Genomic DNA, 57,671 nt, shown 5'->3' on the forward strand with positions numbered 1-57,671 from the left:
CCGAGACCCATGTGGTCACCGCCTACCCGCTGCCGACCGACCCCGCCGACTGCCCGCTGCCGGTACCCATCGGCCGTCCGATCGCCAACTGCCAGGTGTACGTGCTGGATTCGGCCCTGCGGCCGGTCGCTCCGGCAGTGACGGGCGAGCTGTACCTGGCCGGGACGGCGCTGGCCCGCGGCTACCTGAACCGACCCGGGCTCACAGCTGCTCGGTTCGTGGCAAACCCGTACGGCCCGGCGGGCTCCCGGATGTACCGCACGGGTGACCTGGTCCGCTGGCGCGCCGACGGCGAGCTGGAGTTCGCCGGCCGGGTGGACCACCAGGTAAAGGTCCGCGGCTTCCGGATCGAGCCGGGCGAGATCGAGGCGGAGCTGACCGCTCATCCCGGCGTGACCCAGGTCGCCGTCCTCGCCCGCGAGGACCAGCCAGGAAACTGCCGCATCGTCGCGTACGTGGTGCCGTCGGCCGAGCGCGGCGCCACCACAGCAGCACTGGCGGCATACCTGCACGAGCGCCTGCCCGACTACCTGGTGCCATCCGCGTTCGTACTGCTGGACGCGCTGCCACTGACCCCGAACGGGAAACTGGACCGCGCGGCACTACCCGCACCCGAGCCGGGCACCGCTGGGAGCAGCCGCGCGCCACGCACCCCACAGGAGCAGATCCTGTGCGAGCTGTTCGCCGAAGTGCTCGGCCAACCACAGATCGGCGTCAACGACGACTTCTTCAACCTGGGCGGACACTCCCTACTCGCCACCCGACTGCTCTCGCGGGTCCGGGCAACCCTCGGCGTCGAACTGGAACTGCGCAGCCTGTTCCGCACACCCACCCCCGCCGCGCTCGCAGCCGGACTGCACGACGCCAGCACCGCACGACAGGCCCTGCTGCCCCAACCCCGCCGCGAGCCCATGCCGCTGTCGTTCGCACAACGCCGCCTATGGTTCCTCCAGCAACTCGGGACACCCAGCGCCACCTACCACATGCCGCTCGCCCTGCGGCTGTCCGGCAACCTCCACCAGGGCGCGCTGAGCGCCGCCCTCGCCGACGTGGTCGCCCGCCACGAGACCCTGCGCACAGTCTTCCCACACACCGCCGGCGTTCCGCACCAGCGGGTGCTGGACACCGCCGAGGCCGCCATCGAGCTGACCGTCCGCCACGCCGGCGAGGCGGAGCTCCCGGCACTGCTGCGCGAGGCGACGGCGCGCGGATTCGACCTGGAGACCCAAGTACCCCTCAGGGCCGAGCTGTTCACGCTCGCCCCGGACGAGCACGTACTGCTGGTCGTCATGCACCACATCGCCGGCGACGGCTGGTCCATGGGCCCGCTGGCCCGCGACCTCGCCACCGCCTACGCCACCCGGCAGCGCGGTGAGGCGCCCGACTGGACGCCGCTACCAGTGAACTACGGCGACTACACGCTGTGGCAGCACGAGATCCTCGGCGACGAGCACGACGCCAACAGCACGTTCGCCCGCCAGGTCGCCTACTGGACCGAGACGCTGGCCGGACTGCCCGACCAGCTCCAGCTCCCGGCCGACCGGCCCCGTCCAGCCGCCATGTCCTACCGCGGCGACCTACTGGACATCCGAATGGACGCCGAACTACACACGGCGCTGGTCAAGTTGGCACGGCGTTCCGGCACCAGTCTGTTCATGGTGCTACAGGCCGGCCTGGCGGCGTTGTACACGCGGTTGGGTGCGGGGACGGACATCGCGATCGGTAGTCCGATCGCGGGCCGGACCGACGAGGCACTGGACGATCTGGTCGGCTTCTTCGTCAACACGCTGGTGCTGCGGACGGATACGAGCGGTGATCCGAGTTTCGCTGAGTTGCTGGACCGGGTGCGGGAGACGGCGCTGTCCGCCTTCGCGCACCAGGACGTGCCGTTCGAGCACCTGGTGGAGGTGCTGAACCCCTCCCGGTCGCTGTCGTACCACCCGCTCTTCCAGACCATGCTGGCCCTGCAGAACGCGCCGACCGGAGACTTCGAGCTGCCCGGCCTCACGGTCGCCGGAATGGCCGTGCCCACCGGGACTTCTCGGCTCGACCTCACCTTCAGTTTGGCGGAGAACCGCGGGCCCGACGGTACGCCGGCCGGCCTGAGCGGTGTGATCGAGTACAGCACCGACCTGTTCGACCGCAGGACCGTCGAGAGCCTTCTCAGCCGGTGGATCCGGCTGCTGGCCGCGGTCGCGGTCGCTCCCGAACGGCCGATCGGCCTGGTCGACGTGCTGGCGGAGGAGGAGCGCCGCGACCTGGTGGACGGGTTCAACGACACCTCGGTGGCGGTGGGCGAATACCACCTCCCCGCCATGTTCGCCGCCCGGGTGGCGGCGACTCCGGATGCTGTTGCCCTGGTCGGTGCTGGTAAGGAGTTGACGTATCGTCAGTTGAATGCCCGGGCGAATCGGTTCGCGCATGCGCTGATCGCGCGGGGTGCGGGTCCTGAGCAGGTCGTGGCGGTGGCGTTGCCGCGGTCGGTGGAGTCGGTGGTGGCTGTCCTGGGTGTGTTGAAGGCCGGGGCCGCGTACCTTCCGGTGGATCCGGCGTACCCGGAGTCGCGGATCTCGTACATGCTTCAGGACGCTCGTCCTGCGGTGGTGGTCGATGATCCGGCCATGGTTTCCGATGTGGCGGAGTGTCCGGAGACGGATCCGGGGGTGGCGCTGGATGCCCGGCATCCGGCGTACGTGATCTACACCTCGGGTTCGACCGGGCGGCCCAAGGGCGTGGTGGTCAGCCACGCGGGCGTGCCGAGTCTGGTGGCGGCACAGGTCGAGCGGCTCGGCATCGAGGCCGGCAGTCGAGTGCTCCAGTTCGCCTCGCCCAGTTTCGACGCGTCCTTCTGGGACCTGTGCAGTGCCCTGCTGACCGGCGCCACCCTCGTCCTGGCTCCGTCCGAGGCCCCGCTGGAAGCCCTGACGGACCGCCGGCTCGACGCCACCCATGTGACGCTGCCGCCCTCGGCCCTGGCCGCGCTGGACGGTGCCGAACTCACGGCCGCCACGCTGGTGGTGGCGGGTGAGGCGTGTTCGCCGGAGCTGGTGGCGCGGTGGGCGCCGGGGCGGCGGATGATCAATGCGTACGGTCCGACGGAGACGACGGTGTGCGCGACGATGAGCGACCCGCTGTCGCCGGGCTCGGGTGTGCCGCCGATCGGCCGACCGATCGCCAACGCGCGGGTGTACGTCCTGGACGAGCGGTTGTGTCCGGTGCCGCCAGGTGTGGCGGGGGAGTTGTACGTCGCCGGTGCTGGGTTGGCCCGTGGGTATCTGAACCGGCCGGGGCTGAGCGCGCAGCGGTTCGTGGCGTGCCCGTTCGGCCCGGCGGGCCAGCGTATGTACCGCACGGGTGACCTGGTCCGGATGCGGGCCGACGGCGGGTTGGAGTTCGCCGGTCGGGCCGACGACCAGGTGAAGGTGCGCGGCTTCCGGGTCGAGCCCGGTGAGGTCGAGACCGCCCTCGTCGCGCACCCGGCCGTCGCCCAGGCCGCCGTCCTCGCCCAGGACGACCGACTCATCGGCTATGTGATGCCGCACCCCGGTGCCTCGGTCAGGCCGGCGGAGCTGCGCGCACACCTGCTCGGCCGCCTGCCGGACTACCTCGTCCCGGCCACCTTCGTGGTGCTGGACGCGCTGCCGCTGACGCCGAACGGGAAGCTGGACCGGGCGGCGCTGCCCGTGCCCGAGCCTGCCACCAAGGGGAGCGGCCGTGCGCCGCGCACGCCGCAGGAGCAGATCCTGTGCGAGCTGTTCGCCGAGGTGCTCGGCCGGTCGCAGGTCGGTGTCGACGACGGCTTCTTCGACCTGGGCGGGCACTCCCTGCTCGCCACCCGCCTGGTCGCACGGGTGCGTTCGGCACTCGGTGTCGAGGTCGGGCTGCGCACGCTCTTCGAGGCACCAACGGTGGCCGGGCTGGCGGCGAAGCTCGCCGAGGCCGGCCGGGTCCGGCCCGCGCTGGTCGCCTGCGAGCGGCCGGAGGTGGTACCGCTGTCGTTCGCTCAGCGGCGGCTGTGGTTCCTGCACCGGATGGATGAGGCTGCCGCGACGTACCACATCCCGCTGGCACTCCAGTTGACCGGAGCGCTGGACGAGAAGGCGCTGACCGAGGCGCTGGCCGATGTGGTGGTCCGGCACGAGAGCTTGCGGACGGTGTTTCCGGAGGTCGAAGGCGTGCCGTGCCAGCGGCTCCTCGACCCGGAGGCGGCGCGTCCGCAGGTGAGGGTGACCGAGGTTGCCGAGGCTGAGCTGCCACAGCGGCTCGCCGAAGCGGCACGGCAGCCCTTCGACCTGGCGGCGGAAGTGCCGCTGCGGGCAGAGCTGTTCGCGCTCGCGCCGGACGAGCACGTGCTGCTGCTGGTCATGCACCACATCGCGGGCGACGGCTGGTCCACGGGCCCGCTGGCCCGCGACCTGGCCGAGGCGTACGCCGCCCGGTGCGAGGGTCGCGCGCCGAGCTGGCCGGTACTGCCGGTGCAGTACGCCGACTACACCCTGTGGCAACGCGACCTGCTCGGCGACGCGGCCGATGAGGACAGCCGGTTTGCCGAGCAACTCGGCTACTGGGCTCGGCAGTTGGCCGGTCTTCCGGAGCGGCTGCAGCTGCCCGCGGACCGGCCTCGCCCGGCCGTCGCAAGCTACCGGGGGGATCACCTCGGCCTTGAGCTGCCCCCCGAACTGCACACGGGGCTGGCCGAGTTGGCACGGCGTTCCGGTGCCAGCCTGTTCATGGTGCTGCAGGCCGGCCTGGCGGCGCTGTACACGCGGTTGGGTGCGGGGACGGACATCCCGATCGGTAGTCCGATCGCGGGCCGTACCGACGAGGCGTTGGACGATCTGGTCGGGTTCTTCGTCAACACGCTGGTGCTGCGTACCGACACCGGTGGTGATCCGGGTTTCACCGAGTTGCTGGGCCGGGTGCGGGAGACGGCGCTGTCCGCGTTCGCGCACCAGGATGTGCCGTTCGAGCACCTGGTGGAGGTGCTGAATCCGTCCCGGTCGCTGTCCCACCACCCGCTGTTCCAGACCGTCCTGGCCCTGCAGAACGCGCCTATGGGCGAGTTCGGGCTGCCCGGGCTCCGGGCCTCCTTCTCCGCCGTGCCGACCGGGACCGCCAAGTTCGACCTGGGCTTCAACCTGATCGAGCGGCACGGCCCGGACGGCAGCCCGGCCGGAATCGTCGGTGCGGTCGACTACGCCACCGACCTGTTCGACCGTTCGACGGTCGCATCCCTTGCCCGGCGCTGGACGCTCCTGCTGGAGGCTGTCGTCGCCGACCCGGACCAGCCGATCGGCCGGATCGACATCCTCGGCGCCGACGAGCGCCGCTGGCTGCTGGAGGAGAACAACGCCACCGCCCTGCCCGTTGGCGCCGGCACCCTGCCGGAAGCCTTCGCGGCCCAGGTGCGGGCGACTCCGGATGCTGTTGCGTTGGTCGGCGTTGGTGAGAAGTTGACGTACCGTCAGCTAAATGCTCGGGCGAATCGGTTCGCGCATGCGCTGGTCGCTCGAGGTGTGGCTCCTGAGCAGGTCGTGGCGGTGGCGTTGCCGCGGTCGGTGGAGTCGGTGGTGGCTGTCCTGGGTGTGTTGAAGGCCGGGGCCGCGTACCTTCCGGTGGATCCGGCGTACCCGGAGTCGCGGATCTCGTACATGCTTCAGGACGCTCGTCCTGCGGTGGTGGTCGATGATCCGGCCATGGTTTCCGATGTGGCGGAGTGGCCGGAGACGGATCCGGAGATCGCGCTGGATGTCCGGCATCCGGCGTACATCATCTACACCTCGGGTTCGACCGGGCGGCCCAAGGGTGTGGTGGTCGGCCATGGCGGCGTGGCGAGTCTGGTCGCCGCCCAGATCGAGCGGTTCGCGATCGAGACCGGCAGCCGGGTGCTCCAGTTCGCCTCGCCGAGCTTCGACGCCTCGGTGTCGGAGATCTTCACCGCCCTGCTGTGCGGCGCGACGTTGGTGCTGCCGCCGGCGGCGGAGCCGGTGGCAGCATTGACGGACCCGAGTCTTGCGGTCACCCATGTGACGGTGCCGCCGTCGGTGCTGGCGGCACTGCCGCAGGACGCGGTGAGCGTGTCGACGCTGGTGGTGGCGGGTGAGGCGTGTTCGCCGGAGCTGGTGGCGCGGTGGGCGCCGGGGCGGCGGATGATCAATGCGTACGGTCCGACGGAGACGACGGTGTGCGCGACGATGAGTGAGTCGCTGTCGCCGGGCTCGGGTGTGCCGCCGATCGGTCGTCCGATCGCCAACGCGCGGGTGTACGTGCTGGACGAGCGGTTGTGTCCGGTGCCGCCGGGGGTGGCGGGGGAGTTGTACGTCGCCGGTGCGGGGCTGGCCCGCGGGTACCTGAACCGGCCGGGGCTGACGGCAGGACGGTTCGTGGCGTGCCCGTTCGACCAGGCGGGCGCGCGGATGTACCGCACCGGTGACCTGGTGCGCTGGCGCGCCGATGGCGAGCTGGAGTACGTCGGCCGCGCCGACGACCAGGTGAAGGTGCGCGGCTTCCGGATCGAACTCGGCGAGGTCGAGGCGGCGCTGGCCGAGCACCCCGCCGTCGCCCAGGCCGCCGCCCTCGCCGAGGACGACCGGCTCATCGGCTACGTCGTCCCGCGCCAGGACACCGCTCGGGACAACGGCCTCGAAGCGGACCACGTGGGTGAGTGGCAGGACATCTACGACGCCCTGCCCATCACCCCCGCAGAAGCCGCCTTCGGCCAGAACTTCGTCGGCTGGAACAGCAGTTACGACACCCACCCGATCCCCATCGAGCAGATGCGCGAGTGGCGCGACACCACCGTGGCGCGCATCCTCGCCCTGCGGCCCCGCCGGGTGCTGGAGGTCGGCGTCGGCACCGGTCTGCTGCTCTCGCACATCGCGCCACACTGCGAGAGCTACTGGGCGACCGACTTCTCCGCCACCGCGATCGACGCGCTGGCCGCCCAGATCGCTCAGCAGGACGGCCTGGCCGAGCGCGTGGTGCTCCACACCCGCCCGGCACACGACACCGACAAGCTACCCACCGGGCAGTTCGACACCATCGTGATCAACTCGGTGGTCCAGTACTTCCCCTCCGCCGACTACCTGGCGGAGGTGGTCGACCAACTGATGACCCTGCTCACCCCCGGCGGCGCGCTCTTCATCGGCGACGTACGCAACCTGCGGCTGCTGCGCCCGCTGACGACCGCCGTCCAACTGCACCGGGCCACCGACGGCACCGACCTGCCGGCGGTGCGCCGCGCGGTGGAGCAGGCCCTCCTGGTGGAGAAGGAACTCCTGGTCGACCCGGACTTCTTCACCGTCCTGCGCGAGCGCGGCACCGACATCGGCGCGGTGGCCGTGGAGGTCAAGCGCGGCCGGCACCACAACGAGCTGACCCGCTACCGCTACGACGTCACCCTGCACAAGCAGCCGACCGTGCCGACGGCACCGACCACGCAGCAGGAACTGACGTGGGGCCGAGAGGTCGCCGACCTCGCGGAACTGCGCGAGCTGCTCGCCCGGCGCGGCGCGGATTCGGTGCGCATCACCGAGCTGCCAAACCGGCGCGTCGCCCGCGAGGCCGCGCTGGCCCGGGCGGTGCAGACCGGGGACGGCACGCTCGCCGAACTGCTGGACCGGCTGCACGGCCCGGACAACGACGGCCTGCCCGACCCGGAGGACCTCCGCGCGCTCGGCGACGAACTCGGACGCCGGGTGTACGTCACCTGGTCGCCCACCGCGTCCGACGCCCTCGACGTGCTCTTCACCAGAGCGCCGGCACCGCAGGACGTCGGCGTCGAGGCCTACCGGCCGCTGCGGCCGTCCGGCACCGCGCTGTCCGAGCTCACCAACCGCCCGACCGGGAACCGGGGTACCACTGCCCTCATCGGCGAACTCCGCGACCGGCTGCGCGACCGCCTGCCCGAGTACCTCGTGCCGTCGGCCTTCGTGGTCCTGGACGCGTTGCCGCTGACCGCCAGCGGCAAGCTCGACCGCCGCGCCCTGCCCACCCCCGACCTGGGGATGGCCGCGGCCGGGCGCGCGCCGCGCACCCCGCAGGAACAGCTGCTCGCCGACCTCTACGCCGACGTGCTCGGGCTGGCCCAGGTCGGCGTCGAGGACAGCTTCTTCGACCTGGGCGGGCACTCGTTGCTGGCGACCAGGCTGGCCTCCCGGGTCAGGGCGGTCTTCGGTGCCGAGCTGGAGGTCCGGACGCTGTTCGAGTACCCGACCGTGGCCGCACTGGCGGCTCGCCTCGACGGCTCGGCAGCGGCGCGGCCCGCGCTGACCGCCCGCCCGCGCCCCGAGAGGATCCCGCTGTCCTTCGCCCAGCGCCGCCTTTGGTTCCTGCACCGCATGGACGGGCCGAGCGCCACCTACAACATGCCGCTCGCGCTGCGCCTGGACGGCCGGCTGGACCAGCCGGCGCTGCGGGCCGCGTTCGCGGACGTGGTCGCCCGGCACGAGAGCCTGCGGACGGTTCTCCGCGAGGCGGACGGCGTGCCGTACCAGGTCGTGCTGAGCGCGGACGAGGCCCCGTCCCCGGCGCTGAAGGTGATCGGGCTCGACGAGGGCCGGCTGGCCGAGCGGCTGGCGGAGGCGGCCCGGCGCGGGTTCGACTTGGCCGCCGAGCCGCCGATCCGGGCGGAGCTCTTCGCGCTCGCGCCGGACCGGCACGTGCTGCTGGTCGTGGTGCACCACATCGCCGGTGACGGCTGGTCGATGGGCCCGCTCTCCCGCGACCTCGCGGCGGCCTATGCGGCCCGCTGCCGGGGCGAGGAACCGCAGTGGTCCCCGCTGCCGGTTCAGTACGCCGACTACACCCTGTGGCAACGCGATCTGCTTGGCGACACCGCCGACCAGAACAGCCTGTTCTACCGGCAACTCAGCTACTGGGAAATGGAGTTGGCGGGACTTCCGGAGCTGGTCCAGGTGCCAGCCGACCGCCCCCGACCGGCCGAGGCCTCCCAGCGGGGCGGCCGGCTCGAGGTCCACATGGACGCCGAACTGCACCAGGCGCTGCGGGACCTGGCCGCCGCGCACGGCGCCAGCATGTTCATGGTGCTCCAAGCCGGCCTCGCCGCGCTGCTCACCCGGCTCGGCGCCGGTACGGACATCCCGATCGGCAGCCCGATCGCCGGCCGCACCGACCAGGCCCTGGACGAACTCGTCGGCTTCTTCGTCAACACCCTGGTGCTGCGCACCGACACCAGCGGCGACCCCGACTTCGCCGAACTGCTCGGCCGGGTGCGGCAGAAGGCGCTCACCGCCTACGACCACCAGGACGTGCCGTTCGAGTACCTGGTCGAGGTGGTCAACCCGGCCCGGTCGCTGGCCCACCACCCGCTGTTCCAGGTCATGCTGGCGCTGCAGAACGCGCCGCTGGGCGAGTTCACGCTGCCCGGGCTGGAGACCGGCTACCTGCCGGCGCCGACCGGCACCGCGCGGGTCGACCTGACGTTCAGCCTGGCCGAGCAGTTCCGCCCCGACGGCGGCCTCGACGGCGTGGTCGGTGCGGTGGAGTTCGCCACCGACCTGTTCGACCCGGACACCGTGGAACTGCTGTTCGCCCGCTGGGTGCGGCTGCTGCGCGCGGCAGCCGCCGACCCGCACCGGGCGATCGGCCGGATCGACATCCTGTCGGGCGAGGAACGCCACCGGCTGCTCGGCGAGTTCAACGACACCGCCGCCGAGCTGCCCGAGGCCGCCCTGCCGGAGCTGTTCGCCCGCCAGGTGCGGGCCACCCCGGACGCGGTGGCCGTCGTCACCGACGGCACCGAACTGACCTACCGGGAACTCGACCTGCGGGCCAACCGCCTGGCGCGGGCACTGATCCGCCAGGGCGTGGGGCCGGAGACGCCGGTGGCGGTCCTGCTGGACCGCTCGGCGGAGCTGGTCGTGGCGATCCTGGCGATCATCAAGGCGGGCGGCGCCTACGTCCCGCTCGACTCGCGCTTCCCGTCCTCCCGCATCGACCTGATCCTCCGGGAGACCGGCGCCGCGCTGGTGCTCACCGAGGACGTACTGACCGCACTGATCCAGACCGAACCCGATTCATCCGACACTGAAGTCTCATGCAACCCAGAGCAGTTGGCGTACGTGATGTACACCTCCGGCTCGACCGGCCGGCCGAAGGGAGTGGGCGTCACCCATCGCGACGTGGCGGCTCTGGCGCTGGCCCCGTGCTGGTCCGGCGGCGCCCACGACCGGGTGCTGCTGCACTCCCCGATCGCCTTCGACGCCGCGACGTACGAGCTGTGGGCGCCGCTGCTCGGCGGTGGCCGGGTCGTCGTCGCACCGCCCGGCCGGCTCGATGTCGACCAGTTGCACCGGACCGTCACCGAACACCGGGTGACCGGCCTGTGGCTCACAGCCGGTCTCTTCCGCCTGGTGGCCGAGGAACGGCCGACGCTGCTCGCCGGGGTGCACGAGGTCTGGACCGGCGGTGACGTGGTCTCCCCGGCCGCCGTCGCCCGGGTTCTGGCGGCCTGCCCGGACATCGCGGTGGTCAACGGCTACGGACCGACCGAGACCACGACCTTCGCCGCCCACCACCGGGTACGCGCCCTCCCCGCGCACGCCGCCACTGTCCCGATCGGCCGGCCGATGGCGAACATGCGGGCGTACGTACTCGACGCCGGACTGCGGCCGGTGCCAACGGGAGTGGCCGGTGAGCTCTACCTGGCCGGCGCGGGCACGGCCCGGGGCTATCTGGACCGGCCCGGCCTGACGGCGGGGCGGTTCACCGCCGACCCGTACGGGCGCGCCGGGGAGCGGATGTACCGCACCGGGGACCTGGCGCGGTGGCTGGCCGACGGCACGCTGGAGTTCGCCGGCCGAGCGGACGACCAGGTCAAGCTGCGCGGCTTCCGGATCGAGCCCGGCGAGATCGAAGCCGTCCTCGCCGGACTCCCGGGCATCGCCCAGGCAGCCGTCGTCGCCCGCGAGGACCAACCGGGCGACCAGCGGCTCGTCGCCTACCTGGTACCCGCTCCCGAGGACGCGCCCGAGGTGGGCGAGCTGTCCGAGCGGCTGCGCCGCGAACTGCCCGAGTACATGGTGCCGTCGGCGTTCGTCACCCTGGACGTGCTGCCGCTGACCGCCAACGGCAAGGTGGACCGGGCCGCCCTGCCGGCTCCCGAGTACGGCGCGACGAGCACCGGCCGCGGCCCCCGGACCCCGCAGGAGCAGCTGCTGTGCGCCCTGTTCGCCGAGATCCTCGGCCGGGAACAGGTCCACATCGACGACAGCTTCTTCGACCTGGGCGGGCACTCGCTGCTGGCCGCCCGGCTGGTCTCGCGCGTCCGAGAGACCCTGGGCGTCCAGGTCGGCCTGCGCACGCTCTTCGAAGCGCCGACGGTGGCCGGGCTCACGAACCGCCTGGCCATGAACGATCCCGAGGACTCCTTCGAAGTGGTGCTGCCGCTGCGCCCGACAGGCAGCCGTCCGCCGCTGTTCTGCATCCACCCCGGCGGCGGCATCAGCTGGTCGTACAGCGGGCTGCTGAACCACGTCGGCCCGGAGCACCCGGTCTACGCGATCCAGGCGCGCGGCCTCGCCCGACCGGAGGAACTTCCGAAGTCCTACGAGGAGATGGCGGCCGACTACGCCGACCAGATCCGCAAGATCCAGTCCGACGGTCCCTACCGGCTGCTCGGCTGGTCCGCCGGCGGGCTGATCGCCCACGCGATCGCCTGCGAGCTGCAGGCCCGCGGCGAACGCACCGAGCTGCTGGCGATCCTCGACGCCTACCCGGTGAAGGACGTGGAGTTCGACGAGGCACCCGTCCCGACCGAGCGGGACGTGCTGGTCGGGATCCTCGACTGCGACCCCGCCGAACTGGACGAGGGGCCGCTGACCTACGGCGAGATCGCCGAGATCCTGCGCCGACGGGGCAGCGCCCTGGCGGACCTGGACGAGCGGCGCATCGAGGCCGTCGTCCAGATCATGATCAACAACGCCCGGCTGGCGCTCGACCACGACCCGGGCAGGTTCGACGGGGACCTGCTGCTGTTCAACTCCACCATCGACCGCACCGACGACTCGACGGGCGCCGGGATCTGGCAGCCGTACGTCGCCGGCCGGATCGACTCGCACGAGATCACCACCCGGCACGACCGGATGACCCAGCCGGGCTCACTGGCCCAGATCGGACCGATCCTGGCCGCCAGGCTCGCCGAGGCCACCGGTGCCACCTCGACCCCCAACCTGGAGGACTGACTCATGACCAACCCGTTCGACGACCAGAACGGCACCTTCCTCGTGCTCGTCAACGAGGAGAACCAGCACTCGCTCTGGCCCCAGTTCGCCGACGTCCCCGCGGGGTGGACCGTCGCCCACGGCCCCGACACCCACGCCGCCTGCCTGGAGTTCGTCGAGCAGAGCTGGACCGACATGCGGCCCAAGAGCCTCGTCGACGCCATGAACGCCCAGCGGTAGAGCGGCCGACGTGACTTCTACCGACACCGCCCTCGGAGCCGACACGCTCGGCACCGATGCCCCCGGCGCCGGCACGCTCGGCACCGGCACCCCCAGCGAGGCCCGCACCACCGCGAGCCCGTCCGGGCCGGGCGATCTGGCCGCGGCGCTGCACACACCCGCGGCCCGCCGGGACCCGTACCCGTTCTACGCCCGGATGCGCCGCGAACGCCCGGTGTACCGCAGCCCGCAGGGCATCTGGTACCTCACCCGGTACGCCGACGTCGAGACGGCACTGGGCGACCTGAGGCTGTCCAACGACCGGGACCGGATGACCCGGGCCCTCGGTGCGCTGGACGGCAACCTCAAGGGCCTGAGCCGGCTCACCGACCGGCTCGGCAGGGTGATGACCAACACCGACCCGCCGGACCACGCCCGGCTGCGCAAACTGGTGAACAAGGCGTTCACCGCCCGACGGGTCGAGGCCCTCAGGGACGGCATCCAGACGATCGTCGACGGCCTGATCGACCGGGCCGTGGCCCAAGGGCCGACCATGGACCTCATCGAGGCGGTCGCCTCCCCACTGCCGCTCGCGGTCGTCTGCGAGCTGTTCGGCATCCCGCCCGAGGACCGTCCGAAGGTCAAGGGCTGGTTCCGCCGGCTCGGCAACCTGACCGAGGACATCGAGCAGTCCGTCCTGGCCGTCGACCAGCACGAGGAGTACCTCACCGAGCTCATCCGCCGACGCCGCGCCGACCCGGGCGAGGACCTGATCAGCGCCCTGGTCACCGCCCAGGCGCGAGGCGACCGGCTCACTGACGCGGAACTGCTGTCGACCTGCTTCGTCCTCATCACCGCCGGCGACGAGACGACCACCCACCTGATCGGCAACGGCACCCTCGCCCTGCTGCGCCACCCCGAACAGCTGGCCCGGCTGCGCGAGGACCCGAGGTTGATCCGGAGCGCCGTCGAAGAACTGTCCCGGTACGACACGCCGACCCAGGCGATCGTGCGGGTCGTCGCCGAGGACGTTCCGATCGGCGGGGAGACGCTGCGCGAGGGCGAGTTGGTGTACCTGTTCCTCGCCGCGACAAACCGTGATCCCGAGCGCTTCGAGGACCCCGACCGGCTCGACCTGGCACGCCCCGGCAACCGGCACCTGAGCTTCGGCAACGGCCCCCACTTCTGCTTGGGCGGACCGCTGGCCAAGCTCGAAGCCGAGGTGGCCATCGGCACGCTGGTCCGCCGGCTCCCACAGCTACGGCTGGCCGAGGAGGCGGCCCTCGAGTGGAAGCCCAACCCGTTGCAGCGCCGGCTGAGTGCCCTTCCGCTCTGCTACTGAACAAGTCATCGGCTATCGAAGGAGTTCTGATCATGGCCCAGGAGTTCCGGGTCCGCCGGGAGCAGGAGCTGGCCGCCGCACCCGACCAGGTCTGGCACGCGGTCGCCACCGCTGGCGGCAACCTCGGCTGGCTCTACCCCATGGAGATCGAGCCGCACATCGGCGGGAAGGTTTCCCGCGGCGATGGGACCGTCGTGGCGTGGGAGCCGCCGCACCACTTCGCCGTCCGGGTGACCAGGGACGACGGATTCTCCAACACGCTCAGCTACCAGATCGAGCCGGCCGACGGCGTAACCAGCCGACTGCGCATGGGAATTCACTGGGTGCACGAGGGCGTCGTCGACGACGGCTGGGACACCAGGGCGGACGCGGCCGAGAAGCACGTCGACTTCTACCAGCACAGCCTGGCCGAGTACCTGACGCACTTCGCGGGGCGTCCCGCCGTCTACGTCAAGGCCGACCGGCCTGGGCCGAGCGCCGACCCCGCCGAGTTCGCCGCCCTGCGCCGACGCCTCGGACTGGCCGACGGCAAGGCCGTCGGCGACCGGTTGTCGCTCACGCTGCCGGGCCGGGACGGCGGCCCGGTAGACGTGATCGTGGACTACCTCACCCGCGACTTCATCGGCCTGCGCGGTCCGGACGCGCTGTACCGCTTCTTCGACGGGAGCTCCTGGAACTGGCCGATCTGGCTGGGCCACCACCTGTTCGCCAAGGACACCGACGAGGAGCAGACCGTGCAGGCGTGGACCGCTTGGCTGAACGACGCGCCCTCCTAACCCGGGGCTGGGGAACGGGAGGCGGCGGAACCGCGCCTTCCTACCGCCGCCTCCCGCGACCCGGGATCCGCCTCCCGTGACCCGCGACCCGAGCTCCGACCGACCGGACGACGGAGAACCGAAGGACCTCTGATGGAAACACTGCTCTATACCGCCGAACTCATCCAGGAAGGCGGTACCTACAAGCTCGTGGTGCAGGACAAGCTGCGGGACACGGTGCAGACCACCCAAGTCCCCAGGGCCGCGGTGGACAAGCTCCCGACCTTCCTGTCCATGCTCAGCGCCAAGCTCAACTCGGGGCTGCCGCACGGCCGGCGGTAGGCAGTGGGCGGCGGAGCGTGCGATGACCACGTTCCACCGGCACGGGGTGGACCGCCGGACCGTCATCCGCCCGGAGCGAGCCGACTGCCTGGTGGTCGAACCTCGTATGAGCCGATGAGCGCGGCGGTACGCCTGTTCGCGCGGGGTTCGCAGCGGATCACAGCAGCGTGCGACGCGCACAACACGGCGTCGATCCAGTCCCTGGGTCGGGTCGACCGCTGGCGGCGGTGATCTTCGTGGCGGTGTCCCACAGCTCAGGTAGAGCCGCCAGGGTCGCCTGGGCGCGGTGCTGCAGGTCGGTACTGGAGGCGATGCCGAGGTCGGCCAGGACGGCGTCGAACAGCGGGGCCAGCTCGGCCTGGCTCTGCGGGGCGTCGATGGCGAGGATCTTGTGGCACCGGGCGAAGGTCGCCGTGATCCAGAACATCGCCTCCCGGTGGTCGCCGCGTTCGGTCAGGTCGTAGCTGGCGTCGATGGCGATCGGCCGGGCGATCGGGGTGATGTCGGTGCTGAAGGAGAACGGCGTCGTGGCTGCTGCAGCTGCGGCATCGAAGGTGGTGGCCAGGGCGTCGACGTGTCCATGGACCTGGGTGGCGGTCAGCTGGTCGGCGCCCATCAACCGCAGCAGGCCGGGGTAGCACTGGGCCAGGCCGAAGTCGGTGAGGGTCTCGCGGGCGCGCAGGTAGCGCAGGCGCACGGTGGGGTTTCGCAGGGCGGCGACCAGGATCAGGTGCGCGGTCACTCCGGTGGGGAAGAGCCAGCTCGTCACCTGGTCGTGCCAGGGCAGCGTCGTGTCCAGGTTGCCGAGTGCGGTCTCGATCTTGTCGCGGACGCTCTGGCAGCGGGCCCGGACCCAGGCCGGGTCGGCGAAACCGGTGGCGACCTGCTGTTGCAGGGCACGCAGAGCGCCGGTGGGGTCGTCGACGATGGTGTCGCGCCGGAGCCCGCCCGCCAGATGGTAGTCGGCCAGTGTCGCCTCGGCCGGGTGGAGCTGCTCCCACGCCAGGTAGGTCACTTCCAGCAGGACGCCCCGGTGCGTGAACTTGCCGAGCTTGTGCCCTTCGACGGGCCAACGGGTGATCAGCATGATGTCGACGTCCGAGCCGAGCGGAAGTTCGGCTTCGTCACGCAGCACGGTGGTGGATCCACTGAGATAGGCCCCGAAGTAGCCGGGAAGGGAACGGCCGTTGGTTGTGATCCAGTCGCGGGCAGCGGCACGTGCGATGTCCATTTTCATGGGCAGGTTCCTCCGGTCAGAGAAGATGGGGCCTGGCGCGCCAAGCTGGTGCTGTGACCGCATAGGTACACCGGGTTGCTTGATCACGCGACGAGGGCTGGTTCGCCACCCCGGCGGAGTCCCTTCTCGCTGCGGATGCGGGCGTGTTCTCGACGCTGGGCGGCCACGACATCGGGGGGCGGGCGTTGGCGTTGCGCCAGCACGGGCAGGCGAGCAGTTTGCGGATCGACCAGCGGCCGAAGGGTTGCCCGAGTTCGGTCGGGCGGGTGGTGGCCGTCTGGACGACGAAGTCCTCGTCGTCAGGACCGCGCAGGCGGAGACAGCCTCCCGCCCACTGAGGGTCCGGGCACGGCACCCAGGGCGGGAAGCCGAAGCGGGCGGAACGGGCGGACGGTGGCGGGATCATCGGCGAGATGTCACCCGTTCGAGTGAGGATCCGAGCTGTGACCGACGATCTGTTGCACGCTGTCCAGCGGCGCCCGGCGACAACGGCGTCTCAGCGACCAGTTCAGGGAGGCTCTCATGGCCAACGTCCCGAAGGACCTCATGTACTCCAAAGAGCACGAGTGGGTGCAACGGATGGGAAACGGCCAGGTGCGCGTGGGTATCACGGACTTCGCACAGCGGCAGCTCGGGGACATCGTCTTCGTGGAACTGCCCAAGGTGGGGGACCGGTTCGATGTCGGACGGGCGTTCGGCAGCGTGGAATCCGTAAAGGCGGTCAGCGAGCTCTACATGCCGGTGGCCGGCACGATCGTCGCCGTGAACGTGGATATGAACGACGACCCTGAAATGATCAACCAAGACCCCTACGACGGCTGGATGATCGAGATCACGCTGGCCAAGGCTTCCGACACCGACAACCTGCTCTCAGCCGCGCAATACGAGGCGTACCTCAGTGAGGAAGCCGACTGACCAGTGGCAGATCGGATCCGAACGGCCCACCCTGTTCAGGTAGTTTGCGCTGGCGATCGCCCCGACCGTCACCGTGCATGCGCCGGTTCGCCAGCGTGACAGCCTGGCTCACTGCCGAGGGACTTCCTGCGGTTGGTCGAGGTCGTGGCAGGCATGGTGTGATCAGCCCACCGTCCGCCCGGGAAGATCACCGCCCTCGGGCTGCACACCCGGCCGGCCAGACCTACCGTGAGGGGCATGAGCGAGCTCCCTCAAGCCGCCCGGCAAGCCGCCGACGCCTACGCCCATGCCGTCGTCCTCCTCGGCCGCTGCGGCGAGGCCACCCACCAGGCCGACTGGGCCGCGCTCGCCGAGCACGCCGGCGCCCTCAGTGTCGCCGCGGGCGAGCTGTCCGTCGCCGCCGGTGCCGTAACCCGGGAGGAGACGCCTGTCAGCCCAGCCGAGTTCCATGCCGCAGCACAGCAGGCCATTCGCGGACGGCAGCCTGATCCACGTGTGCCACGGGGCCAATGAGTGCCGGGCGCAGGGCGGCTGCGGCTACAGCGGGTCGGACGCCGAGCAGGCCAGGCCGGGTGATCGCGCAGCTGTGCGATGCCGCCATGGCCCACTTCCCGAAGCCCGGCGGCGACAACGGCGTGCGCTGGTTGATCGGCAAGCTGCCGGACGCCGTGTGACGACGCCGTGGCCGGGCCCACTCGTCCGCGCGGCGGGCCCGGCCACGTCACGGGTGTACGGAACGCGTCCTCCGCTGGTCTTGGGGCCTGGGTCCTGAGCCACGGGAGCGGTGGACGGGACACGGTGACGGGTACTGCCGAGGCGATTGCCAGGGCGCGGGGCGTCCGTTCAGCCCGGGACGACGGTGAGTTCGCGGGTGGTCCGGTTGAGCCGTTCGGCGCCGTCCGGAGTGCAGACCACGATGTCCTCGATCCTGGCGCCGTAGCGCCCGGCCAGGTAGATGCCCGGTTCGACCGAGAAGGCCATCCCCGGCTCCAGCGGCCGTGACGAGCCGGCCACGATGTAGGGCTCCTCGTGGGTCTCCAGACCGATTCCGTGACCGGTGCGGTGCAGGAACTGCTCGCCGTACCCGGCGGCCGTGATGACGTCCCGCCCGACGGCGTCCAGTTCCTCGGCCGTGATGCCCGGCCGCGCGGCGTCGGTCTGTGCCCGCTGGGCGCGCAACAGCACCTCGTACAGGCGGCGGTACCCGGCCGGCGGCTCGCCGAGCGCGTAGCAGCGGGTGGAGTCGGAGCAGTAGCCGGCTGCGGTGGTTCCGCCGATGTCGACGACCACCGGGTCCCCCGCGCGCAGTGCCCGGTCCGACACCTCGTGGTGGGGGCTCGCGCTGTTCGGCCCCGAGCCGACGATCACGAAGTCGACCTGGACGTGACCCTCGGCGGTGATGGCCTCCGCGATGTCCCGGCCGACCTCGCGCTCCGTGCGGCCCGGCCGCAGCCATTCGGCCATCCGGGCGTGCACCCGGTCGATGGCCGCCGCGGCCTGCCGGAGCGCCTGCACCTCCTGCGAGCTCTTGCGCATGCGCAGTTCGCCGAGTACGGGCCCGGCGAGGACCTGCCGGCTGCGGGGCAGGGCGGCCTGGAAGGCCATCGCCTTCTCGGCCCACATCCGGTTGTCGACGCCGATCGTCGCGCGTGCGGGCAGCCGGGCGGCGGCGATCGCGTACGGGTCCTGCGTCTCCTGCCAGCTGATGATCTCCAGATCGAGACCTGCGGCGGGGGAGGCCTGCGCGGCGGGCTCCTCCAGGGCCGGTACGAGTAGGAAGGGATCGCCCTCGACGGGCAGCACCAGGCAGGTGAGCCGCTCGAGCGGCAGGGCGTGATAGCCCGTCAGATACCGCAGATCGGCACCGGGCGAGATCAGGAGGGCGTCGATGCCGGTGCGGCCGGCGGCTTCACGGGCCTGCCGCAGGCGGTCCGAGGTGACCGTGAGCGGGAGCGGGCGGTCCGGGTCAGGCATTCGGGATCTCCTTCGGGTCTGGCGGCAGGGCCGGATCGGCCCCCACGGGCAGAGCCGGATCGTGAGGACGCCGCCGAGTGCGCCATCGCGACCGGGGCGCCAGCAGCCTCGCCGTCGGGGATCGGGCTGCCGACCGTCCCGAACGCCAAAGAGCGGGCGACCCCTGCCGGTCCGTCATGCCGGGTGGGTTCCGTGACGTTGTCGCTGACCACCTCACGGTCGGCAACCTGCGGACACTCTACCTACCAAACGTTTGTTATGCATCCGTCTTGCGGACTTGCTGACGGAGCGGCAGGGTTGCCGTCGGCGATGCGCTGCGGCACGTCGAGGCGGGCGAGCAGGCGGTAGGCGTTGGCGAGGCGGGCGTGGCCCGCGACGGGGGCGAGCAGGCGGTCGAGGGCGGCCGCCGCCAGCAGGACCGGCGCGGCGGCCAGGAAGAGCGTGCCGCGCAGCAGTCGCCGGCCTCGCCCGGGGGAGCCCGGCAGCCAGGCGGCGTCCTCGCGCGGGGCGACCGAATCGAGCAGCAGCCAGCAGGCGGCGAGCAGGTCCACCGGGTCGTGGGGCTCGCCGTGCTGTTCCAGTAGGACGGTGAAACCCAGCTCGGACAGTCGTCGGCGCAGGTTGACGGCGGGCAGCAGGTGGAGGTGTTGCGGCTGGAGCCAGGGCAGCCACCACCGGCCCAGCAGGCGGGCGTAACGCGACCGCGGGTCGGGGACCTCGATCAGCAGCAGCCCGCTGGGGCCCAGCGCCTGCCGTGCGGCGGCCAACTCCCGGTGCGGGTCGGTGCAGTGCTCCAGGTAGTGGAACATGCTCACCACGTCGTACTGCCCGGCCAGGGTGGGTGCCAGCTCCGGGAAGGAGCCGCGGAAGGCCCGGACCACCCGGCCCTCCCGGCGGGCGAGTTCGACACCCTCGGTGAGGTCCAGGCCGTCGAAGGCGGTATTCGGGAAGAGCCCGCGGGCGCTCTCGCAGAAGTGCCCGTGGCCGGTGCCGACGTCGAGCCATCGGGCGAGTCCGCCGGCGGCGTGCGGAAGGACGGATTCGGCACGCCGGCGGTAGACCCGGGACCGGGTGCCGAAGACTCCGCCGAGCCGCTGCTCGCCCAGCCCGTCGTAGAAGTCGCGATAGTAGAACTCCAGCCCGGCGGACGTCAGCTGCGGGTTCTGGAAGATGTGTCCGCAGCTGCGGCACTCGTCCAGGACGAACCGTCCCGGCTTGTGCTGCAGCAGGTCCGAGGTGCGCAGCCGGGATCGCAGGTCGGTGGCGCCGCACCACGGGCAGTCGGTGCGGCGGGCCGCGAAGAACCGGTCGGTGCCCTCCGCGAGGTCGGCCCGGTAGCCGGGGCGCAGGGCGGCGATCAGGGCGGTGCGGGTCGCGGCCGCGGTGGTGGTCGGCCTCGCGGAGGTGGTCACTGGCTGCTCCCGGGTGTCAAGGGCCGCTCCACTGCCAGCCGTTCGAGGTGATCGGCGGCCGCGGTGGCGCCGCCGGCGGCTCGGAAGGAGGCGCCGACGCGCTGCGCGGCGGCGCGGTACGCGGGGTCGTCGAGGACGGCGTCCAGCGCCTGTCCGAGCCGTTCCGCGGTGGTCCGACCGAACCGCAGCCGCACGCCCGTGCCGGCCGCCACCACCTGCGCGGCCACCACGGGCTGGTCGTCCCGGATCGGGGCGACCACCAGCGGCACTCCGTGCCACAGTGCCTCGCAGACCGTGTTGTGCCCGGCATGGCAGACGACGGCCGCCGCGCGGGCCAGCAGGTCCAGCTGCGGGACGTGCGGGAGTACCAGGACGTCCGGGTCCAGGGCAGGTGCTCCCAGCAGGCCACCCGGGTCGACGATCACGGCCTGGAGGCGTTTCGAGCGTGTGCGCAGGGATGTCTGACTGTGTGACAGAAAAGCCGCTCCGGCGTCGGAGTTGGCGGTTCCCAGGGTTACCAGGACCAGTGCGCGGTCCGGGTCCAGCCACTCCCAGGGGAAGGCGGTGCCGCTCGGGCGTGCAGCCAGCGACGGGCCGACGAAGCGGATCGGTCCACCGGCTGACGTGGCGGATGAGGCCAACTCTGCTGTGCTGAAGGCGAGTACCAAATACGGGGAGAAGCGCGGGTCTGTGTTAGTCGCCCGCTCGCCTCCGGGCGCTCGGACCCGGTGCCGACGGTCGTCGCTCCCGCGCTCCCTCCTTCGTCGGTCGTTTCCTCGCTCCTCACTTACGTCACCGGCGCGCCCCTCGGCTCGGGGCGGGTTGGTCGCCCGCTCGTTGAGGGGCGGGCCGTCTGGGTCGTCCGGGCCGCTGAGGCGGCTGCGCAGTTCGGCGAGCCGGTCGCGGACCCAGCCCTCGACCAGTGGCATGCCGTCCAGAGGGCCGGTGAGCTCCGCCGAGGTGGTCGCCGAGGTGGCCCAGGGTAGGCCCGCGCGTTCGGCGGCCAGCGCGCCGGCCACCGCCTGCTGGTCGACCACCAGCACGTCGGGGCGGAAGTGCTCGATGGCCTCGGCCACGCCAGGGGCCATCGCGTCGGCGAGCGGGACCAGGAAGTCCTCCCAGAGGAACTTCAGCGCCGCCGGACCGCGCAGCTCTGGCGGGCGTTCGGGAACGGCGTCCGGAGCCAGGGCGACGGCGCAGCGGAACACCTCCGCCTCGGAGCCGGCGAGCCGGCCGATCAGCTCGGGTACCCCGGCCCAGGCCGTGGCGTGCCCGCGCGCCGCCAGCTCGGCCGCCACGCCCACCACCGGGTTGACGTGCCCGACCAGCGGCGGGACCACGAACAGGTAGCGGCTCATCGGGCGCTGTCCTCCAGTTCCCGTCCAGTGGGCAGCGGAGCGTGGGCCGGCTCGCGGAGGCGGACGCCGCACTCGTGCAGCCAGCTGAGAGTCAACTTCCGGACGGTGTAGGGGGCTTCGACTAGGACCGAGTGTTCCTGTCCGGGCACGAAGGTGGTGCGGCAGTCCGGTAGCAGGCCGTCCAGCCAGGCCGCCTGATGGGCCAGATCCGAATCGGTCCCGTAGACGGCGAGCACCGGGCAGGAGATCGAGCGCAGTTCGGCGCCGCCGGGCAGCCGGCTGGCCGGGATCTCCCGGGCCAGCGAGGTCTGTGCGAGCAGCCGGCCGGCCGAGCGGGCCAGCCGTGCGGTGTGTGCGCCGCGCTGCTCGGCGACCCAGGCCAGGGTGGTCTCCCGGACCAGCTCGTGCTCGGCATGGCGCAGGATGCCGTCCAGCTTGGCCGCCCAGGAGCGGGAGGCCGGTTCGGACTCGATCGCCAGGATGCTCGCCACCCGCGCGGGACGGCGGGCGGCAAGGCCGAACGCCACCGTGCCGCCGAAGGAGTTGCCCACCAGATGCACCGGACCGGTCAGGTCGAGCCCGTCCAGCAGCGCCGCCAGGTCGTCGACGAAGTGCTCCAGGCGGTAGCCGGTGGCCGGCCGCGCGGTGCGACCGTGGCCGCGCTGGTCGTACATCAGCACGTCGAGTCCGGCAGTGGCCAGTGCCGGGCCCAGGGTGAAGTAGTAGCTGGCGAGGCTGTCGGTGAGCAGGCCGTGCACCAGCACGACGGTGGCCGCGGGCGGGCCGCCGTCCTGCGGAGCGAGTCGCTGTACATGCCGGCGCAGCCCGCCGAGGTCGAGGAAGGCCATCGGTCAGCCTCGCGCGGCGTTCTGCAGCTGGTTCACCACGTAGTCGACCAGCCGGCCGACGGTCAGGCCGATGATCTCGTCCAGCTCCATGCCGGCGATGAACTCGGCGAAGTTGATGTGGTCGCCCCAGCGTTCCTGGAGCCGGCCACTGAGGGTCACCAGGTCGATGCTCTCCAGTTCGAGGTCCTCGGTGAACCGGGTCGCCATGGTGACCTCGGTGTCCGCGAGGCCGTACTCGTCGAGCACGGCGGCCAGCATGCCGGTGATCTCGCGCAGGACCTCCTGGTCGGTGGGCGGGCGGTGGTTCACCGTGTGCTGACTGGTCGTCACGTCGGTAACTCCCCTGAGAGGTTGTCGGTGTCGGTGGTGGCCGCTGTCCAGGCGACCACGTACCTGCACTCGGGCAGGCCGGGTGGGCTGCCGGTATCGGTGTAGTGGATGCGGTGGGTTCGCGCCCCTCTCCCAGCCTCCGGCCGGGGGCACCCTGCTGGCCTGGCGAGCCGGACCAGCAGGGTGCCCGGTTGGGCGGAGGTGATCGCGAACTCCCGTGGTCGGCCGCGCAGTCCGGTGCCTTCGGCCTTGGCCGCCGCCTCCTTGGCGGCCCAGAACCGGGTGAACCAGAGCGCCTCGGAGCCGCCGTCCGGGTCGGCTGCGCGGCAGTCGGCGAGCAGGTCGAGTTCGGCCGGGCCGAAGGCGACGCGCAGGTCCTGCGGCGCGCTGTCGGTGACCGTCTCCAGGTCGATGCCCACGCCGCCGGATCCGGCCGGCCGGACGAGTGCGACGGCCGCCTCGGCGCGGTGGGCCAGCGAGACGTGGAGGGTCGGGAGCGTGCGGCCGTGCGCGCCGGTGACGTAGGGGCGGCCGCTCGCGTCGTTCCACACCTGGATCTCGGCGGGGAACACCGGTCCTTCACCGTGGTCCCAGAGCCACCGCCGGACGGCGTCCTTGACGGCGATCCGGCCCAGCAGCCAGCCGCGTCGGCCGCGCGGGGGCTGGCGGTGGTAGCGGTCCCGCTCGGCGGAGCCCAGGTGGTTGCGCATGATCAGGTCGCGGGATGCCAGGTCCGGCCAGCGCTCGTGCAGCAGTGTCCAGCCGCCGGGCTGCACGGTGGAGAGGGTGTTGTGTTCGGGGCGGCGTTCCACCGGTCGGGTGACGGGGTCGCTGTCGAAGCGGCGGTCCTGCCAACCGTTCACCTCCGCCCGGACCTCGCCGTCGATGAGCAACTGGGCATCGGCTTCGAGGGTGGTGTCGCCGAGGGTGGTGATCCGGATGTGGCAGTCCACTTCGGTGCCGGGACGCGGCAGCGGTCCGTACCACCGCAACCGGCGCATGCCGACGGGGAAGACCACGGTGCGCTCGGCGCGGGTGGCCATGATCCAGTAGCCGAGCAGCTGGCCGACGTTGTCCAGCAGCGCGCCGGGGGCGCCGGGTGCGGTGATCACTCCGCAGACGTGGGTGTCGCCGATCGCGGTCAGTTCGGTCAAGCCCTGGAAGGCCGGGCCGTGGAACATCCATCGCTCGTCGTAGAGCCCGGCGGCGGTCAGTTCCGGTGTCCGCTCGCCCGCCGGGTCGATCGGCCATGGCTCCGGCGGTGTGATGTGGCGATCAGTCAGTTCCACCGTGCCGCAGGCGTAGTCGCCGAAGGCCGCGGCGAGCCGGTCCGGTCCCAGCTCCTGGAGGGTGATCTCCACGTCCAGTGGTTCCGCAGCCGGGACCCACCGCCCGAACCGCAGGTCGTGGACGGTGCCGGCGACCCGGCCCGGCAGTGCCCGCTCGGCCGCGTCCATCAGGTGCTGCACGATCGTGGTGGCCGGGACCACCGGCCAGCGGTCGGCCGGGTCGGGCCAGCCGGGGCGCTGGCGGAAGAAGCAGTGGTCGAGCAGGTACGGCATGGTGGTGGCGCAGACGCGCAGCCGGCTGGTGTAGCGGCGGCCGGCGGGCTGGGCGGGCGCGGCTGCGGACGCACGGGACGGTGGCGTCGGCGATGGCGCCGTCGGCGCGGCCCGCCCGGCGTGTCGGCCGGCGGTGATCAGGTCGGCGGCGGTGCGGGCGGTGTCCCGTAGCAGGGCGTCGAGTTCGGCCGCGATCGGATGGCCTTCGGCGAGCGCCGCGAGGTCCGATGCAGGGCCTGCGGGCACGGGGGCGGGTGTGGGCCCGGGCGTGCCGGCCGGCGCCGGGGCGGTGGTGTGGGATCGGGCGAGTTCGGCCCGGAGCGAGGTCAGCGTGGCCTCGTCCAGCGCGACCAGGGCGCCGCTGAGGTCGAGCGGGACGGCGGGGTGCGGCCGGGCTGGGGCCGTCGAGGCGCCGGCCCGCGATTTCGCGGCCAGTACCGCCAGGTCGGGTTCCGCGCCGATGCTCCACAACGCCGCGGCCGCGCAGCGCAGTTGGGAGATCCCCGGGCGGTGCGGCGCGTTGGCGGCGACCACCAGGTGGTCCCGGCCGTGCAGCGTGTCGCCGACCAGCGAGCCCAACTGCCCGGTGCCCACCTGGACGAAGGCCCGGAAGCCGTCCGCGTACAGCGCCTCCACCAGACGCCGGAACCGCACCGGCTCCAGCAGATGGCGGACGAACAGTGCCCGGATCTCGCCCTGTCGCGTCGGGAACGGCGCGGCCGTGGTGCCGGACCAGACCGGCACGGTCGGCCGGTGCAGGGTGAAGCGCTCCGCGGACTGCCGGATCGGCTCCAGATAGGGGCTCAGCATCGGTGTGTGGAATCCGGACCGGAACGGCAACACCTGGCCGAGCACACCGCGCGCCCGGAACCACCGGACCAGCCGCTCGACCGGTTCCTCGGGACCGCAGACGATCGACTGCTGCGGCGCGTTGTCGTGCGACAGCACGACCTCCGACAGGCCGTCCACACTCTCCAGCGCCCCGAGCACCCGCTCCGCCGAGGCGCCGAGCGCGGCGAAGGCCAGCCCGGGAACGCGCAGCGCGTCGGGGTCGAAGGAGGACAGGAAGGAGTCCACCTCCGTGCCGGCGAAGAGGCCGCCCGCGATCATGGCGGTCCACTCGCCGACACTGTGCCCCGCGACGGCGTCCGGTGTGACGCCCAGGCGGCGCAGCGCGGTGTCGAGCAGCCGTCCGACGCCGACCACGCCCACGCCGTGCCGCCCGATGTCGCCCACCCGGTCCGTGCGGCCGGCGCCGCCGGCCGTCAGGTCGGGGCGGGGCAGCGCGAAGTGCTCGGCGACGTCGTCCACCCGCGGCGCGAACTCGCCCTCCAGGCCCGGGAAGAGGAACGCCACCCGGCCCCGTGCGGCCGCGCCCTCGCCGAGCAGCGGCTCGGGCGCGAACCACACGTCGTTGCGCCCGTGCCAGGCCCGTCCCCGGGCCACCGCGCGACGGGCCAGCGCCAGCCGCTTCGGTGTCGGGTCCACGATCGCCAGCCGGCAGCGCGGTGCGGGCACCGCGCGCTCCGGCAGGCCGGCCGCCAGCACGGTCCGGTCGTCCGCCGCCAGCAGGGCGGCCAGCTGCCCGGGCCCGTCGGCGGCCAGCCGCAGCACCCGCTCGGGTTCGGTGACGGTGGCGGAAGGTCGCGGCGGTGCGGGGCTCGGGGCCGGTCCGCCGCCGGGCGCCTGTTCCAGTACCACATGGGCGTTGATCCCGCCGAAACCGAAGGCGTTGACGGCCGCCCGACGCGGCTGCCCGGCGGTCTCCCACGACCGGGCGGTGGCCACCGTACGGAACCGGGTGGCCGCCAGCGCGGGGTGCGGGTCCTCGCAGTGCAGGGTGGGCAGCAGCATCCCGTGGTGCACGGCCAGCGCGGCCTTGACCAGTCCGGCCACACCCGCCGCGGGCATGGTGTGCCCGATCATCGACTTGACCGAGCCGAGTACCGCCCGTTCGCCGCCCACCTGGGCCGGGCCGAACACCTCGGCAAGGGTGGCCAGTTCTGCCGCGTCACCGGCCGGGGTGGCGGTCCCGTGCGCCTCCAGCAGACCGATCGCGCCGGGTGCCGCCGGATCGAGGCCGGCCGCCTGCCAGGCGGCCCGGACCGCCCGGCTCTGGCCGCCGGGGTCGGGGTTGGCGAGGCCGGCCGTGCGGCCGTCGCTCGCCACGCCGGTGCCGCGGATCACCGCGTAGACCCGGTCACCGTCGCGCTCGGCGTCGGTGAGCCGCTTGAGCACCACCACGCCGGTGCCCTCGCCGATCAGGATGCCGTCGGCGCCCCGGTGGAAGGGCCGGATCCGCTGGCTCGGCGAGAGCGCCCGCAACTGTGCGAAGACGCTCCACAGCGTGACGTCGTGGCAGTGGTGCACCCCGCCGGCCAGCACCAGGTCGCAGCGGCCGGAGGCCAGTTCACCGATCGCCTGGTCCACCGCGACCAGCGAGGAGGCGCAGGCGGCGTCCACGGTGTACGCGGGACCGCGCAGGTCCAGCCGGTTGGCCAGCCGGGAGGCGGCGAGGTTGGGCACCAGGCCGATCGCCGACTCGGGTCTCTCGGGCCCCAGCCGGTCGGTGAACGCGGTACGGACCTGGTCGAGCTGACCAGGCGTCAGTTCCGGTATCAGCTCGCCGAGGGTGCGTACCAACTGGTGTGCGCTGCGCACCCGTTGGTCGAGCCGGACCAGGCCTGGCGTGAGATAGCCGCCGCGGCCCAGCACCACGCCGACCCGGTCGCGGTCGGGCAGCCGGTCCGGACCGCCGGCGTCCTCGATCGCGGCGGCGGCGACCTGCAGCGCGATCAGCTGGTCGGGCTCGGTGCCCGGCACCGAGCTGGGCATCAGACCGAACCTGGTCGGCTGTACCTGCGCCAGTCCGTCCACGAAGCCGCCGCGCCTGCAGTAGAGCCGGTCCGCCGTCGCCGGTCCGCCGGCCGCCGCCGGATCGTAGTAGGCCACGTCCCAGCGTCCCTCGGGGACGTCCGTGATCGCGTCCACCCCCTCGACCAGGTTCCGCCAGTAGGCCGCCAGGTCCGGCGCGCCAGGCAGCAGCACCGCCATGCCCACCACGGCCACCGGCGGCTGGCCCTCCGTCCGCACGGCGGCCCTCACCAGCCCGAGGCGGTGTAGACCACGGACCGCACCGACTCCTCGCCCCAGGCGAGTTCACGCAGCAGGGCCCGGGTGCCGGCCTCCGGGTCGATCAGCCTGACGCCGCGCCGGGCGTAGTCCTCGGCCAGTTCGGGCGAGACCATCCCGCCGTGCGGGCCGGACGGCGCCCAGGGCCCCCAGTGCACGGTCAGCGCCCGCAGGCCGGTACGGTTCGCCCAGCGCGCGCCGAGCTCCTCCAGCGCGTCGTTGGCCGCCGCGTAGTCCGCCTGTCCGCGGTTGCCCAGGGCGGCGGCGATGCTGCCGAACAGGACGGTGAACCGCGGACGGGCGGGCAGGTCGGCCAGCGCCTCCAGCAGCGCCCGGGCGCCGTCGGCCTTGGTGGCGAAGACCCGGCGGAAGGACTCGGGGTCCTTCTCGGCGAGGACCTTGTCCTCGATCACTCCGGCCGCGAACACCACACCGTCCAGCCGGCCGTACTCGGTGTAGGTCTCCTTGACCGCCTGGCGCAGTGCGGCCGGATCGGCCGCGTCCACCGGGCGGTACCGGGCCTGGGCGCCGAGCGCGGACAACTCCGCGAGGGTGGCGGTGACTTCACGTGCGGCGAGCAGGCCGGCGGCGGTGCGGTCGATCTGCGCCAGCGGAACGCCCTGCCGGGCCAGCGCGGCGCGCAGCGCCGTCCGGTCCGGGGCGGCGGCCGTCGCCGGGTCCTCCGGGCCCTCGGGCGCCGCGGTGCGGCCGATCAGCTCCAGGCGGCAGCGGGCGGCGGAGGCGAGCGTCGCCGCGAACCGCGCGGTGATGCCCCGTGCGCCGCCGACCAGCAGTACCACCGCGTCCCGGTCGAGCCCGAGCGCCGCCGCCTCCGCCGCGCCCTCCCCGGCCGGGCCGGCGCCGGTGCTGCCCAGCACGCCGAGGCCGGACTCGGTCAGGGCCGGAGCCGCCCGGCCGGCCGTGCGCAGCACCACGGGCTCGTGGTCGTCCGCCCGCAGCTCGGCGAGCAGCAGGTCCGCGGCCTCCTCGGCGGACCGGCCCTCGCCGAGCTCCACCAGTCGGGTGACGCACCGCGGGTACTCGCGGGCCAGGGTGCGGAAGAGCCCGCGCAACCCGGTGGCCCGGGAGGTGTCCGCCTCGGGCGAGGTCCGGGCGGCGAGCAGCCGGCCCGGGGCGGTGGCCAGCGCGGCCTGCAGCACGGGCACCAGTTCGGGCAGCACCGGTGCGCCGCGATGGGAGAGCGGGTCGAGTAGCAGGACTCCGTCCAACGGCCCGTCAGCGTCGGATAGTTCGTGTCCGGCGTCGAAGGTCAGCGGCTCGGCCCCGGCCGAGAGGAGCCGGGCCGCCAGGGCGTCGCGGACCCCGGTGCCGTCCTCGCCGAGCAGGGCGAAGCGGCGGCCGGCCAGTGTGCCGGGTGCCTCGTCGGGCTGGGGCAGCGGGCTGGTGGTGAAGAGCAGCCGGACCGGTTCGTGGCCCAGGACGACGGCGGGCGGCGGGTCCTCGGCCGGCGGCGCCTCGGCCGGTGGTTCCCCGGCCGGCACCGGTGCGGGGCCGGCGAGCCGGGTGGTGAGGCACTCGGTGATGGCGGAGGCGGTACGGGCCCGGGAGAGCTCCTCCAGCTCGTCGTCGGTGAGGCCGGCGAGGTCGCCGTCCGCTCCGGTGAGATGGCGGGCCAGCCGGCCGATGATCTCGGTGCGCTTGATGGAGTCGATCGAGAGGTCGGCCTCCAGGTCGAGGTCGGGTTCGATCATGTCGGCCGGATAGCCGGTGCGTTCGCTGATCACGGCCACCACGGCGGCCATCAGGTCCACCGGTTCCCGCCCGGCCGGCTCGGGGGCCGCCGGGGGCTGCGCGACGGTGCTCGCGGGCTCGGGCTGCGCGGGCGCGGCCAGCGCCGCCGGCACTGCGTACGCCGGTGTGGCCCGGACCGGCTGCGCGCGTACGGACGGCTCGGCGCCGGGCCCGCCGAAGTAGCTGAGCAGTACGTCCCGCTGGGCCGCGATCAGCTCGCGGCTGCTGCGCAGGAAGTCGGCGACGAGCGCGTCTGCGCCGTTGGGCTGCGGTACCTGCGTGGTCACCAGGGTCTCCGGTACGAGTCGGGCCGGTGCGAGCGCACCGGGCAGCAGTTCTCCGGCAGCGGTCCGCACCAGCTGCCCGTCCACCGTCCAGCCGGGCCGGCGTGGCGCCCGCGCCCGGCTCGCGTCCACCGCGTCCCGGCCGCGCAGCAGCCGGCCGGTCCGCACCGGCACGCCCGCGACGGCCAACTCGGCCAGGGCGTCCAGGAATCCGGACAGTCCGCGGCGGCGGCCCTCGAGAGCGACCGCCTGGTGCGGCCGGTCCCCGAGGACCGACGTCACCAGGCGGGTCAGCACCGACCCCGGCCCGGCCTCGACGAAGACCCGGGCGCCCGCCAGGTACATCGCCTCGATCTGCTCCGCGAACCGCACGGGCGCGCCGATCTGCGCGGCGAGGTGGGCCCGCACCGCGGCCGCGTCCGCCGGGTAGGCGCTCGCCGTGCGGTTCGACCAGACCGGGAACTCGGGGGCCCGTACGGCGCGGCGCACCAGTGCCGCGGCGAACCGCTCGCCCGCACCCGCCACCAGCGGGCTGTGGAAGGCACAGGCCACCGGAAGCCGCTTGGCGCCGTACCCGGCCGCGCGCAACTCCTCGACGGCGGCGACCAGTTCCTCCGTCGGCCCGGAGACGACCGTCTGCCGGGGCGCGTTGCGGTTGGCCGCCACCACCCGGCCGTCCAGCCCCGCCGCCCGCAGTACGTGCTCAACCTCCTCGGCGCTCGCCGTGACCGCGGCCATCGCCCCGGGATCGGCATCCACGCCGATGGCGTCCACGATCGCCCGCGCTCGCTCGGCGCTGAGAGCCGGCAGGTCCTCGGCCGCCAGCGCCCCTGCCGCGCACAGTGCGACCAGTTCGCCGTAGCTGTGGCCGCCGGCCAGCTGCGGGCGCACCCCGGCCAGCCCCAGCAGGTCGCAGGCGGCCAGTCCGGCCATGCCCAGCACCGGCTGCGCGACCACGGTGTCGGTGACGGCCTCGCGCCGCCGATCCCGTGCCTCGGGAGTGAAGGCCGCCGGAGGGTAGAGTATCCGCGCGTAGTCCGGGTGCAAATGGTGCTGCACACCCGGGAAGGCCGCGAAGAGCTCCGCGAACATCCCCGGCCGCTGACTGCCCTGCCCGGGGAAGAGGAACGCCACCGCACCCTCCTCCGGCTCGCCCCGCCCGGCCAGGTGCAGCCCGGCCGCCGGATCGTGCTCGCCGGCCAGCGCGCGGCGCAGCAGCCCGGCCAGCTCCGCCCGGTTCGCGGCGACCACCGCCACCTGCACCGGCCCGTGGGCCGACTCCGCCCGGCGGGCGGCGGCCAGCGCGAGGTCGCGCATCCGCCAGGGCTGCTCCGCCAGTTCGGCCAGGCGGAGCAGTTCGGCCACCCCGCGCAGTGCGCGCTCGCGGTCGGCGCCGCGGAAGGTGAACAGCTCGGCCGGCCACTCCTGCAGGCCGTGCACCGGCGGTGGTCCGGCGTGACCGCTCAGCACCGCATGGAAGTTGGTGCCGCCGAAGCCGAACGCGCTCACCCCGGCGACCCGTTCGGCCGGCGGTGCGGCCCACGGGCTGGCCTCGGTGTGGAAGCCGAACGGCGTCTTGCCCTCCTGCCAGGCGGAGTTGGGCTGCGAGAGGTGCAGGGTGGGCGGCTTGACCCCGGTGTGCAGGGCGAGCGCGGCCTTGATCAGCCCGGCCAGTCCGGCGGCGCACTTGGTGTGGCCGATCTGCGACTTCACCGAACCGAGCGCGCAGCTCTCCGGCGCCGCCCCCGCCTCGGTGAACACCTCGACCAGGGTGGTCAGTTCGGTGCGGTCGCCGACCACCGTGCCGGTGCCGTGCGCCTCCAGCAGCCCGACCTCGGCCGGGCTGACCCCGGCGCCGCGGTACGCGCGTTCCAGCGCCGCCCGCTGGCCCTCCGGACGCGGTGCGGTGAGTCCCAGCGAACGGCCGTCACTGGCGCTGCCGATGCCCTTGACCACGGCGTAGATCCGGTCGCCGTCCCGTTCCGCGTCCGCCAGCCGCTTCAGCACCAGCGCGGCCACGCCCTCGCCGAGCGCGATGCCGTCCGCCGAGGCGTCGAAGGGCCGGGACCGGCCGGTCGGCGAGAGCGCGTGCACCGAGGAGAACAGCAGGAAGTCGTTGATGCCGTTGTGCAGGTCCGCGCCGCCGCACAGGACCAGGTCGGCGGTGCCCTGGACCAGCTCCTTGCAGGCCACGTCCAGCGCGGCCAGCGAGGAGGCGCAGGCCGCGTCCACGGTGAGGTTGGCGCCGCCGAGGTCCAGCCGGTTGGCGATCCGGCCCGAGATGACGTTGGCCAGCATGCCGGGGAAGGAGTCCTCGGTGAGCGTGGGCAGTTGCCCGGCCAGCGCCTCGGGCACCGTGCCGAGGTAGGACGGCAGCACCGCCGCGAGCACCCCGGCGTTGGACAGGTCGCTGCCCGCCTCCGCACCGAACACCACGCCCGTCCGGGACCGGTCGAAGGGCCGGCCGCCCTCGCCCGCGTCGTACCCGGCGTCCGTCAGAGCCCGGCGCGCCGCCTCCAGCGCCAGCAACTGCACCGGCTCGATGCTGCCGAGCGCGGACGGCGGGATGCCGTAGCTCAGCGGGTCGAAGGGGATCGGCGGCAGGAACCCGCCCCACTTGGACGGCGTGGTGCCGGGCGCGCCGTCCGGCGAGTGGTACAGCGCCGGGTCCCAGCGCTCGACGGAAACCTCGGTGACCGAGTCCACCCCGGCCAGGACGTTGGCCCAGAAAGCGGGCAGGTCGGGCGCCTGCGGGAACATTCCGGCCATCCCGATCACCGCGATGTCCAGCGGCTTCGGCTCCGCCGCCGGGCGGGGCCGCGGGTCGAGCCGGTCGCTCAGCTCCTCGGCCCGTTCGGCGAGGAAGGCGGCGGCGCCGGTGCTCACCGCGGTGTGCAGCTCGGCCAGCGTCGTGGTGGCCGAACGCAGTACGGCCACCTGGCCGGCCATGAACATCCCCCGGGCCAGCTGCTCCTGCTCGTCCACCTCGACCAGCGCGCCCGCGACCCGGTCCACGCCCTTGCCGGCGATCCGCAGCCGCCCGACGTTCAGCCGCTCCAGCCGCTCCCAGGTCTCCCGGTCCGGCACACCCCGGGCCCGCAGCCGCTCCCGCTCCCGGGCGAACTCGGCGGTGAACGGGCTCGGCACGCACCGGGTGGCGTGTCCGGGCGCGGTCTGCAGCACCTCGGTCCCGTGCGCCGCCAGCACCTGCCGCTGGAACTGCGGTTGCACCGCCCCGCAGCCCACCGCCTCCTCGGTGAACAGGTAGGCCGTGCCCATCAGGACGCCGGCGGCCACCCCGCGCGCGGCCAGCGGCGCGGCCATCGCCGCCACCATGGCCGCCGAACGCTCGTCGTGCACCCCGCCGGCGAACAGCACCTCAAGCCCCGGCCGGGCATCGGGAGCTGCGCCGTCCAGGAACTCCGCCAGCACCGCCAGCTGCGCCTCCCACAGTGGAAAGCTGTGCCGCGGGCCGACGTGGCCGCCGCACTCGGCGCCCTCGAAGACGAACCGGCGCGCGCCGTCCTCCAGGAACTGGCGCAGCAGGCCGGGGGAGGGGACGTGCAGGAAGGTGCGGATGCCCGCCTCCTCCAGCGCCCGGGCCTGGGACGGGCGCCCGCCGGCGATCACCGCGTGGCTGGGTCGTGCCGCCAGCACCTCGGCCAGCTGGGCTCCTCGTACCTCCTCCGGTGCGAAACCCAACACCCCGACACCCCACGGGCGTTCACCGACCGCCTCGGCGGTGCGGGCGAGCAGCTCGCGGGTCTGCTTCGGGCCGGCCAGGGCCAGCGCGACGAACGGCAGCGCACCGGCTCCGGCCACCGCGGCCGCGAAGCCCGGCCGGTCGCTGACCCGGGTCATCGGGCCCTGGGTCACCGGCAGTTCGGTGCCGAGGGTGGCGCTCATCGGCGTGCCCGGTCCGAGTAGCGCCGTCGTGGCACCCGGTGCCGCGAGCCCCCGCAGCCCGTCGAGTATCGCGTCCCGCATGGCGGGCACGGCGCGTCTCGCGGTGCCCCATCTCTCGGCGAAGTCAGTGGCGAGGAAGCCGTCCTGACCAACGGTCAGTTCGAGCTCCGGTTCGGGTGAACCCGGCCGCCGGCGGCGCAGCACGCGGTGCCCGTCGGCCAGGATGGTCTCGGAACCGTCCATGCCGCGCACGGCCGCAGCGGTCTGCTCGCCGACCGATGACTCGGCGAGCAGTGCGAGCTGGCTGTCCAGCACCACGCCGGCCGCACCGCCGGCCACCGCCGCCACCGCGGTGTGGACGCCGATGCCGCCACAGGCCCAGACCGGCAGCCCGACATCGGGCGCGGCCAGTAACTGCTGGAGCAGCACGAAGGTGCTCAACTCGCCGACCCGTCCGCCGCTTTCACTTCCACGGGCGATCAGCCCACAGGCCCCTGCCCGGACGGCCTCGCGAGCCTGCTCCAGGTCGGTCACCTCGACCAGAACCCGGTGGCCGCTGGCTGGCAGTACGGCGGACAGCCACTCGGGAGGCGCGGCGGCCAGCACGACGGTGTGGGGTACGCCGTTGGCGGGGCCCAGCTCCTCGGGTGTGATCCGGCAGTCCCGGCCCACCCGGATGCCGAACGGGCCTGGCGCCCACTCGCGCAGGCGGATGAGCTCCTCCCGGGACCGGCGGTCGCCGGTCCCGAGGTCCAGGACCCCCGACCCGCCCGCGCGGCACACCGCCGCGGCGAGCTGGGCGTCCGGTTCTTGGAAGGGGGTGATCCCGATGATGAGATCGGCAAGCTGCGAGGTGGGCCGCATGGACTCTCCGGTGGGGGGTCGCGGAGCAACAGAGGACGTGCGAGGACGATCCGTACTCCGGACGGGGCGCTCCGGAGCTGCTGAGCTGCGGACTGCTGCGAAGTGCTTCGAAGTGTTGCGAAGTGCTGAGCTGCGGGACGGTTCCCGAGGATGCAGGGGCATGCCGATGCGTACTTGCGGCGTTCCTGCTCACTGGCGACGATAGCCGGTGTCACTGCGTGCCAGGTTAAGCTCACGTTTCGCGTTCATGCCAATGTAGCGCACACCAGGTTGCCTCCGTCACCCCTTCAACCGCACCGCAAGGAACATGACGCCGAGTCAGGTATTCGGAGCGCGCGTGCCCTCCCAAGGGCGGCCGGCGCGACCGCACGGCAAACGGTCCGCCTCCTCGAGGACCACTCGCTCGCCGAGGCCGGCCTCAACGCGACCGGCAGCCTCCTGGTGGGCCTGGCCGCCGCAGCCGGCGGCCACGCGCTGCTGAGCCGGTGACCGGGGTGCCTCCCGCACGGGGCGACACCCCGACCGCAGTCGTCGGATGACCGGGCGACCTGGTTTCAGTACGGTGTTTCTGCTGCTCAGAGGTCCGCTTCCGGGCGTCTCCCAGCACCTGAGGGCGCTGTCCGGCGCGACCAGGTGCATACTTGCTCGTCAAACATCGGACCAGTGGAAGGCACTGACGTGGCTGTCACCGACGAGGCCATCGAGAAGATCAAAGCGATGATCCTCTCGGGTGCCCTCAAGCCGGGGGATCGGCTGCCCAAGGAGCCCGATCTGGCGGCGGAGCTGGGGCTCTCGCGGAACTCGCTGCGCGAGGCGGTGAAGGCGCTGTCGCTGCTGAACGTGCTCGACGTACGGCAGGGCGACGGTACCTACGTGAGCAGCCTGGAGCCCCCGCATCTGCTGGAGGCACTCACCTTCATCCTGGACCTGCACCGGGACGAGTCCGTGCTGGAGCTGTTCCAGGTGCGGGCCATCCTGGAGCCGGCCGCCGCCGCGCTGGCCGCCCAGCGGATGACCGACGAGCAGCTCGCCGAGCTGCGCGAGATCCTCGACCGGCTCGGTGAGAACCCGACGGTGGAGGCCCTGGTCGCCAACGACCTGGAGTTCCACGGCCGGATCGCGGCGGCGGTGGGCAACAGCGTCCTGTGCTCGCTCATCGACTCCCTCTCCAGCCGGACGGCCCGCGCCAGGATGTGGCGCGGGCTGACCCAGGAGGACGCCGTCCAGCGGACCATCGCCGAGCACCGGGCGATCGTCGAGGCACTGGCCGCCCGTGACGTGGAGACCACCCGTGCCCTGGCGACGGTGCACATCACCGGTGTCGCGGAGTGGCTCCGCCGGGCGCTCTGACGGGCGAGCCCTGACGCGTGCCGCGACGGGCGAGCTTGGACTTCTGCCCGGCGCCGTGGCCGGCGGTCACAGCGCCAGGCGGTACACGCGAGCCGCGTTCCCCCGGAACACGGCATCCTTGTCCGCCGGGCTCAATGTGTCGGTGAGCCGGTCGGCGACCTCCACGATCGCACCGTAGGCGGCCTCCAGCGTCGACACCGGCCAGTCGGAACCGAACAGCACGCGCTGCGGGCCGAAGGCGTCCAGGACCGTGTCGGCGTAGGGCTGGAGGTCCGCGACCTCCCAGGCACCCGGCGTCGCCTCGGTGACCAGGCCGGAGAGCTTGCACACGGTGTTGGGCAGCTCGGCGAGCCGGCGGACGTCGGCCGCCCACGGGCCGAGCGCCCCGGAGGCGATCGGCGGCTTGCCGAGATGGTCGAGTACGAAGGTCAGCCCGGTGAGCCTGGCGGCCACGGCGACGGCTGCGGGCAACTGGTGCGGCCTGACCACCAGGTCGTAGGCCAGGCCGGCGTCGGCGACGGCGGTCAGACCACGCTGCACGTCCTGGCGAAGCAGCCAGTCGGGGTCGGGCTCCTGCTGGACCTGGTGCCGGATGCCCACCAGCCGGTCGCCGCCCGGCCCCTCGCGCAGCACGGCGAGGGCGTCGGTTGTGCCGGGGTCGGTCAGGTCGGTCCAGCCGACCACACCGGCGACCAGCCGGTTGCCGGCCGCGAGGGCCAGCAGCTCCGGGGTCTCCTCGGGGACACAGACGGTCTGCACCACCACGGTGGCCGTCACCCCGGCCGCGCGGGCCTCAGGCGTCAGATCCTCGGCGGAGAAGGAACGGTTGAGCGGCGCGAGCGCCTCGCCGGTGATCCAGCTCTGCGGCCGGACCGCCAGGTCCCAGACGTGGTGGTGGGCGTCGATGATCCCGCGGCCGGTCACAGCTCCCACACCCTGGGAAGACCGGCGCAGGCGCCGTCGGCGGAGTAGTCGTGGACGACCTCCAGCAGCTCCGCCATCCGGGCCTGCCAGGCGATGTTGACCGGGAGCTGCTCCAGTTCGGCGAGCAGCCGGGCGTAGTCCTCGCACTCCAGCAGGTGGAAGAGCTCGACGCCGCTGCGCCAGATGGTCCAGGAGGACACGCCGGCCGACCGGATGGCGTCGGTCAGCTCGGTGGGGACCTCGCGGTGGGCAGCCTCGTACTCGGTGATCCGGTCGGCGCGGACGCGGGTGTGCAGGGCGACTCTCACGGCTCCTCCGTGGTGACGATGATGATGTCCAGGGTGCGCGGGCCGTGCACGCCCTCGACGCGGTCGAGTTCGATGTCGCTGGTGGCGGACGGTAGACGAAGGTCAGCGGTCGCGCCGGATCCAGCCGGGAGAGCGCCTCGGGGACGTCGTCGCAGATCTGCTCCGCGCGGATGACGCACAGGTGGTAGTCGGGGGACGGGGTAGGGGCGCGCCTGCCCTGACCGGGCCCGGCCTCCAGGACGACGGTGCCGGTGACGGCGATACCGACCGCGGCGGGGGTGAGCGCGCCGTTGAAGCGGACGACCAGCGGTACGGCGTCCGGACGCTAGCCGGTGTCGAAGTGCGCCTGGCCGCAGCAGGTCTGCTCCGGTGGGAACTCCACGCTGTGGCCGAGCCGTTCCAGCAGGCTGACGACGGCTCGGCCGGTGCCGGGGAAGAAGGTGTCGTTGAAACGGGTGATGAAGAGCGCTACACGCATGGGGGCCGGCTTCCCTTCGGGAGGGGCAGGTGGTCGGGCAGCAGACCGGTGGCCACCAGCCGCTGCCAGAGCGCATCCGGGATGTCCAGATCCAGCAGTCGGGCGGCGTCGGTGATCTCCTCGGCCGAGCGGGCTCCGATCAGCGCGCTCGCGACGGCCTTCGGGGCCAGCGCGAAACGGACCGCGGCAGCCCGCAGCGGCACGCCGTACTGCTCGCAGACGGCCTGCATCCGCAGCGCCCGCTGGAGCAGTTCCGGCGGGGCGGCGGCGTAGTCGAAGGTGGCTCCGGGCTTGGGATCGGCCAGCACACCGGAGTTGAAGACGCCGCCGACGATGACACGGACGCCGCGCCGGGCGGCTTCCGGCAGCAGCTCGGCCATCGCGCCCTGGTCGAGCAGGGTGTACCGCCCGGCCAGCAGTACGGCGTCGACGTCCGTGTCGCGCACGAAGCGGGTCAGCATCCGGGCCTGGTTCATCCCGACGCCGATCGCACCCACCACGCCTTCGGCGCGCAGCCGTTCCAGGGCCGGGTAGGCCTGGCCGATGGCCTCGGCGAAGTGGTCGTCGGGGTCGTGCAGATGGACGATGTCCACCCGGTCCAGTCCCAGCCGCTCCAGGCTGGCCTCCAGGCTGCGCCGGACGCCGTCGGGGGTGAAGTCCCACACCCGGCGGTGGGTCGCGGGCACGGCGAAGCCGTTGGCGAGGTCGTCGCCGGCCGGGTCGGGGAGGGGTTCGAGCAGCCTGCCGACCTTGGTGGCGACGGTGTACTCCGCGCGCGGGCGGCCGCGGAGGGCGGCGCCCAGGCGGCGCTCGGAGAGGCCGAGACCGTAGTGGGGAGCGGTGTCGAAGGAGCGGATGCCGGCCGCCCAGGCGGCGTCCACCGCCCGGGCGGCGGCCTCGTCCGTCACCGGGGTGAAGAGGTTGCCGATCCCGGCGGCGCCGAAGGACAGCCGGGTGACGGCCGGGGTGCTGCGGCCGAGCCTGACTCGGTGCACGGCGGCGCTCCTCACCGGGCGGCCGGTCGCAGCCGCAGGCCGGCCATGCCGCCGTCCACCGCGAGTGCGGTGCCGGTGACCGAGGACGCGGTGGGCGAGGCCAGGTAGGCGATGGCGGCGGCCACCTCCTCGGCGGTGACCAGGCGGCCGTGCGGCTGGCGGGCTTCGAGCGCGGCGCGTTCGGCCCGCGGGTCGTCCGCGGCGCCGAGCAGGCGGCCGATCCAGGGGGTGTCCACCGTACCGGGGTTGACGCAGTTGACCCGGATGCCCTCGCCGATGTGGTCGGCCGCCATGGCGAGGGTCAGGGACAGCACGGCGCCCTTGCTCGCCGAGTACAGTGCGCGCTGCGGCAGGCCGGCGGTGGCGGCGATCGAGCAGGTGTTGACCACCGAGGCGTGGGCCGATCGCCGCAGGTGCGGCAGGGCGGCGCGGGTGGTCCGGACGATGCCGAGCACATTGACGTCCAGGACGCGGTGCCACTGGTCGTCGGGGTTGTCCTCGACCGTTCCGGCGGCGCCGATACCGGCGTTGTTGACCAGGATGTCGAGGCCGCCCAGGTCCGCTGCCGCCCGCTCGACGGCCGTGCGGACCGAGGTGTCGTCGCTGACGTCGGCGAAGTAGCCGGCCAGCGGCTCGTTCACGGCCTTCGGGTCGAGGTCGAGCACGGCGACCCGGGCACCGCGCCCGGCGAGCAGTCGCGCGGTGGCCAGGCCGATGCCGGAGGCCCCGCCGGTGACCAGTGCGGCAAGCCCGTCGAGTTCGCATTTCATGCCGGAACCTCCGTGTTCTGCTGCTGTGCCAGGTCCGCTACCCAGAAGTCTCCCTGCGGATAGCGGTAGGTGTCGATCGAGGCTCGGTGCATGGCCGCGGAGAACCCCGGTGCGGTGGGGGCCCGGTAGTGGCCGTCGTCGATCACCACCGGGTCCACGAAGTGCTGGTGGAGGTGGTCGACGAACTCGATGACACGGTCCTCGGTGGTGCCGGAGAGCGCCACGTAGTCGAACATCGAGAGGTGCTGGACGAGTTCGCACAGTCCCACGCCGCCCGCGTGGGGGCAGACCGGGACGCCGTACTTGGCCGCGAGCAGCAGGATGGCGAGGTTCTCGTTCACACCGCCGACCCGCGCCGCGTCCAGTTGCAGCACGTCGATGGCGCCGGCCTGCAGCAACTGCTTGAAGATGATGCGGTTCTGCACGTGCTCGCCGGTGGCCACCCGGATCGGGGCGACCCGCTCGCGGACGGTCGCATGGCCCAGCACGTCGTCCGGGCTGGTGGGTTCCTCGATCCAGTAGGGGTCGAACTCCGCCAGGGCGTTGGTCCAGCTGATCGCCTCGGCCACGTTCCAGCGCTGGTTGGCGTCGATCGCCATCCGGATGTCAGGACCGATGGCGGCGCGGGCGACCCGGCAGCGGCGGATGTCGTCCGCCAGGTCGGCGCCGACCTTCAGCTTGATCTGCCGGAAGCCGTCCGCGACCGCCTCGTGGGCGAGCCGGGTGAGCTTCTCGTCGGAGTAGCCGAGCCAGCCAGGCGACGTGGTGTAGGCCGGGTATCCGCGCCGCAGCAGCTCGGCCGCCCGGTCGGCGGAGCCCTCCTTGCCACGCCGCAGCAGGTGGAGGGCCTCGTCCGGGCTGAGCGCGTCGGCGATGTAGCGGAAGTCGACTTGGGAGAGCAGCCATTCGGGTTCGGCGTCGGCGAGCAGTCGCCACAGCGGCTTGCCCTCGCGCTTGGCCGCGAGATCCCACACCGCGTTGACCACGGCGCCGATCGCCATGTGCATCACGCCCTTCTCCGGGCCGAGCCAGCGCAGTTGGCTGTCACCGACCAGATCGCGGTGCAGCGAGGCCGGATCCGCGCAGACCTCGGCGACCGAGCGCCCGACGACGTGCTCGCGCAGTGCCTGGATGGCGGCCACCTGGACGTCGTTGCCGCGGCCGATGGTGAAGGTGAAGCCGTGGCCCTCCGGGCCGTCGGCCGACGTACGCAGTACCAGGTAGGCGGCGGAGTAGTCGGGATCGGGGTTCATCGCGTCGGAGCCGTCCAGCTCACGCGAGGTGGGGAAGCGGATGTCGTAAGTGTCCACTGCGACGATCCGCGTGGTGTCTGTGGCCAACTCGGTTCCTCTCACGCGTTGCTGAGGATCTGTCGCTGCGCGCCGAGGCGGTCGATCGACAACTCGACGGTGTCGCCCGCGCGCAGGTAGGGGGTGTCCACAAGCCCCAGGGCCACCCCGGCCGGAGTGCCCGTGTTGATGACGTCGCCCGGGTTCAGCACCATGTACCGGCTCAGGTAGTGGATCAGGAAAGCCACCTCGAAGACCATGTTCTTGGTGTTGCCGTCCTGGCGCCGCACTCCGTTGACGTCCAGCCGCAGGCCGAGCGCCTGGGGGTCACCGACCTCATCCGGCGTCACCAGCCACGGGCCGAGCGGGTTGAAGGTCTCGCAGGACTTGCCGAGGTCCCACTGGCCCGAGTACTCCAGCTGGAACTCGCGCTCCGAGACGTCGTTGCTGATCGCGTAGCCCGCGATGCACTCCGCCGCCCCGGCCGGATCCGTCAGGTAGCGGGCGGTGCGGCCGATGACGACGGCAAGTTCGACCTCCCAGTCGGTCTTCACCGAGCCGCGGGGGATCAGCACGCCGTCGTCGGGGCCGACCACCGTGGACGGGTCCTTCATGAAGACCACCGGACGCTCGGGGACGGGCGCGCCCGTCTCCTCGGCGTGGTCGCGGTAGTTGAGGCCGATGCAGACCACCTTGCCGGGACGGGCGATCGGGGCCCCGATCCGTCGGCCCCCGGGCTCGATCGCGGGCAGCCAGCCCTCGGCGAGGGCCCGGCGCACCCGTGTGACGCCGCCGCCGGCGAGAAAGGCCCCGTCGATGTCGTCAGTGACGGTCGAGAGGGCGAAGGTCCGGCCGTCCTCGTCCTGGACGGCCGGCACCTCCTCGCCCGGGGCACCGATGCGCAGCAGCTTCATGGTCAGGCCTCTCGGTCGGGAGGGAGCGGAACTCCGCGTCATACATCGGATGACTTGAAGGTGGCTTGAACCATATGAGTGGGTAGGTCCGAGCGCAACAAGTCCTCCGACGATTCCTGGACGCACGTCGAAGTCGGATCGGGAAGGTGTGCTTCAGTGCTGAACGCCTGGAGACTAGCGGAGAGTTGGATAGTCGCGAAATCCAAATGTCACGGTTTGGAATCGTCCGAGGTCTGTACTTGTCGAGCGATCGTCAGGACTCGTAGTCTCCTCGTGCCCGCACCCATCCGACGATTCTCGAAGAGTCGGAGAGGCTGGGACTCGCGGTCCGGGCTCCCCTGACCCGGACCGCCGAGCAGGTGCCGGCCTACCCGGGACGAGGGCCCCCGGAGGCGGCCGGCACCTGCGTGCCCTCCGGCGGGTGGGGCCGAGTGCCCCTTTCCACCGTGCCGAACGCTTCTCTTCTCGCCCCCGTCGGCGTCTCGGCCACACCCAAGGAGACCTCACGATGAAGCTTCGCACCTCCCAGACCGTGGCAGCGGCCGTCTCGGTGCTCCTGCTGGCGGCATCCGCCACCGCCTGCAACCGCGGGTCGTCGTCCGACGCCGCCTCAGGTGGCAAGCCGGCCATCGGCATCGATCTCCCGCGCGCGGACTCCGACTTCTGGAACTCCTACGCCCAGTACGTGAAGCAGGGCGCCGCCGCACAGGGCCTCAACACCCTTCCGGTCAGCAACTCGCAGAACGACGTGACCAAGCTGGTCGCCAACGTCCAGGTCTTCGAGAACACCGGTGCCAAGGCCGTGGTCATGGCCCCCCAGGACACCGGCGCCATCGCCTCCACCCTGGACACCCTCGCGGCGAAGAAGATCCCGGTGATCAGCGTCGACACCCGCCCCGACACCGGCAAGGTCTACATGGTGGTCCGCGCGGACAACAAGGCGTACGGCACCAAGGCGTGCGAGTTCCTGGGCAAGCAGCTCGGCGGCAAGGGGAAGGTCGCCGAACTCCAGGGCGCGCTCGACTCGATCAACGGCCGCGACCGCTCCGAGGCCTTCGCCGCCTGCATGAAGAGCGAGTTCCCCGGCATCCAGGTGATCGAGCTCGCGACCGACTGGAAGGGCGACGTGGCCTCGGCCAAGCTGCAGAGCACGCTCGCCGCCAACCCGGACCTGAACGGCGTCTACATGCAGGCCGGCGGTGTCTTCCTGCAGCCCACGCTCGCCCTCCTCCAGCAGAAGGGCCTGCTCAAGCCGGCAGGGGAGAGCGGCCACATCGCCATCGTCTCCAACGACGGCATCCCGCAGGAGTACGACGCGATCCGCAAGGGCGACATCGACGCCACCGTCTCCCAGCCCGCCGACCTGTACGCCAAGTACGCGCTCTCCTACGCGCAGGCCGCCACCGAGGGCAAGACGTTCCAGGCCGGCCCCACCGACCACGACTCGACCATCATCTCCCTGCCCAACGGCCTCGAGGACCAGCTCCCGGCGCCCCTGGTCACCAAGGACAACGTCGACGACAAGGCCCTGTGGGGCAACAACCTCGGCAAGTGACCCAGGACCACCGGTGAACGGCGGATCCGTCCGGCCGCTGCCCACGCGGCCCGCACCGCCGCCCGCCGAATCACCCAGCGGAAAGGACCCCGCCATGGCGGACCCAAGTCCTCCCAAGAGCCCTGTCGTCGAGGCCGATGGAATCAGCAAGCGCTTCGGCGCCACCATCGCGCTGAGCGACGCCCGCATCGCGGTCGCCCCCGGCGAGTCGCACGCCCTGGTCGGCCGCAACGGTGCGGGCAAGTCCACCCTCGTCTCCATCCTCACCGGCCTGCAGACCGCCGACACCGGCACCCTGCGCTTCGACGGCGAACCGGCCCCCGCCCACGGCGACACCGATGCCTGGCGTGCCAAAGTCGCCTGCGTCTACCAGCGTTCCACGATCATCCCCGCGCTGACCGTCGCCGAGAACCTCTTCCTCGACCGCCAGAGCAGCGGCGGCCTCCGCCCCATCAGCTGGCGGCGGCTGCGCCGCAGCGCCACCGAACTGCTCACCGAGTACGGCGTCGAGGTCGACCCGACGGCGCGCGCCGAGGATCTGACGGTCGAACAGCGGCAGTTCGTCGAGATCGCCCGGGCGCTGTCCTTCGGCGCCCGGTTCATCATCCTGGACGAGCCCACCGCGAAACTCGACGCCCGGGGCATCGAGCGGCTGTTCACCAAGCTCCGGGAGCTCCAGGACCAAGGCGTCGCCTTCCTGTTCATCTCGCACCACCTCAAGGAGATCTACGATCTCTGCAGCACGATCACCGTCTACCGCGACGCCCGGCACATCGTCACCGCGCCGGTCGCCGAACTCGACCAGCACGCCCTGGTCGAGGCGATGACCGGCGAGCGGACCCGCACGTCCGCGGCCGACCGGGACGTCACCGAACCGGTGTCCACTGACGCACCGGCGCTGCTGGAGATCGAGAACCTGACCCTGCCCGGCTTCTACCAGGACGTCGAGCTGACCGCCCGGGCCGGTGAGGTCGTCGGCCTCGCCGGGGCCGCGGCCAGCGGCAACGTCCAACTCGGTGAGACCGTCGCCGGCCTGCACCGCCCGCACGGCGGCCGGATCACCGTGGCCGGCCGGCCCGTCCGCACCGGCAAGGTCCCCGCGGCGCTCGCCGCCGGCGTCGGCTTCGTGCCCGAGGACCGGCACGTCCAGGGCCTGGTCCCGCAGCGCAGCGTCGCCGAGAACGCCACGCTCACCGTCACCGACCAGCTCGGCCCGTGCGGCACGGTGCTGCCCTCACGCACCCGGGCCTTCGCCCAGCGCATGATCGCCGACCTCGACATCAAGACCCCCGGGCCGGCCACCCCGGTGTCGGCGCTGTCCGGCGGCAACCAGCAGAAGGTGGTCATCGCCCGCGCCCTGGCGACCCGACCGCACGTCCTGGTCGCCATCCGACCCACCAACGGCGTCGACATCAAGTCCAAGGAATCCCTGCTCGGCACCGTCCGCCAGGTCGCCGACGAAGGGAACACGGCCCTGATCGTCTCCGACGAACTCGACGACCTGCGGGTCTGTGACCGCGTCGTGGCCATGTTCCACGGCCGGGTCGTAGCGGAGCTCGACCGCGGCTGGAGTGACGAACAGTTGGTCGCCGCGATGGAAGGCGTGGCCGACCTACCCGACACGAAGGAAGGCCATGGCCACCACTGACTTCACCGAGCACAGCGCCGTCACCGCGGGGCCGGACGGCCGCCGGTTCGACCTCGCCCGCTACCGCGACCTGTCCCTGCTGCCGGTCCTCGTGGTGCTCGGCATCATCGGCTTCGCCGTCTCCCCGGCCTTCCTCACCGCCGACAACCTCCTGGGCGTCGGCCAGCAGGCCACCGAGCTCAGCCTGCTGGTCCTCGCCGAGGCGATGATCCTGATCACCGGCCGGATGGACCTCTCCCTGGAGTCCACCATCGGCGTGGCGCCGGTCATCGCGGTCTGGCTCGTACTGCCGGATCACGGCGCCCGGTTCAACGGACTCGGGCTCTTCCCCGGATGGGCCGCCATCCCGCTCTGTCTGTTCGTCGGGGCCCTGATCGGCGCCGTCAACGGCTTCCTGATCCTCAAACTACGCCTCAACGGCTTCATCGTCACCCTCGGCGGGCTCACCCTGCTGCGAGGTCTTCAGGTCGCCGTCTCCCAGGGGCAGTCGATCGTCAACGTCCCCGGCTCGTTCCGGTACCTGGGCAGCGCCTCCTGGTTGGGCGCTCCCGCGGCCATCTGGATCTGCGCCGTGCTCTTCCTGCTCGCAGGCTCCGCGCTGGCCTGGCTGCGGCACGGCCGGGCACTGTACGCGATCGGCGGCAACGCCGAGGCGGCGCGCGCCGCCGGGATCCGGGTGGACAAGATCACCTGGGTTGTCCTCATCCTCGGCAGCCTGCTCGCGGCCTTCGCCGGCATCCTCTACACCGGGCACTACGGTTCCATCTCCGCCGACCAGGGCAACGGCTGGATCTTCCAGGTCTTCGCCGCCACCGTCATCGGCGGCGTCAGCCTCAACGGGGGGCGCGGCACTCTCTTCGGTGCGCTCACCGGCGTGCTGACCCTTCAGCTGGTGGTCAACGTCATGACCCTGGCCGGTGTGCCGCCGCTGTGGAACCAGTTCCTCAACGGCGTGATCATCATCCTCGCGCTGATCGTCTCCCGGTTCGCCTCCGGTGAGAAGCAGGAGTAGCGCTCTCAGTCGAGGACCGCTGTCCGGATTCCCAGGCCGCGCGGCGCGGCAGCCCGGGGCCCTCACCGCGGGCGGCGCGCCGCCGGCCCGTCCGTGCCCGTCCGTCGTCCGACCCCGCCGACCAGGAGTTCCAGCCATGAGCGGATATCCAAGCCCCGGTGCCCGGAAAGCGGCCCCGACCGCGGTGACCGATCTGGCGATCGAAAAGATCAAGAAGATGATCGTCTCCGGCACGCTCGCCCCCGGTTCCCGGCTGCCGAACGAGGCCGACTTCGCCGAGCAGCTGGGACTGTCACGCAACTCCCTCCGCGAGGCGGTCCGAGCGCTGACCGCCATGCGCATCCTGGTCCCGAAGCAGGGCGCCGGCACCTACGTCTCCAGTCTGGAGCCACATCTGCTGATGGAAGCGATGGCCTTCGCCGCCGACGTCTCGAACGGCGACAGCGCCCGGCAACTCCTCCAGGTGAGACGGCTGTTGGAACCACAGGCGGTGGCACAGGCGGCCGGCTGCCTGACGCCGGAGCAACTGGCCGTCCTCGAGGGGACCCTTGAGCGCTCGGCGGGGGAGGTCAGCGTCGAGCGTTTCGTCGAGCTGGACATCGAGTTCCACCGCATCATCGTGGACTCCGTCGGCAACCCGGTGCTGTCCACGCTGCTGGGGATCCTGTCCACCCACACCCAGCGGCTGCGCATCGCGCGGGGCACCCACGACGCCCCTGCCCGCGCCCGGGCGCACCGGGAGCACCAGGCCATCCTGAGCGCGCTCGCCGCCCGCGACGCCCAACTGGCCGCCTGCGTGGCGGCCGTGCACATCGCAGCCGTGGAGGAGTGGCTGGACCGCAGCACTGCCACCGTTCCTCCCACGACACCACCTCACTCGTAGCGAAGGGTCAGAACAATGCACTACCGCAAGCCCCGGGCCACGGTCGCCGGTGCGGCAGCCGGAGCAGTCCTGGTCGCCGGGACACTGACCGGCTGTTCGGGCCACTCCTCCGGTGCCGGAGCCCGGGACGCGGGAGCGGCCATCGGTGTCGATCTCCCCCGGGACGACTCCGACTTCTGGAAGTCGTACGCCCAGTACCTGAAGGCGGGCGTCGCCGAACAGGGGTTGGACAGCGTCCAGATCACCGAGTCCCACAATGACGACGCACAACTGAAGTCCAACCTCCAGAAGTTCGAGAAGGACCACGTGAAGGCCGTGGCGATCGCGCCGCAGTCGACGCAGAACACCGAGGCGCTCTTCTTCGACCTCTTCTCCCACCGGATCAACGCGGTCAGCGTCGACACCGAACCCGAGCACGGCGAGGTGTACATGGTGGTCCGGGCGGACAACGTCGCGTACGGCACCAAGGCCTGCGAGTTCCTGGGCAAGCAGCTCGGCGGCAAGGGGAAGGTCGCCGAACTCCAGGGCGCGCTCAGTTCGATCAACGGGTACGAACGGAGCCGAGGCTTCGCCACCTGCATGAAGAAGCAGTTCCCCGGCATCCAGGTGATCGAGCTCGCCACCGACTGGAAGGGCGACGTGGCCTCGGCCAAGCTGCAGAGCACGCTCGCCGCCAACCCGGACCTGAAGGGCGTCTACATGCAGGCCGGCGGTGTCTTCCTGCAGCCGACCCTCACCCTCCTCCAGCAGAAGGGCCTGCTCAAGCCGGCCGGGCAGAGCGGCCACATCGCCATCGTCTCCAACGACGGCATCCCGCAGGAGCTCGACGCGATCCGCAGGGGCGACATCGACGCCACCGTCTCCCAGCCCGCCGACCTGTACGCCAAGTACGCCCTGTACTACGCGCAGGCGGCCGCCGAGAACAAGTCCTTCCACACCGGGCCCACCGACCACGACTCGACCATCATCTCCCTTCCCAACGGCATGGAGGACCGCCTTCCGGCACCCCTGGTCACCAAGGACAACGTCGACGACAAGACGCTGTGGGGAAACCACATCGTCAAGTGACCCGGCGCGTGCGTGGCCGGCTCCGGCCATGACGGGGGACACGCCGGCGGCTCGATGACGCGTAACCTCTGCGGAGGTGCGGCGGTTGTCCCATAGTCCGACCGACTTATGGTCTGAGGGGAAGCCGTCATGGCCCGTGTGCCGTACCAGAGTTCCGCCGACACCGCGGAGAGGCTGATCGCCGAGGCGATGCGGCAGGGCACCAGCCATCTGACGACCGGGCTCGACGCGCCACCGGGCAGGTACCTGCGGATCGGGGGCAGGGATCTGGTCAACTTCGGTACCTGCGGCTACCTCTCGCTGGAGCAGGACGAGCGGATCCGGCGCGGCGCCGTCGATGCGGTCGAGCGCTTCGGTGTTCAGTTCTCGATCTCCCGGTCGTACGTGGCTTCCGGGCTGAACCTCGAACTCGAGGCGCTGCTCCGGGAGATCTACGCGGATCACCCCGTGCTGGTGTACTCCTCGACGTCGCTGTGCCACATCTCCGTGCTGCCGGCGCTGCTCGAGGCCGGCGACCGCGCCGTGCTGGACCAGCAGGTCCACTTCAGTGTCCAGACGGCCGCGCAACTCGTTCGGCAGCAGGGGGTCGGGCTCGCGATGGTGCGGCACGGCGACCTGGACGCGCTCGAACGGCGACTGCGGCGCGCGCAGGCAGCCGGTGAGCGGGTCTGGTACCTGATCGACGGCGTGTACTCGATGTTCGGCGACGTCGCACCGATCGAGGACCTCGCCCGGCTGATGGAGGTGTACCCATCGCTGCACCTCTACATCGACGACGCGCACGGCATGAGCTGGTACGGGCGGCACGGTGCGGGCTACGTCTTCGAGAAGCTCGGCCGGCGCCTGAGCGAGCGCGTGGTGCTGATCACGACGCTCGCCAAGGGGTTCGGGACGATCGGCGGCGTTGCGGTGTTCCCCACCGAGCAGTTGTCCGGCAGGGTCCGGATCAACGGGGGACCACTGATGTACTCGCACCCGCTGCCACCCCCGATGCTGGGTGCGGCGATCGCCTCGGCGCGGATCCATCTCTCCGATCGCATCGAGGACCTGCAGGCGGAACTGGCTGAGCGTCGGGACTACTGCAACGAACTCCTCGCCGCCGCCGGCCTGCCCGTCGTCTCCGACCCCCGTACCCCGATCTACTTCATCGGACTCGGTGAGCCCGAGGTGAGTTACGGCATGGTGCGGCGCATGCTCGACGCGGGTTTCTACGTGAACCAGTCGTCCTTCCCCGTCGTTCCCCTCAAGAAGTCGGGCCTGCGCTTCACCCTCACCCGGCATGTCGACCGTGATCACATCCGGGGACTGGTCGAGGCCGTGGCACACCATCTGCCGCAGGCACTCCGGGAGGCCGGCCGCACGATGGCCGACGTCCGGGCCGCCTTCGGGTGCATGTTGCCCGAGGCCGGTGCGGCACCGGTCCGGACGGGTTGACCGGCGGTCAGGGAACCAGGACGGGTCGAGCCCGTCGTCCTACCGGACCGCAGGTACCCGCGCAGGCGCCACGGCCTGCGCGGGTGCGAGTACGGGGCAGGACCTCGAACTCCCCGGCGGCAGCAGGATCGTGGGGTGAGCGTCCGATCAACTCGCCGTCCTGGCGACGGGACCGCCGAGGGCGTCGTCGGAACTCCGTTCGCGGGGGTCAGGGGGTCAGGGTTCGCTCCAGGATCCGCCGCCCGGCCCGCTGGTCTCCTTCCCAGGCGAAGGTCTCGCCGTCGACCGGCATCCGGTTCCACAGCAGGAGCAGGAGGTGTTCCGCCGGCGCGGCGAGCGTGGCCACCGGCGATCCGGGCCCGTAGGTCCACGAGGCGCCGCTGTCCGTCGCCTCGAGCCGCAGAGCGCTCTCGGGTGCGAGGGCACGGCCCCGGGACACCAGCAGGGGCGCCATCGTGTCGAAGACCTCGGCGACACCCTCGCCCGCCAGCTCGACGTCCATCGGCCGGTGGGTGCCCACCGCGTGCTCGGCGTCCCAGCGGTGGACGAGCGTCTCCATGCAGCGGCGCCGCTGCCAGAAGCCGACCGTGTGCGGCGGATAGAACGTCCAGGCGGCGGTGTCGGGGGCGGTGTCCAGCGCCTTCAGCAAGGTCGCGGACGAGGCCTCGAACCATTCCACCAGCGCGGACCGCTCCCGCGGCGCCGCCGGCGGCTTGAAGTCCCCACGCCCCTCGGTGGCAGCGATGGCCGCCCACAGGTTCGACCCGCCCATGTGCTCGGCCAGGTCGTGCAACGTCCAGTCGCCGCAGTGCTCGACCGGCGCCGACAGCTCGCCGTCGACGAGAGTTTTCTGAAAGTAAGTCAGTTCCCGGCGCAGGTGCAGGAGAAGAGATTTGGGTTCCATGCCACGAATCTACTCGGGGCCGCTGACAGCCGGGAGAGTGCGGTACCCGGGGTGGCCACGCGCACGGACCGGGCCGCCGGAACGACGGAGAGCCCTGGGCCGGGCCCAGGGCTCTCCGCTCGTGCGGTGAACGTCCGTCAGACACCTGCCGTCTCGTACTTGCCGTGCGGTTGCCAGGTGTTGACGTCCGTGCCCGGCGTGATGGCCTGGTCGGGCCTGATGTTGTAGGCCGCCGTGTGGAGCTCGCCCTGGTGGGTGACCATGGTGCCGGTTTCGTACGCGAGGCCCTCCTGCCAGGGCTTCGCACCGTTGGGGTGGAGTCTGGCCGGCAGTTTGCAGGTGCGGAGCTCACGCCACGGGGATCCGCCTCCGCCGTCCTTGCTGCCCGGTGCGGTTCCCTTGGTCCAGTACTGCCCCCGCCACATCTTGCCGGCGTGGCTGACCACGCTGGGCTTGCCGTAGACGTAGTCCGTTCTCCACTCGGGAGCGGTGCAGGCGTCCTTCAACGGCGGCGGGGTCGGCGGCTGCCGGCCGTCGAGCGCGGCGCGGATGTGCTCGGAGAGGATGGCGGTGCTCTTGTCGTCACCCTCCAGCGAGTAGGACATCGCGCCGGCGAGACCTTGCTCCTTGGCGAACTCGGCCTTCCGGTAGGCCGCCATCGGGTCGTCGAAGGTCCAGAAGATCCTCTTGTCCGGGTTGAACAGCCACGCCACGCCGTTGGCGTCGTCCCGGTGGACCTGGTACCCCTGCTGAGCAAGGGGGGCGAGGGTGCGGTAGTCGTTGACGCCCACCGCGTACTTGGCGCCGTTGGCCTTGGACACCGCTCCGCTCGCCTGCTGGAACAGCCCGTTCTTCGCGGTGCTCTGCACGCCCTCCCAGCCGCGGCCGTAGAACGGCACGCCCACGAGGAGCTTCTTCTTCGGTGCGCCCGCGTCGGTCCAGGCCTTGACGGCCGCCTCCACGGAGAGCCTCCGCGGGCTCGGGTCCTCGGGGACGCTGTGCAGGGCCGACTGATGGTTGGTCACGCAGGCGCCGGGGCAGTCGGAGGGGCCGTGCAGGTCGTATCCTCAGCTGGTTGAAGTTGCCCTTGAGGTGCTTCTCGTCGTTCCACCCGGGGTCGGCCACCCCGTCCACGGACTCGGCGGCGCTGAACGGCCTGATCCAGTCGGCGTCAGCGTCCCCGACATCGATGGAGCCGTCGGCGTGGTCGGGGTTGGTGTTCGGCACGGTCGCCGCGAAGCACCTGTAGCCGCGATACCGTTCGGTGTCCGACGAGATGTTCGCGAAGGCGTAGTTGAGGATCGTCAACTTCTTCGCCGTATTGTTGACGTCCAGGTCCTTGAGGAAGAACTTCCGGTCGTAGATCGACCACTGCGGGAAGTAACCGGCGTATTCGAGTCCGGCCAACGTGAAGCCTCCAGCTTCCAGGCACGCCGCATTCATACGGGTACGTAGGAAGTCGAGCGCGGAGGGTGCTGGGCTCGCAACTTATGGTCACTGTGCGTGACATGCGGCCGACGTGCGGCGCTGCTTGAGCCGCTGCGGGCTTCCGCCAGGGATGGATGTCGATCGGCATGCGGACCGCAGTGCGGCGCGATCGGGCTCCGGGAGCCACCAGGGAGCCACCGGCAGGCGTCAGACGGGCACCTGCAGCCGTCAGGGCCACGCAAGCGGTACGTGTGTCGGCAAGGTCCAGCAAGGGAAGGGCCGGCGGAGCCGCGTGCGAGCCCTGACGGCTGCCGGCCGGTCGAGCGCGTGCTCGGGCTCAGGCCGGGACGATGACCCCGAGCGCGCGCGGGGCGATGCTCACCTCGACGGGCAGGCGGGCGATGAACTCCCCGTCGGCGTACGCACTGATCCCGGGGCACTCGATCCGCAGCGTGGCACTCCGAACGGTGTGCACCTCCCCGTGCTCGACGTGGGTGCCCTTGAACACGGTCGGGAAGAACCGCACCAGTTTCAGCCGCGGCATCGCGCCCACCATGGTGACGTCGAACAGGCCGTCGGTGTGGTCCGCGCCCGGGCAGATCAGCATTCCGCCGCCGTAGCTGCGGGTGTTGCCGACCGCGGCGAGGGTGAGCGGACGCTCGATCACCGTGCCGTCGTCCAGCGTGATCCGGAACGGTAGTGGCCGCAGGTTCGCCAACTCGGCGACCATGGCGAGGTTGTAGCGGCTCCGGCCGCGCGGCCACGCCATCCGGTTGGCCCGGTCGGTGACCAGCGAGTCGAAGCCGGCGGCGAGCACCGAGCCGAAGTAGCGGCTGGTGCCGTCCTCGGCGTCGATCCGGCCGAGGTCGACGGTGGCGACGTGCCCCGCGGCTATCACGTCGGCCGCCGACTCCGGGTCGCCGATCGGCACGCCGTACTCGCGGGCCTGGTCGTTGCCCGTGCCAGCCGGGAGCATGCCGAGCGGTACGCCGCTGCCGGCCAGTGCCTGCAGGGCCAGGTGGATCATGCCGTCGCCGCCGACCGCCACCAACGCGTCCACGCCGCGGGCGACCGTCTCGCGGGCGAGGCGGAGCGCGTCCGCCGGGGAGGCGCCGGCGATGTTCAGCACCTCGATGCCGTGCTCCCGGAGCCGGGCGGCGGCCCGTGCCGCCGCCCGCTCGGCATGGCCACCGCCGGCGGCCGGGTTGGACAGCAGTACCACCTGGCGGTTCATGCCCCCGCCCCTCGCTTCGCTCGGCGGTGGCTTCGCCACGCGTCCCTGCCTCTGATTCGCTCGCTCATGCGCACCCCCAAGTCGCGGGCCGACAGCCCGGGTTCACGGAATCAGCTTGCCAGGGTTGAGGATCCCGGCCGGGTCGACGGCGTCCTTGACGGCCCGCAGGATGCGCACACCCACCTCGCCGATCTCCTGGTCCAGCCACGGGCGGTGGTCGGCGCCGACCGCGTGGTGGTGGGTGATGGTGCCGCCGTTCGCCATGATCGCGTCGCAGGCGGCCCGCTTGACGCCGGTCCACTGGGCGATCGCGTCGCCCCGCTGGGCGGCGACCACGGTGAAGTACAGCGAGGCGCCGGTCGGGTAGACGTGCGAGATGTGGCACATCACCATCGACTCGGTGCCGCTCGCCCGCAGCGAGCTCTGCAGGGACTCGGTCACCGCGGACTTGAGCCGGCCGAGGTTGGCCCAGTTGGTCGCAGTCTCCAGCGTCTCGCACAGCGCACCGGCGGCGAGCAGCGAGTCGCGCAGGTACGGTGCGTCGAACCGGCCGTGCTCCCAAGCCTCGGCGGGCTCGGCGCCGAGCGAGGTGCCGCCGGCGGCGAGCAGCGCGGTACGGGTCGCCTCGTGCCGGGCGGCGACCTGCTCGGCGGTGCCCTCGAAGACCGTGACCGCCAGGCAACCGCCGGTGACCTGGCTGCCGCCGATCTTGTCCGTCATGGCCAGGTTGACGAAGGTCTCGGACTCGTCCGAGAGCCGGATCACGGTCGGTCCGGTGCCCTGCTGCTCGACGGCGCGCAGCGCGGCCGCGCCGGTGGCGAAGTCCGGGAAGCTCCAGGCCTCGTGGGCCTTGGCGGCGGGCAACGGGTGGACACGCAGACGGACGGCGGTGATCACGCCGAAGGCGCCCTCGGAGCCGAGGAACAGCTCGCGCAGGTCCGGCCCGGCCGCGGACGCGGGTGCGCGGCCGAGGTCCACGGTGCCGGCCGGGGTGATCGCGCGCAGGCCGCGGACCATCTCGTCGAAGCGGCCGTGACCGGCGGAGTCCTGGCCGGAGGATCGGGTGGCGGCGAAGCCTCCGATGGTCGCGTAGCGGAAGCTCTGCGGGTAGTGGCCGAGTTCGAAGCCGCGGGTGGCGAGCAGCTCCTCGGCCTGCGGGCCGGTCAGGCCGGCGCCGAGCACGGCCTCACCGGAGACCTCGTCCAGTTCGTGCAGTCGGTCGAAGCGGCGCAGGTCGAGCGAGATGACGGCGGTGAAACCGCTGCGGTCCGGGTCGACGCCGCCCACCACGCTGGTGCCGCCGCCGAACGGGACGACCGCGATCCGGCGCTCGGTGCACAGCGCCAGGACGGCCGCGATCTCCTCCTCGCTGCCGGGCAGGACCACGGCGTCCGGCGCGTCCTGCGGCTCACGGCTCTTGCGGCGCAGCAGGTCCAGGGTGGACTTGCCGCCGGAGCGCGGCAGCCGGTCGGCGTCCGCCGTGCTCAGCCACGACTCCCCGACTATCGCGGACAGGGCCCTCCGGTCATCTTCGGCCAACTCCGATGACCGGAGCGCAGTCTGATCCAGCGTCAGCTCATCGGCGCCCTCTCCGGAGACGCCGAGTGCGGCGGCCAGCAGCCCCTTGACGTCGTCCGGCAGCGGCTTGGCGCGGGCCGGGTCACCCCAGGCATCCCACTTCATCGGGGGGAGCGGCAGGGCCGCGGGATTCGACTGCGTTTCAGGTGCCATGCGTTACAGTATTACGCATAATGTCAAGTCGTAACGATGAGCCCCGCAGCACCGACGACGCGATCCTGGACGCCGCCGCCGACCTGATCGTCCAACTCGGTGTCCAGCGCACCCAGCTCGCCGAGATCGCCCGCCGCGCCGGAGTCAGCCGTCCCACCGTGTACCGGCGCTGGGCCGACGTACGTGCGGTGATCGCTGCACTGCTGACCCGCGAGATCGCCGCCACCTACCGCCAGGTCGTGCCCGCCGGGGACGACCGGGAGTCCTTCGTGGCCGGGGTGGTCGAGGTCGCCGTCCGGCTGCGCGACCACCCGGTGCTCGGCGCGCTGCTGCACTCCGACTCGGACACGCTGTTCGAGTACGTCTTCGACCGCCTCGGCACCAGCCAGTACCGGCTGCTCGACGCCCTGCGCACCGGGATCGAGGCCGGTCAGCGGCACGGCTCGATCCGGGCCGGCGAGCCGACCGAACTGGCCGCGATGGTGCTGCTCATCGCCCAGTCCACCGTCCAGTCCCACCGCATGGTTGCGCAGCTGCTCCCCGAGCACGCCTGGCGCCGTGAACTGGCCACCGCCCTGAACGGATACCTCGCACCATGACCGCACCCAGCACCATCCTCGACCCGCGGCGCCGTGCCGCGGACCTGGCCGCGCTCGCCGACGGCGCAGACATCGACGTACTCGTCATCGGCGGCGGCGTCACCGGCGCGGGCGTCGCGCTCGACGCCGCCTCCCGGGGCCTGAAGACCGTCCTGGTCGAGGCACAGGACCTCGCCTTCGGCACCAGCCGCTGGAGCTCCAAGCTGGTGCACGGCGGCCTGCGCTACCTGGCCTCCGGTCGGGTCGGGGTGGCCCGGGAGAGTGCCGTCGAGCGCGGCATCCTGATGACCCGGACGGCACCCCACCTGATCCGGGCGCTGCCCCAACTGGTGCCGCTGTTGCCCTCGGTGAGCCGGGCCCAGGCCGCACTGGTGCACGTCGGGTTCCTGGCCGGCGACGCACTGCGCCTCAGCGCCGGCACGCCCTCGCGGCTGCTGCCGCGGGTACGCCGGATCGGCGCGGCCGAAACCGCCCGGCTGGTGCCCTCGGTTCGCACCGACGGCCTCGGCGGCGCGCTGGTCGCACACGACGGACAGCTGATCGACGACGCCCGCCTGGTGCTCGCCATCGCCCGCACGGCCGCCCAGTACGGCGCCCGGGTGCTCACCCGGGTACGTGCCGAGGACGTCACCGGGACGTCGGCCCGGCTCACCGAGACGCTCGGCGGCGAGTCCTTCACCGTCTCCGCCCGCGCGGTGGTCAACGCCACCGGCGTCTGGGCCGGCGAGGTGGACTCCTCGATCCGGCTGCGGCCCAGCCGCGGCACCCACCTGGTCTTCGACGCCGCGGCGTTCGGCCACCCGACCGCCGCGCTGACCGTCCCGGTGCCCGGCTCCACCAGCCGGTTCGTCTTCGCGCTGCCGCAGCAGCTGGGCCGGGTGGTGCTCGGACTGACCGATGAGGACGCGCCCGGTCCGATCCCGGACGAGCCCCGCCCGACCGAGGGCGAGATCGACTTCCTGCTGCGGACCGTCAACACGGCCCTGAACACCGAGCTGACCCGGGCCGACGTCCGCGGCGCCTTCGCCGGGCTGCGACCGCTGATCGACGCCGGTGGCGGCAACACCGCCGACATCTCCCGCCAGCACGCCGTCCTGGAGGCGCCGTCCGGGGTGATCACCGTGGTCGGCGGCAAGCTCACCACCTACCGGCGGATGGCCCAGGACACCATGGACAAGGCGGTGCGCATCCGCGGCCTGGCCGCCGGTCCGTGCCGCACCGACCGGCTGCCGCTGGTCGGAGCCCCCGCGCACCGGGAGAGCCAGCCGACCAACGGTCTGCCCGCCTCCCTGGTGGCCCGGCACGGTGGCGCGGCCCGGGTCGTCGTCGACTCCGCGAGCGTCGACCGCCCGATGGAGCCGATCGCCGAGGGCATCGACGTCACCCGCGCGGAGATCGAGTACGCCATCACCCACGAGGGAGCGCTCGACCTGGCGGACGTCCTCGACCGCCGCACCCGCATCGGCCTCGTCCCGGCGGACGCGGGCCGCGCACGTGAGGCCGTCGAGGAGATCCTCATGGCGCAGGAGCTCTGAGCGGACGTCCGTCGATCGCGCTGTCGTTCCATCGGACGCGGTCGGTGGGACGCGGGAGGTGCCCCGGGGTTGCCGTCAACCCCGGGGCAGTTCTTTTTCACGGCTTCCCGGTGGTGTCCGAGGCGGCCGGCCGGGTGGGGGAGGGGAGCAACCGGAGCGCCGGCGGCCGAAGCGCGCCGACGCCTTCGGCACAGACTGCCGGCCGGATGGGGGAAGTGGCCGGCGATTGCTCGGCTGACTCCGCAGCCCTCCAGGCGCCGGGCGGGAGCGTAGGCCCGACTTCCAACACTAATCAACAGCCTGGCATCAAAACCAACGTCATCGGCCACTGGCGTTGCGGCCTCGGTGCCAGGCATCTCGCAGCGGGTGTCGAGCGCAGGGTCGTGGTGTGGCCGCCGCTGGGCGTGGCGCCAACTCGCCGCATCCCCGGGGTGCCTCCCAGTGCTGTCCCCGGTCCCCAGGGGTTCCGCGCAGGCTCCGCATGAGCGTGTGGACACCAGTTCTATCAACTCCCCTGCCCGCGGAGGATGCTGAGTGGGCGTAACGAGACGGTTTCGAAACCACCCAGTTGGGTTCGAAGGCTTGACTCGGGTCTGAACTGGGCGTTTCCTTTTGCTTCATCGCGTTTGATCGCGATGCTTTCTGATCGGTTGTGTTGCTTCTAGTTCTAGCCGATCGGTCCAACACCCTCAGGAGCCCCCAGCATGCACCCCTCCCTCCGTAGCCGCCTCGCCCCGACTGCCGCGTTGAGCCTGGCCACCGTCCTCGGTCTGACCGCGTGTTCCACCGGACAGACGTCGTCCGGCGCCGATGCGTCGGTGGCGCCGGTGTCCGGCAAGATCTCGATCACCTATCTGCAGAAGCAGGGGGACCAGCAGTACTTCGTGGACGAGGCCGCAGAGGCGAAGGCCAAGGCCGCTGAGCTGGGTGCCGACCTGAAGGTCGTGAACCTCGGTAATGACGCGAACAAGACGGTCAGTGAGGTGCAGTCGGCGATCGCGCAGAAGAGCAACGGTCTGATCATCGTGGTGCCGGACCCGGCGGTCGGCCCGCAGGTGGTCCAGACGGCCCGGGACGCGAAGGCCGCGCTGCTCACCTCCGACGACCAGGTCTGCGCGAGCGGGCCGTCCCCGGCGCAGTGCGCCGCGTCCGACCTGGTGCCCCGGATCGGCTTCTCCGGCCAGCAGATGGGCCAGCA

The 57,671-nt window shown here is 72.2% G+C and carries 36 protein-coding genes and 2 pseudogenes (1 of these 38 running past the window's edge); 17 read left to right on the plus strand and 21 right to left on the minus strand.

All coding sequences use genetic code 11. The annotated features are described in order from the left end of the window. The 5 genes from ABD369_RS18775 to ABD369_RS18795 form a co-directional block, all read left to right on the plus strand. Positions 1-12,203, plus strand: a 12,203-nt coding sequence (locus tag ABD369_RS18775) for an amino acid adenylation domain-containing protein (protein ID WP_425557659.1), incomplete at its 5' end; no start/stop codon positions are given. Positions 12,204-12,206: 3 nt separating this feature from the next. After that, positions 12,207-12,422 (plus strand): MbtH family protein, encoded by a 216-nt coding sequence (locus ABD369_RS18780; RefSeq protein ID WP_344637592.1) that lies wholly within the window; start codon positions 12,207-12,209, stop codon positions 12,420-12,422. Positions 12,423-12,432: 10 nt separating this feature from the next. Beyond that, positions 12,433-13,743: a cytochrome P450 gene (locus ABD369_RS18785; protein WP_344637593.1), complete on the plus strand. Its 1,311-nt coding sequence runs from the start codon at positions 12,433-12,435 to the stop codon at positions 13,741-13,743. Positions 13,744-13,775: 32 nt separating this feature from the next. Beyond that, the gene (locus ABD369_RS18790) at positions 13,776-14,519 is read left to right on the plus strand and encodes an SRPBCC family protein (protein ID WP_344637594.1); all 744 of its coding nucleotides are present in this window, start codon (positions 13,776-13,778) and stop codon (positions 14,517-14,519) included. Positions 14,520-14,651: 132 nt separating this feature from the next. Then, the gene (locus ABD369_RS18795) at positions 14,652-14,840 is read left to right on the plus strand and encodes a hypothetical protein (RefSeq protein WP_344637595.1); all 189 of its coding nucleotides are present in this window, start codon (positions 14,652-14,654) and stop codon (positions 14,838-14,840) included. Positions 14,841-14,997: 157 nt separating this feature from the next. Here ABD369_RS18795 and ABD369_RS18800 read toward each other — a convergent pair whose 3' ends face one another. Both ABD369_RS18800 and ABD369_RS18805 read right to left on the minus strand, forming a co-directional pair. Next, entirely contained in the window at positions 14,998-16,077 is a 1,080-nt protein-coding gene (locus ABD369_RS18800) for a hypothetical protein (protein WP_344637596.1), read from the minus strand. 214 nt (positions 16,078-16,291) lie between these two features. Then, positions 16,292-16,426 (minus strand): annotated as a pseudogene (locus ABD369_RS18805) (IS630 family transposase); the annotation flags it as partial. Positions 16,427-16,599: 173 nt separating this feature from the next. Between ABD369_RS18805 and gcvH the strand changes: the two are divergent. Together gcvH and ABD369_RS18815 are read left to right on the plus strand one after the other, a co-directional pair. Beyond that, positions 16,600-16,992 carry a glycine cleavage system protein GcvH gene (gene gcvH / locus ABD369_RS18810; RefSeq protein WP_344637597.1) on the plus strand — a complete coding sequence of 131 codons (393 nt, stop codon included), beginning with the start codon at positions 16,600-16,602 and terminating at the stop codon, positions 16,990-16,992. A 237-nt stretch (positions 16,993-17,229) separates the two neighbouring features. Continuing rightward, a complete protein-coding gene (locus ABD369_RS18815) occupies positions 17,230-17,505 on the plus strand; it encodes a hypothetical protein (protein WP_344637598.1) in 276 nt (91 codons plus the stop codon). Positions 17,506-17,835: 330 nt separating this feature from the next. On the opposite strand, the gene ABD369_RS18820 is transcribed toward ABD369_RS18815, so the two are convergent. The 7 genes from ABD369_RS18820 to ABD369_RS18850 all read right to left on the minus strand — a co-directional run bounded on the left by ABD369_RS18820 (position 17,836) and on the right by ABD369_RS18850 (position 34,414). After that, the gene (locus tag ABD369_RS18820) at positions 17,836-18,966 is read right to left on the minus strand and encodes a M24 family metallopeptidase (protein ID WP_344637599.1); all 1,131 of its coding nucleotides are present in this window, start codon (positions 18,964-18,966) and stop codon (positions 17,836-17,838) included. Between the two features lie 242 nt (positions 18,967-19,208). Continuing rightward, positions 19,209-20,378, minus strand: a complete 1,170-nt coding sequence (locus ABD369_RS18825; protein ID WP_344637600.1) for a class I SAM-dependent methyltransferase — start codon at positions 20,376-20,378, stop codon at positions 19,209-19,211. Next, positions 20,375-21,736: a glycosyltransferase gene (locus tag ABD369_RS18830; RefSeq protein WP_344637601.1), complete on the minus strand. Its 1,362-nt coding sequence runs from the start codon at positions 21,734-21,736 to the stop codon at positions 20,375-20,377. Before ABD369_RS18830 ends, ABD369_RS18825 begins: the two co-directional genes overlap by 4 nt. After that, positions 21,733-22,584 carry an alpha/beta fold hydrolase gene (locus ABD369_RS18835; RefSeq protein ID WP_344637602.1) on the minus strand — a complete coding sequence of 284 codons (852 nt, stop codon included), beginning with the start codon at positions 22,582-22,584 and terminating at the stop codon, positions 21,733-21,735. The genes ABD369_RS18830 and ABD369_RS18835 overlap by 4 nt, the downstream gene beginning before the upstream one ends. A gap of 3 nt (positions 22,585-22,587) precedes the next feature. Then, on the minus strand, positions 22,588-22,914 hold the full coding sequence (locus ABD369_RS18840) for an acyl carrier protein (RefSeq protein WP_425557660.1): 327 nt from the start codon (positions 22,912-22,914) through the stop codon (positions 22,588-22,590). Next, complete coding sequence (locus ABD369_RS18845) at positions 22,911-27,530, minus strand: beta-ketoacyl synthase N-terminal-like domain-containing protein (protein ID WP_425557670.1); 4,620 nt, start codon at positions 27,528-27,530, stop codon at positions 22,911-22,913. Before ABD369_RS18845 ends, ABD369_RS18840 begins: the two co-directional genes overlap by 4 nt. Before the next feature lie 47 nt (positions 27,531-27,577). After that, the gene (locus tag ABD369_RS18850) at positions 27,578-34,414 is read right to left on the minus strand and encodes an SDR family oxidoreductase (protein ID WP_344637604.1); all 6,837 of its coding nucleotides are present in this window, start codon (positions 34,412-34,414) and stop codon (positions 27,578-27,580) included. 678 nt (positions 34,415-35,092) lie between these two features. Here ABD369_RS18850 and ABD369_RS18855 point away from each other — a divergent pair. Continuing rightward, positions 35,093-35,764 (plus strand): FadR/GntR family transcriptional regulator, encoded by a 672-nt coding sequence (locus tag ABD369_RS18855; RefSeq protein WP_344637605.1) that lies wholly within the window; start codon positions 35,093-35,095, stop codon positions 35,762-35,764. Between the two features lie 66 nt (positions 35,765-35,830). On the opposite strand, the gene ABD369_RS18860 is transcribed toward ABD369_RS18855, so the two are convergent. The 8 genes and pseudogenes from ABD369_RS18860 to ABD369_RS18895 form a co-directional block, all read right to left on the minus strand. Next, a complete protein-coding gene (locus ABD369_RS18860) occupies positions 35,831-36,688 on the minus strand; it encodes an amidohydrolase family protein (RefSeq protein WP_344637606.1) in 858 nt (285 codons plus the stop codon). Then, a complete protein-coding gene (locus tag ABD369_RS18865; protein WP_344637607.1) occupies positions 36,685-36,996 on the minus strand; it encodes an L-rhamnose mutarotase in 312 nt (103 codons plus the stop codon). The genes ABD369_RS18860 and ABD369_RS18865 overlap by 4 nt, the downstream gene beginning before the upstream one ends. A gap of 175 nt (positions 36,997-37,171) precedes the next feature. After that, positions 37,172-37,303, minus strand: a pseudogene (locus ABD369_RS18870) (lactate utilization protein C); the annotation flags it as partial. 18 nt (positions 37,304-37,321) lie between these two features. Then, the gene (locus ABD369_RS18875) at positions 37,322-37,474 is read right to left on the minus strand and encodes a heterodisulfide reductase-related iron-sulfur binding cluster (protein ID WP_425557661.1); all 153 of its coding nucleotides are present in this window, start codon (positions 37,472-37,474) and stop codon (positions 37,322-37,324) included. Then, positions 37,465-38,469, minus strand: coding sequence for an aldo/keto reductase (locus ABD369_RS18880; RefSeq protein WP_344637608.1), 1,005 nt, complete (start codon positions 38,467-38,469; stop codon positions 37,465-37,467). Before ABD369_RS18880 ends, ABD369_RS18875 begins: the two co-directional genes overlap by 10 nt. A gap of 11 nt (positions 38,470-38,480) precedes the next feature. Next, on the minus strand, positions 38,481-39,239 hold the full coding sequence (locus ABD369_RS18885) for an SDR family NAD(P)-dependent oxidoreductase (protein ID WP_344637609.1): 759 nt from the start codon (positions 39,237-39,239) through the stop codon (positions 38,481-38,483). Then, complete coding sequence (locus tag ABD369_RS18890) at positions 39,236-40,579, minus strand: L-fuconate dehydratase (protein WP_344637610.1); 1,344 nt, start codon at positions 40,577-40,579, stop codon at positions 39,236-39,238. The genes ABD369_RS18885 and ABD369_RS18890 overlap by 4 nt, the downstream gene beginning before the upstream one ends. An 11-nt stretch (positions 40,580-40,590) precedes the next feature. Next, positions 40,591-41,442 (minus strand): fumarylacetoacetate hydrolase family protein, encoded by an 852-nt coding sequence (locus ABD369_RS18895; RefSeq protein WP_344637611.1) that lies wholly within the window; start codon positions 41,440-41,442, stop codon positions 40,591-40,593. Positions 41,443-41,950: 508 nt separating this feature from the next. On the opposite strand from ABD369_RS18895, the gene ABD369_RS18900 reads away from it, so the two are divergent. The 6 genes from ABD369_RS18900 (at position 41,951) to ABD369_RS18925 (ending at position 49,042) form a co-directional block, all read left to right on the plus strand. Then, a complete protein-coding gene (locus tag ABD369_RS18900) occupies positions 41,951-42,997 on the plus strand; it encodes a sugar ABC transporter substrate-binding protein (RefSeq protein WP_344637612.1) in 1,047 nt (348 codons plus the stop codon). 94 nt (positions 42,998-43,091) lie between these two features. Further along, complete coding sequence (locus ABD369_RS18905) at positions 43,092-44,645, plus strand: sugar ABC transporter ATP-binding protein (RefSeq protein ID WP_344637613.1); 1,554 nt, start codon at positions 43,092-43,094, stop codon at positions 44,643-44,645. After that, positions 44,632-45,657, plus strand: a complete 1,026-nt coding sequence (locus tag ABD369_RS18910; protein ID WP_344637614.1) for an ABC transporter permease — start codon at positions 44,632-44,634, stop codon at positions 45,655-45,657. The genes ABD369_RS18905 and ABD369_RS18910 overlap by 14 nt, the downstream gene beginning before the upstream one ends. Before the next feature lie 136 nt (positions 45,658-45,793). Then, on the plus strand, positions 45,794-46,540 hold the full coding sequence (locus ABD369_RS18915; RefSeq protein ID WP_344637615.1) for a FadR/GntR family transcriptional regulator: 747 nt from the start codon (positions 45,794-45,796) through the stop codon (positions 46,538-46,540). A 15-nt stretch (positions 46,541-46,555) separates the two neighbouring features. After that, positions 46,556-47,608, plus strand: a complete 1,053-nt coding sequence (locus tag ABD369_RS18920; protein ID WP_344637616.1) for a sugar ABC transporter substrate-binding protein — start codon at positions 46,556-46,558, stop codon at positions 47,606-47,608. A gap of 129 nt (positions 47,609-47,737) precedes the next feature. After that, a complete protein-coding gene (locus ABD369_RS18925) occupies positions 47,738-49,042 on the plus strand; it encodes an aminotransferase class I/II-fold pyridoxal phosphate-dependent enzyme (protein WP_344637617.1) in 1,305 nt (434 codons plus the stop codon). A 208-nt stretch (positions 49,043-49,250) separates the two neighbouring features. Here the strand turns inward: ABD369_RS18925 and ABD369_RS18930 are convergent, their stop codons facing one another. The 4 genes from ABD369_RS18930 to ABD369_RS18945 all read right to left on the minus strand — a co-directional run bounded on the left by ABD369_RS18930 (position 49,251) and on the right by ABD369_RS18945 (position 54,339). Continuing rightward, on the minus strand, positions 49,251-49,946 hold the full coding sequence (locus tag ABD369_RS18930) for a maleylpyruvate isomerase family mycothiol-dependent enzyme (protein WP_344637618.1): 696 nt from the start codon (positions 49,944-49,946) through the stop codon (positions 49,251-49,253). Positions 49,947-50,083: 137 nt separating this feature from the next. After that, the gene (locus ABD369_RS18935; protein WP_344637720.1) at positions 50,084-51,004 is read right to left on the minus strand and encodes a glycosyl hydrolase family 18 protein; all 921 of its coding nucleotides are present in this window, start codon (positions 51,002-51,004) and stop codon (positions 50,084-50,086) included. A 707-nt stretch (positions 51,005-51,711) separates the two neighbouring features. After that, the gene (locus ABD369_RS18940; RefSeq protein ID WP_344637619.1) at positions 51,712-52,608 is read right to left on the minus strand and encodes a diacylglycerol kinase; all 897 of its coding nucleotides are present in this window, start codon (positions 52,606-52,608) and stop codon (positions 51,712-51,714) included. 102 nt (positions 52,609-52,710) lie between these two features. Then, on the minus strand, positions 52,711-54,339 hold the full coding sequence (locus tag ABD369_RS18945; protein ID WP_425557662.1) for an FAD-binding oxidoreductase: 1,629 nt from the start codon (positions 54,337-54,339) through the stop codon (positions 52,711-52,713). 20 nt (positions 54,340-54,359) lie between these two features. Here ABD369_RS18945 and ABD369_RS18950 point away from each other — a divergent pair, with 20 nt between their 5' ends. The 3 genes from ABD369_RS18950 to ABD369_RS18960 all read left to right on the plus strand — a co-directional run. After that, positions 54,360-54,938 carry a TetR/AcrR family transcriptional regulator gene (locus ABD369_RS18950; RefSeq protein WP_344637620.1) on the plus strand — a complete coding sequence of 193 codons (579 nt, stop codon included), beginning with the start codon at positions 54,360-54,362 and terminating at the stop codon, positions 54,936-54,938. Then, positions 54,935-56,473 (plus strand): glycerol-3-phosphate dehydrogenase/oxidase, encoded by a 1,539-nt coding sequence (locus ABD369_RS18955; RefSeq protein ID WP_344637621.1) that lies wholly within the window; start codon positions 54,935-54,937, stop codon positions 56,471-56,473. The genes ABD369_RS18950 and ABD369_RS18955 overlap by 4 nt, the downstream gene beginning before the upstream one ends. A 704-nt stretch (positions 56,474-57,177) precedes the next feature. Further along, positions 57,178-57,671, plus strand: the 5' end (the start) of a protein-coding gene (locus tag ABD369_RS18960) for a substrate-binding domain-containing protein (RefSeq protein WP_344637622.1). The gene runs 553 nt beyond the window's last position; only the first 494 of its 1,047 coding nucleotides appear in the window; it begins with the start codon at positions 57,178-57,180; the stop codon falls past the right edge of the window.

Origin of the sequence: Kitasatospora cystarginea (genome assembly GCF_039533515.1) — a bacterium.
GTDB lineage: Bacteria > Actinomycetota > Actinomycetes > Streptomycetales > Streptomycetaceae > Kitasatospora > Kitasatospora cystarginea.

Excerpts from the sequence above, each read along its gene's own strand:
- ABD369_RS18780 (WP_344637592.1), top strand. The coding sequence starts at position 12,207 with ATGACCAACCCGTTCGACGACCAGAACGGCACCTTCCTCGTGCTCGTC.
- ABD369_RS18790 (WP_344637594.1), top strand. The coding sequence starts at position 13,776 with ATGGCCCAGGAGTTCCGGGTCCGCCGGGAGCAGGAGCTGGCCGCCGCA.
- ABD369_RS18795 (WP_344637595.1), top strand. The coding sequence starts at position 14,652 with ATGGAAACACTGCTCTATACCGCCGAACTCATCCAGGAAGGCGGTACC.
- ABD369_RS18800 (WP_344637596.1), bottom strand. The coding sequence starts at position 16,077 with ATGAAAATGGACATCGCACGTGCCGCTGCCCGCGACTGGATCACAACC.
- gcvH (WP_344637597.1), top strand. The coding sequence starts at position 16,600 with ATGGCCAACGTCCCGAAGGACCTCATGTACTCCAAAGAGCACGAGTGG.
- ABD369_RS18815 (WP_344637598.1), top strand. The coding sequence starts at position 17,230 with ATGAGCGAGCTCCCTCAAGCCGCCCGGCAAGCCGCCGACGCCTACGCC.
- ABD369_RS18820 (WP_344637599.1), bottom strand. The coding sequence starts at position 18,966 with ATGCCTGACCCGGACCGCCCGCTCCCGCTCACGGTCACCTCGGACCGC.
- ABD369_RS18830 (WP_344637601.1), bottom strand. The coding sequence starts at position 21,736 with ATGAGCCGCTACCTGTTCGTGGTCCCGCCGCTGGTCGGGCACGTCAAC.
- ABD369_RS18835 (WP_344637602.1), bottom strand. The coding sequence starts at position 22,584 with ATGGCCTTCCTCGACCTCGGCGGGCTGCGCCGGCATGTACAGCGACTC.
- ABD369_RS18845 (WP_425557670.1), bottom strand. The coding sequence starts at position 27,530 with ATGGCGGTGCTGCTGCCTGGCGCGCCGGACCTGGCGGCCTACTGGCGG.
- ABD369_RS18850 (WP_344637604.1), bottom strand. The coding sequence starts at position 34,414 with ATGCGGCCCACCTCGCAGCTTGCCGATCTCATCATCGGGATCACCCCC.
- ABD369_RS18875 (WP_425557661.1), bottom strand. The coding sequence starts at position 37,474 with ATGCGTGTAGCGCTCTTCATCACCCGTTTCAACGACACCTTCTTCCCC.
- ABD369_RS18885 (WP_344637609.1), bottom strand. The coding sequence starts at position 39,239 with ATGAAATGCGAACTCGACGGGCTTGCCGCACTGGTCACCGGCGGGGCC.
- ABD369_RS18895 (WP_344637611.1), bottom strand. The coding sequence starts at position 41,442 with ATGAAGCTGCTGCGCATCGGTGCCCCGGGCGAGGAGGTGCCGGCCGTC.
- ABD369_RS18900 (WP_344637612.1), top strand. The coding sequence starts at position 41,951 with ATGAAGCTTCGCACCTCCCAGACCGTGGCAGCGGCCGTCTCGGTGCTC.
- ABD369_RS18905 (WP_344637613.1), top strand. The coding sequence starts at position 43,092 with ATGGCGGACCCAAGTCCTCCCAAGAGCCCTGTCGTCGAGGCCGATGGA.
- ABD369_RS18910 (WP_344637614.1), top strand. The coding sequence starts at position 44,632 with ATGGCCACCACTGACTTCACCGAGCACAGCGCCGTCACCGCGGGGCCG.
- ABD369_RS18915 (WP_344637615.1), top strand. The coding sequence starts at position 45,794 with ATGAGCGGATATCCAAGCCCCGGTGCCCGGAAAGCGGCCCCGACCGCG.
- ABD369_RS18920 (WP_344637616.1), top strand. The coding sequence starts at position 46,556 with ATGCACTACCGCAAGCCCCGGGCCACGGTCGCCGGTGCGGCAGCCGGA.
- ABD369_RS18925 (WP_344637617.1), top strand. The coding sequence starts at position 47,738 with ATGGCCCGTGTGCCGTACCAGAGTTCCGCCGACACCGCGGAGAGGCTG.
- ABD369_RS18930 (WP_344637618.1), bottom strand. The coding sequence starts at position 49,946 with ATGGAACCCAAATCTCTTCTCCTGCACCTGCGCCGGGAACTGACTTAC.
- ABD369_RS18940 (WP_344637619.1), bottom strand. The coding sequence starts at position 52,608 with ATGAACCGCCAGGTGGTACTGCTGTCCAACCCGGCCGCCGGCGGTGGC.
- ABD369_RS18945 (WP_425557662.1), bottom strand. The coding sequence starts at position 54,339 with ATGGCACCTGAAACGCAGTCGAATCCCGCGGCCCTGCCGCTCCCCCCG.
- ABD369_RS18950 (WP_344637620.1), top strand. The coding sequence starts at position 54,360 with ATGTCAAGTCGTAACGATGAGCCCCGCAGCACCGACGACGCGATCCTG.
- ABD369_RS18955 (WP_344637621.1), top strand. The coding sequence starts at position 54,935 with ATGACCGCACCCAGCACCATCCTCGACCCGCGGCGCCGTGCCGCGGAC.